Here is a 57,671-nt window from a genome sequence, read left to right on the forward strand (position 1 = left end):
TGCTGTCGCGAGGGTGTCCAGGTTGTTCGTCACAAAACGATCATGGATGCCCTCGTTTGCGTCTCCGCAGGCACCCCTTGGAATTGATCATCTAGAAGACGTCGTCCGGTTCTTCCGGATCTGCGCTGCCGGGTACGTGGTCGGTGCTCATGGGGTCGCCTCCCTTCCTGTGCCTGACGGCTGTTTCCCTGTCCGGGTCCGGGTCCCTGTCCGTGTTCCTGGGGACCGGGGCCGCGTGGCCGCCCGGCGCAAGCTCCCCTCGGTGCCGGGCGGCGCGGCGGCCCCCGTCCGAGGAAGCCACTCCCCGCGGCCCGGGGACAACCTGTTGCCCCGGGCCCGGACGAGCCCCGACAGTGGTCGGACAAAGCCGGACACGTCCCACAGGCCGTGCCACCGGCTCACACAGCTTCGGGGGAGGACGAATGTCCGAGAGACAGAGCGGACACCATCGATGCCGTGAGGACGCCGATCCGAGGGCGATCACCTCGGTCTCGGACTTCGCCCACCAGTTGACGCAAGCTCGCCTGCGAGCCGGACTCACCGTGCGTCAGGTCGCCCGGGCGGTGCGGGTCGCGCCGAGCACGGCCGGCGACTACTTCTCCGGACGCCATCTGCCGCCGGTGCGGGCGCCCCACCTGCTCACCGCCATCCTGGCCGTGTGCGGCATCGAGGCCCAGGAGTCGCTGGACCACTGGCACGAGGCCCTGGTCCGGGTGCGGATGGCGCCGGGGCGGCCCCCGGCCGGCGCACCCGCCCCCTACCGCGGGCTCCAGGTCTTCGAGGAGGAGGACGCCGACTGGTTCTTCGGCCGGGAGGAGCTCACGGCCACGCTGACCGGGCGGCTGCGCCTGCTCGCCGGGTCCGGCGGTGGGCTGCTCGCCGTGGTGGGCCCCTCGGGCTCGGGCAAGTCGTCCCTGTTGCGGGCCGGGCTGATTCCGGCGGTCCGCGGCGGGGCGCTGACCGGCCCCGCGGGCGGGCCGGGCACGTCGGACGGGGTCGTCCTGATGGTTCCGGGCCGCGACCCGGCGGAGGAACTGGCGGCGCGGCTGCGGGAGTTCGACACCGGCGTCCCTCCCCTGACAGCGCAGCCGCTGGTGGTCGTCGACCAGTTCGAGGGGCTGTTCACCATGTGCGGCCGCCCGGAGGCGCGTTCGCGCTTCACCGAGTTGCTGGGGAGTCTGCGGCCCGGGCTCGTCGTCATCGGGCTGCGGGCCGACTTCTACGCGCAGGCCCTGCGGTTCCCGCTGCTCGCCGACGCCCTGCAGAACCGGCAGTTGGTCGTCGGCCCGATGACCCCCGACGAGATGAACCGGGCGATCACGGGACCGGCCCGCAAGGCCGGCCTGGAGATCGAGAGCGGCCTGGTGGAGCTGCTGTTACGGGACCTCGCGCCGCGCGCCTCGTCCGGCGGCGACGCCGACCCGGGTTCCGCCGCCCATGACCCCGGCGCCCTGCCCTTTCTGTCCCACGCCCTGCACGCCACCTGGCAGCGGGCCTCCCGCAGCCGGCTCACGGTCGCCGCCTACCGGGACAGCGGGGGCATCCGCGACGCCGTGGCGCACACCGCCGAAGCCGTGTTCGCCGAACTCTCCGACGTGCAGCAGGACATCGCCCGGCTGATCTTCCTGCGTCTGGTGCACGTCACCGACGACACACTGGTCTCCCGGCGGCGCGCGCAGCTGGGCGAGTTGCTCGACCGGGCCGAGGGAGCGCAGTCGGCGGAGCCGACGGCCGTCCTGGCCGCCTACGTCGAGCAGCGGCTGATCACCGCCGACAGCGACACCGTGGAGATCTCCCACGAGTCGCTGCTCACCGCGTGGCCCCGGCTGCGGGACTGGATCGGCGCCGACCGCGACGGACTGCGCGTCCATCAGCGGCTGACCGAGGCGGCGCGCAACTGGAAGGAGTCCGGGCGGGACGCCGGTCTGCTGCTGCGCGGCACATCGCTGGCGCTGACCGGCGAGTGGGCGTCCGACGCCGCACATCGCGACGCCGTCAACACCGACGAACGCGCCTTCCTCGACGCGTCGTCGCTGCACGAGGAGCAGGAGCGGCGGGCCGCCCGCAACCGCACCCGCAGACTGCGCCAACTGCTCGGCGTGGCGCTGACCCTGGTGATCGTCGCCTGCGCTCTGTCGGTGTACGCACAGCGTCAGCGGGACCGGGCGGACCGGGCCCGGACCGAGGCCGTGTCGCGTCAACTGGCCGCGGAGGCGGGCCGGATCGGCGGGCACGATCCCTCCGTCAGCGCTCAACTGGCGCTGGCCGCCTACCAGAGGGCGCGGACGCAGGAGGCGCGCGCACGGCTCATGGACTCCTCGGCGGCGCCCTCGGCCACCCGGTTGAACGGGTTCACCGGGTTGGTGCAGTCCGTGGCGCTCGACAGCGGGCGACGGCTGCTGGCGGCGGGGTCGTCCGACGGGACGGTCGGGCTGTGGAGCACCACGGACCGCACCCGGCCGCGGCGGCTGGCCCGGCTGCGCGTCTCCTCCCGACTCGCGGTCTTCGCGGTCGTGTTGAGCCCCGACGGGCGCACCCTCGTGGCCGGCGGCGGCATGGGGCTGCTGCACCGCTGGGACATCTCCGACCCGGAGCGGCCGAGCCCGCTGCCCGATCTGCCCGGCAGCCCGGACGCCACCGTCTACGCGCTGGCGTTCGCCCCGGACGGGCGGGGGCTGGCCGTGGCGGGCGCGGATCACACGGTACGGCTGTGGGCGGACGGGCGGACGGCGGGCACCGCCGCGCCGCCGACGGTGTTCCGCGGCGGTGACGACTACCAGCAGTCGGTGGCCTTCAGCCCGGACGGTGCGCTGATCGCGGCGGCGGGGCACGACGGGAAGACCCGGCTGTGGCGCACCGCGGGCACGGGCCGCGAGACGCCGATCGCGACGCTCGGCGGGTTCGAGGGGCCCGCGCTGGGGGTGGCGTTCAGTCCCGACGGCCGTTCGCTGGCGGTGTGCAGCCAGGACCGCACGACCCGGCTCTGGGACATCTCCGACCCCGTCCGACCCCGGGCCGCCGGCACCCCCGGGGGCAAGGCCACCAGCTGGCTCAACTCCGTGGCCTTCAGTCCCGACGGCGGCGCGCTCGCCATCGGGGGCAGCGACGACGCCGTCCGGCTGTGGGACCGTGACACCGACTACGTGACCACGACGCTGCCGCATCCGGGGGCGGTCACGTCCATGGTCTGGTTCGACCGGCAGACGCTGGTGACCGGCTGCGCCGACGGCGTCCTTCGCCTGTGGTCGCTGCCCTCCCCCGTGCTGACCTCGGCGCAGGGCGTCAACGCCCTCGCCTACAGCCCCGACAGCAGACTGATGGCCATCGGCACCCTGGAGCTCCAGCTCTGGGACCTCGCCCGGCATCAGCCGGTCGGCAAGGCGTGGAGTCCCGGGGCCGGCGCCTTCGTCCAGTCGCTGGCCTTCTCGCCCCGGGGGCGGACCCTGGCGGTGGGCTACAGCGACGCGATGGTGCGCCTCTTCTCCTACACCCTCACCGGTGATCTGACCCCGCTCGGTCCGCCGTTCCGGGTGGCGGACAGCGGCACCGTGGAGTCGCTGGCCTTCAACCGGTCCGGGACCGTGCTGGCCTCGGGCGCCGACGACGCCACCGTACGGCTGTTCGACACGAGCCGGCCGGACCGGGTGAAGGCCCTGCGCACGCTCACGGGAGCCACCGACGCGGTGCTGTCGGTGTCCTTCGCGCCGGACGGACGGCACGTCGCCGCCGGCAGCATCGACCGGGTCGTCCGCGTGTGGGCCACCACCGGGAAGGACACGCGGCCGCTGGTGACCCTGGGCGGGCCGACCGGATATGTGTGGTCGGTGGCGTTCAGCCCCGACGGACGGCTGCTGGCCGCCGGCAGCGCGGACCGCACGGTGCGGATGTGGGACACGAGCGACATCCGCCGTCCGGTACGGGTCGGCCCCGAGCTGACGGGCTTCGCCAGTTACGTGTACTCGCTGGCGTTCAGTCCGGACGGCAGCGCACTCGCCGCCGGCAGCACCGACTCCACCGTGTGGCTCTTCGACGTCACCGCTCCCCGGAGACCCGAGGTGCGCGCGGTGCTGACGGCCGCTTCCGGCCATGTCTACGCGGTCGCCTTCAGCCCGGACGGCGAGAGTCTGGCCGCCGGCGGCGAGGACCACACCGTACGGCTGTGGAAGACCGACACGGACGCCATCGCCCGCCATCTGTGCGAGTCGCGGGGGGACCCGCTCACCGAGTCCGAGTGGCAGCGCTTCTTCCCGTCGGCCACGACCGAACCGACCTGCGGGTGACCGGGGGCGGCGATCCGGCGTCAGCCCGCGAGTTCCGGGGGCAGCAGCCCGCCCACCGGAAGGAGATCGAAGAAGTCGTGCTCGGCCGCGGGCGCGTACCGCACGATTCCCGCGAAGCGGGGTTCGCGGACGGTGACCTGCGCGATCGCCTCGGGAGCGGCGTCGTCCAGCGACTCGCACACCGTGCCGTGCCAGTAGCCCGCGTCGTTCAGCGCGTCTGCCGTCCGCTCCGCCGGTATGCCGGCAAAGGACAGGTTCACCGCCAGGTACAGCCGCTGGACGCCCTTGTCGGCGCAGGCCCGCGCGAGCCGTCTGCCGGTGAGTCCCTCTCCGCCGCTCTCCCCCGGGGCGAACTGCGCCAGCATCACGAGCAGCGCGGCCTCGCCCACGCAGGGCCAGCTCTGGGTGAAGGAGAAGGCGCCCGGGTCCACCGGCTCCGGCTCACCGCTGTCCTGCGGCCCGTAGACGATTCCGGCGCCGGCGGACGCGGAGGCGGGCCGGACGCGGCCGTCGAAGTAGGCCCAGCGCCAGCCCTCGACCCGTCCGTCGGCGTTGCCCGCCTCCGCGCCCTGCGTCCACCCCAGCATGTAGCGGGTGTCGCGGACCCGCGGCGTGGCGGGCACGTCCGGCGGTGCGCTGATGCCCGCGTCATAGCCGTCCTGCCAGCCCCTGACCTCGACGGGCACCAGCACTGCGGGCTCGTCCGGAACCGGGTGGGGGTTGTGCTGGGGCATGACCGTTGTCCTCTCGTCAGTTCCAGGCCGTCACCGTGAGCCGGATGCGCGCGTCCTCGCCGAGGATCCTTGCGGTGGTGTCGGGCAGGCTGACGTCGGCGACCCACTCGCCGCGGTCGGGGTCCTGGTCCGTCAGGGCCGCGTTCGTCGGCACGTAGTCCCTGAGGGAACCGCCGATGACGGATTTCCAGGTGGCCCAGACCTGCAGGCCGCCGGCATCGGCGCCCACGTCGACGACGAGGATGTCGTCGAAGTCGGCCGTCTGCTCGACGTGGTCGCCGAAGTCGAAGAGACCGTCGTCGTGCTCCCGCAGCGACAGGATCCGCAGATGCAGCGCGTAGCGCATCGCGTCGGAGCCGTTGGGGCTGACCAGGTCCGTGTCCAGGAAGGTGGTCGCCAACGCGACTCCCCCGGGATCCGGTGCGGCGAACGGCAGTTGGACCGGACACCACTGGGCGCTCGTCCGCTCGTGCATCACGATCTGCAGACCGCGTATCGACAGGGTGACCTCCGCCTGCCAGGTGGTGTCCGCGGTCTCCTGCAACCGGTGGTCGACCAGCGCGGCGTGCACCTTGAGGTCGCCGAACAGGAACCGCCGAAGATTCTGGTAGCCCTCCTCGGAGTTGACGAGTCCGTAGCGTCCGCTGTGGCTGCGGTGCACATAGGCGCGCTGGGCGCCGGGGACATACGCGTTGTCGATCTGCACCAGCCCGTCGCTGCGGGCGCCGACCGCGGCGGACGACAGACCGTGCGCCACGTCGTAGTCCTGCGGATTCGTGCCGACCAGACAGAAGACCCGGCTGAGGGGGAAGGCGAACGGCTGCCCGTCGCCGGCCGGCATCACCCGGGGATCCCAGCCCTTCGGCGGCTCGTCGTCCTTGCCCGCGCCGGGCGTCAGGTACTGGTACATCCGCTCACGGCCGAAGATCTCGGCGCCGTTGATGCCGATCGCGTCCCGCAGCCGCTCCAGCACGCCGAACCCGAGGTCGAAGGTGATGCCGCCGTGCGGGGTGCCGTAGGTGAAGAGGTCGGCCACGCAGTCGGTGGGCTCGCGCCCGGCGTCCGGAAGGATCTTCTGGATCAGACAGCGGCAGATCAGGCCGCCCATGGAGTGGGCGACGAGATGGACGCGCGGGGCCCCGGACTTCGCGGTCACCTTGTCGATCAGCTCCAGCAGATCCCGGGCGGCGTCCTCCATCCGGAACTCCTCGGGCTTGGCCCCCCAGGTGCTCGCCGAAGGATCGTAGAAGCGGTGTATCCAGACGGTGTTGCGCGGAACCGTGGCCTGGGTGTCCAGGTAGACCTGCTGACTGCCCTCGACCAGGATCTGGTACTGCAGGTCCTTGTGGAGGCGCAGCAGCGGGCCTTCGAACTGGTAGAAGCCCGGTTTGTTCTCCTGGCCGATACGGATGTGCGTGGAGCCCGCGTTGAACCCGTAGAACGGGTCCGCGACCGCGCCGTCGATGCCCGACTGGCCGCCGGCGTAGCCGCGGACGTAGACGACGGGCAGCTGCTGGGATTGGGTCATGGCGTCCGCCCGGGGTCAGCACTCACCGACGCCCGGCAGCCAGGCGTCCGGGTGGTCGATGAAGATGTTGGAGACATATCCGCCGAGCGCGGGCACGAACGCCCACGCGTCGTTGCTGTGACCCGCCGTGTCGACCCGGTCGCCCCGGGCCTGGCAGGTCACCGTCACCCGGGTCGGCCCCGTCAGCACCGCCACGACCGCCGCGCCCAGACGGGGCTCCGCCCGTACGTTGACGCCGGCGCCCCAGGTGGCGAATTCGCCGTCCCCGCCTCCTCCGCCGCCACCGCCGTCCGGAGCCTCGCCCAGGATGGGCAGGCTCCAGCTCTGGGACTCGTCGCAGCGCGAGTCGGCCACCACGGACAGGTGGAAGTGCGCCTCGTGCGGGTTGGGGCCGCCGTAGGACCCCCACTGCCAGCTGCGGTTGTCGGCGATCCGGCGGTTGGCGATGACGTACTTGATCCGGGGATCGCGGCTGCCGAGCAGTTGGTCGGCGACCAACTGGATGTCGAGGCCGTGCGCCGGGTCGTGGGTGAAGTCCCGCGCGGTGACGATGCCGGGTCCGAACCACGGGTTGTGGTCGCTGTCGTTGCCCCGCGTCTGGTGGGCGGCGTCGCCGATGCTGCCGTCGGCCGCGATGCTGCGGCCCGGGAAACGCGTGTCGAGCTGCGCCTTGAGGGTTTCCAGGCTGTTCGCGACTCTCCAGGACATCGCGACCTCCAAGTGGGGAAGTGCGCACAGTGGGGAAGGGCGCTTCAGCGCCGCGGCCCAGGCTACGGAGCCGCCGTCAGCACGGCGTCATCCTGTCGTCACCGGCCAGGTCAGGCCCGCCCGACGGAGTTGCGGAGCGTGGCCGGCGGCCCGAAACTGAAGGCGGAGGCCTCCTCGACGCACGTGGCACGCCGCAGGCGGCACGCCCCGGCGTAGCGCCGGGCCAGAGCGAGGCGGTCAAGTTGGTGTCTCCTCCCCCACGGTTGCGGTTGCTCGGCCCGTTCCGGTTGGAACTCGGTGCCGAGACCGTCGAACTGTGCCGCAACGGCCAACGGCTCCTGGCGTTCATGGGCCTGCGGCAGCGCGCGTGCCGCACGGTCCTGGCCGGCACCCTGTGGCCCGAGGTCACCGAGGAGCACGCCAGGGGCAGCCTGCGCACCGCCTTGTGGAAGCTGCCGCGCACGGAGCCGCCGCTGATCGGTTGCTGCGGAGACTCGCTGCGGGTCGCGCCGGCCTTGTGCGTGGACGTCCACACCCTCACGCGGACAGCGCTCGGCGTGGTGCAGGGCCGCGGCATCGTGGCGCACGCGCCGCCGCCGCTGGAGCTGCTGCACGGCGAGGACCTGCTGCCGGGCTGGGACGAGGACTGGGTCCTGCTGGAGCGGGAACGCCTGCGCCAGCTGCGGCTGCACGCGCTGGACGCGCTGGCCGAGGCGCTGATCCGGCAGGGACGGCCGGCGCTCGCGATGGAGGCGGCGTGGGCGAGCGTCCGCGCGGAACCCCTACGGGAGAGCGCCCACCGGGCCGTCGTGTCCGCGCATCTCGCGGAGGGCAACCTCAGCGAGGCGCTGCGCCACTATCACGCCTTTTGCCGTCTGCTGAACGAGGAGCTGAGCGTCGAGCCCTCACCCCAGTTCACCCGGCTCCTCACGGAACAGCTCCCTCGGCGACGTTCCTGACGACAGTTCCCACGGATCAGCGGCCTCCAGGGCGTCGGCGCGGCGCTCGGTCCGGGCATGGGCTTCGTGCCGGTGACGCGCTCGGCCTCGCCGTCCCGTCGGGCATCTCCGCGAAGCGGAGCCGGTCGGCCGTCGCGGTCGGCCGGCATCGCCCTCGGCCGACGGCCCTGCGCAGACACGCCGAACCGGACAAGGACGCGGCTACTCGGCCTGTTCCTCCGCGGCCGCGCCGATCTCCGACGGAGTCGGGGCCGGGTCCGGCGAGGCCGCCGGCCGTGGCAGGACGAAGGTCCACAACTGGGTCACGCGCTCCACCGACAGCCAGTCACGGTCCTGCGCGCCCAGCACGTCGAACCCGGCCGTCGCGGCCACGATCGCGGTCGTCGCGGCGTCGGCCGACACGTCCTGCGCGAGCTCTCCCACGTCCTGCGCCTGCACCAGGAGATCGTGCACCCACACCCGCCACCAGTGCAGGATCTGGGCCCCGCCCTTGCGGGAGGGATCGCCGCTCAGCCGGAACCCCGCCCTGATCAGGGGATCGCCGACCATGGCCAGGAGCAGACCGCAGGAGGTGTGCAGGAGGGACTGGAGCAGTGTGTCGGCCCCACTGCGGCATCGCTCCGCCAGCTTCTCCGCGGAGTCCGCCGCCACCCGCTCCACCTCCCCCGCGAGGTCGCTCTTGCTGGCGAAGTGGAAGTGCAGTGCCCCGGTGCTCACCCCGGCCCGTCGGCTGATGGCGGGCAGGGAAGCCCCGACATAGCCCTCCGCGGCGAACACCTCGGCCGCCGCCTGGACGAGGGACCGACGTGTGCGCACCGCCCGTGCCTGCCTGACCATCACGACTTCCTCCCTCGGCCCGCACGGGCGACGGAAGACCGCGCCGCCCGCGCACGCCGAAACGTGGAGAGCATCCCACCGGTATCGCGCGAAGTAAACCGCACGTTCGGTATCTTTAGCGAAGCCGGACGCCCTTGCCGAACGCGCCCTCGATGAACGCGACTTCGATGAACGCGCCTTCGGCACGACGCCGCCGGACCAGGTCGGTCCGGCGGCACCCTCGGCGGCACGCCTCCCGGTCAGTCGTCCGCGGGCGCGAGCAGGACGGGCAGCGAGCGGTGACTGTTCATCAGAAAGCTCGGCAGCGGCTGGAGTTCGTTCGGCGGGCAGGCGAGTTCCATCCGGGGGAAGCGTTCGAAGAGCGCGGTGAACGCGCTCTCCGCCTCCACCCCGGCGAGCGGAGCCCCCATGCAGCGGTGGGGCCCATGGCCGAAACCGAGGCCGTCGCCGTCCTTGCGCAGCACGTCGAACCGGTCGGCGTCCGGTCCGTAGCGCTCGGTGTCCCGGCCGCCGGCCGCGAAGGAGACGAGGACGGCCTCGCCCTTGCGGATGAGCACGCCGTCCAGGTCGATGTCCTCGACGGCGAACCGCATCGGCGAGTACGCGCCGGGCGTGTGCACCCGCATGGTCTCGGTCACCACGTCCTGCCAGGACGCCCGCCCCTCCCGGACATGCTCCAACTGCTCGGGCCACAGCAGCAGCGCCCCCACCGCGTTGGTGATCAGGGCGGCGGTGGTGTCCTGTCCTCCGGCGATCATCAGGAAGAGGGTGCCCAGCAGTTCCTCCTCGCTGAGCCGGTCGTCCTGGTCGCGCGCCTCGATCAGCAACGACGTCAGATCGTCGCCGGGTTCGGCCCGCTTGGCCTTGACCAGCTCCGACAGCCGGACGAAGGCCTCCAGTCGCGCCGCCTCGATCTCCTGCCCGCTGATCGTCGTGCCGAACACCGTGTGCAGCGCCGCGCACAGGGCGTCGGTGTCCTCGCCCTGCGGCACCCCGAACAGCTCGCAGATCACCCGCATCGGCAGCAGCTCCGCGAACGAGGACCGCAGATCCACCGGCACGCCCGGCCGGGCCGCCGCCGCGAGCCCGTCGACGAGTTCGCCCGCGATCTGCGCGACGCGTGGCCGCATCGCCTCCGAGCGACGCGCGGTGAACGCAGCCGCCACCAGCCGGCGCAGCCGGGTGTGCGAGGCACCGTAGGCGAACAGCATGTTCTCGTTCACGACCCACGGATACAGCGGCCATTCCTCGGTGATTCTTCCCTCGATGAACTCGGGCCAATGCAGGCGAGCGTCCTTCGAGACCCGGGAGTCGGTGAGCAGCCGCTCCACATACCGCTGCCGCACCACCGCCCAGGCCACCACGCCCCCCGGCAACTCCACCCGGACCGCGGGGCCCTTGGCCCGCAGCATCGCCGCCTCTCCCGCGAGATCACGCCCCGTCACATCGAGGGCGTAAGGGCAGGCAGTCGTATCCATCGTCGTACTCCCTGGGGTCGTCTTGCACGCTTCGGCACTCGCACCGGCCCGGCGAACCGTTCACCCCACACCACTCCCCCCGTCACACCACCCCCAACCACCGCCCCACGTCAGCGGATCAGCCGCTCAGCCGGTCGGCGCTCAGCCGGTCGACTGGGGCTGCCTCGCCTCCCCGCTCGACCGCACGGCCTCCTCATAGACCCGCGCGCCGCGGCCCGGCGTCGTGTCCAGCTGCAACAGCACCCCCGGCACCGCGACCCCCGCCATCAGGTGCCGCTGGAGGTCCGCCACCCGCTCCGGCAGGTCCGCGTGCCCCGTCATGACCTTCGACAGCACCTGCACACCCGTGAAAGCCCCCACGAACATCCGCGCGGCGGCGGCCACATCGATGTGCGGCAGCAACTCGCCGCGCTCCTTCGCCCGCCCCAGCACCTCCGCGTTGCGAGCGATCCACCCGTTCATCGGCACCCGCCGGTCCAAGCCGTCGCTCGGCGCCCCCTGATCCACCGTCAACCGAACGCTCCCCTGCACCAGCGGATCGCCCATCCACAGCAGATGCGCCAGCACGAACGCCTCGTCCAGCCCCTGCTGGAGCATCAACTCCCGGGTCGGCACGGCCGGAACGGCCTCCAGCTGACTGGCGAGCACCGCCTGCGCGAGCTCCTCCTTCGAGGCGAAGTGGAAGTACAGCGCGCCCTTGGTCACCCCGGCTCGGGCGAGGATCCCCGCGATCGTCGCCGCCTCGTACCCCACCTCCGCGAACACCGCCGCGGCCGCGACGAGGACGGCCCGCCTCGTTCGCACGGCCCGTTCCTGCAGTGCCACGCCCCACCTCCGAGGTAGCTCCCCCGCGATTTCCGGCTCCGGAAAATATACCGACAGGTCAGTCTCCTGCCACCGCGTGGGGCGCGCGGCCCGCCCCCAGGTCACCGGAACACGGAGTACCAGCCATGCCAAACCTGCTCTTCCGGCGCAGACACCACTGAAATCCCGCCATCCGCGGCCTTACGGTTTGCCGATTTCTGTCTTGATAACAAAACCGGTAGGTCCGTATCTTCTGGCTCACTGCACATCCAGACATCCAGTTTCCGGATCTGCGACAAACGGGGAGAGGGTCCATGGCTCTTCTGGCATTCCACAGCGGAGAGCGCCCCACCGGGCCACACCACGTCGGCCGTGTCGAGCACGTCGACCACACCACCGAGACCGTCCGCGAGCTGACCCGGCTGCTGTTCGACCAGGACGGCGAGGGCGAGCGGGTCCACGCCCCCTGGCGCCGCCTCATCGCCGAGGACACCTTCCGCCACCGGCCCGGCCTCACCCCCGAGCAACGCGCCGCGCAGTCCTACACCTGGCTACGCCTGGTCAACGACACCCTCGAGGACCCCGAGTCCCTCGCCACCGACGTGGCCCTCCTCACCGCGCTGCACGAGTGGGCGGCCATCGTGGAGGGAGGCGGAGGCCTCACCACCGTAGCCAGCATCCATTACAACCTCTTCCTCGGCAGCCTTCTCGACCATGACGACGACCCCGTGAGAGACCTGACCGAGTTCACCGCCCTGCGACGCATCGGCACGTTCCTGTGCACCGAGCTCGACCACGGCAACGACGCGCCCGCGCTGGAGACCACCGCCCGCCTCGACCCCGCGACCGGCGGCTTCGTCCTGCACACCCCTCACCCCGGCGCCGCCAAGTTCATGCCCAACACCAGCACCCTCGGCGGCCCCAAGTCCGCGGTCGTCGCCGCCCGTCTCCTCATCGACGGCCGTGACCACGGCATCTTCCTCTTCCTGACGCCCCTGACCGACGGCGACGGTCCCCTGCCCCACATCACCGTCACTCCGCTCCCGCTGCGCCCGAACGCCCCCGTCGACCACTGCCTCACCTCGTTCGACCAGCTGCCCCTGCCCCGCCAGGCCCTCCTCCAGGGCGAGCACGGACGCCTGGGGCCCGACGACGCCCTCAGCAGCAACCTCGGCAACCGCCGAAAACGCTTCCTCGCCTCCATCGCGCGCGTCACCGCCGGGAAGCTCTGCATGAGCGCGGCGGCCGTCGGCGCCTCGCGGGCCGCGCTCGCCATCGCCGTCCGCTACGGCGACCACCGCCAGGTCAGCGGCACCCGGCCCGGTCAGCGCATCCCGATCAACACTCATCGCACCCACCACGGCCGACTCCTGCAGGCCGTCGCCGACGCCTATGCCATGACGTTTCTCCACCGCTCGCTCACCGCCGAGTGGATCCGCCACAGCGCCGAGGACCGCACCCGCCTCGAACGGCTCATCGCCCTCGCCAAGGCCTGGATCACCTGGCAGGCCCGCACCATCGCGCTGGAGGCCCGCGAGCGCTGCGGCGCGCAGGGGCTCCTGCCCGCCAACCACCTGGCCGGCTTCCCCGAGTACATCGAGGGGACCATCACCGCCGAGGGCGACAACCTCCTCATCACCACCAAGGCCGCCGCCGAGCTCCTGCACCACCCGCCGACGCCGCCCGCCGCCGACCCCGGCCCGCCGCACCTCACCAACCCGTACTTCCTGCGCAACCTGCTCGTCCATACCGAGCACGCCTTCCACGCCCAGGCCCACAACGCCCTGCGCAACGGCCCGGCCCACGACCCGCAGGCCCGCTGGAACACCGCCTCCGCGCCCGCCCTCCAGCGAGCCCACACCCACACCGCCCTCCTGGCGGCCGACGCCCTCCTGGCCGCCCTCGACCACACCGCCCACCGGCCGACCCGTCAGCTCCTCACCGAACTCACCACCCTCCACCTCCTCACCCAGCTCACCCCGCACACGGGCATCCTCCTCGCCGACGGGCACATCGCCCCCCACCACATCCACCAGCTCACCGCGACCGTCGACGCCCTCACCGACAGCCTCCAGCCCCGGCTCACCACCCTCACCGAGGCGTTCGACCACCCGCCCCAGTACCTCGACGCCCTCCCCCTCATCTCCGCCCGCTGAGCCGGCCGACCCGGGTGCGGCCCCGGCGGCCGCCGGTCCGCGTGCGCTACGGCGAGCAGGTGGTCACGGTCCGCGTGGCGATGGGCAGCGCGTGCCCGCTCGCGGATGCCCGGGCGGCGCGCGAACGCGCCGCCCGAGGCCGCATCCAGGGCTGGATCGTGCTCACCGTCGCCCGGGACCGAGCCGTCGCGGGCAGGCTACGGCTTGCGGCCCATGCCGCAGTAGGCGTCGACGGCGGTGGCGAAGTTGGCTGAATCAGCAGGGTCGGAACGCCACTTGGTCACCTGGACGATCCCGGGTTCCACCAGCTCCAGCCCCTCGAAGAAGCCGCCGATCTCGTCGATGCTGCGCACGTAGTAGGGCACGGCGCCGCTCGAGTTGTACGCCTCGGACGCGGCGATCATGCCCGCGCTGGTGGCCGTGCTGTCGCTGATGACCAGGTGGCTTCCGGACGGCAGGCCCGCCATGAGTCGCCGCACCAGATCGCGCGCCTGCTCGTAGTCGGCCACGTGGCCCAGCGTGTTGAGGATCATCAGGGCGACCGGCCGGGAGAAGTCGAGGGTGCCCGCGGCGGCTTCCAGGACCGCTTCCGGGTCGTAGAGGTCCGCGTCCAGATAGGCGGTCTTGCCTTCCTTCGTGCTCGTCAGGAGGGCGTTGGCGTGGGCGAGCACGACGGGGTCGTTGTCGACGTACACGATGCGGGCGTCCGGGGCGACGCGCTGTGCCACCTGGTGGGTGTTGTCGGCGGTGGGCAGACCGGTGCCCACGTCGAGGAACTGGCGGATGCCCTGCTCCCCCGCCAGGTAGGTCACCGCGCGGCCCAGGAAGTGCCGGCTGGTGACGGCGACGTCGACCAGCCCGGGGAAGATCTCCTTGATCTGGTCGCCTATCTCCCGGTCGACCTCGTAGTTGTCCTTGCCCCCGACGAAGTAGTTCCAGAACCGGGCCGAGTGCGGCTTCGACGTGTCGATCCGGCCGGGTGTTCCCACAGTCGCATCGGTCTGGGAGGTGGAGTCCGACACAGCAAAGCCTCCTGCACAGGTACGTTGATGATCAGGAGCACCAACCTAGGCGAACTTTCTTTCGGCGCAGGTGAGTTGAGAGCGCTTGCCATCGCCCGGCATGAGGTTTCGGCCACGTCGCAGGGCGATACGCGGCGGTCCCGACGGTCCGTGTCAGGTTGCGGTGTAGCCGAGTTGGCGCCGCATGTACGGGGTCATGAGGGTCTTCGCCTTGGCCAGTACGGAGGTGCGGCCGCCGAGCACCGCGCTCTCGCCGCCCGGCACCGGCAGCAGGGTCAGTCCGTCGGCCTGGCCGAACGGCACGATGAGCGGGGTGCGCTGGGCCGGCCGGTAGAGGCGGGGCTCCTTGCGGTGCCTGCCGGAATGGTGCAGCTGGGTGCGGATGTTGTGGGCGGCGAGGTCGGCCTGGGCGAGTGCGGCCGGGGTGATCTTGAGCTCGGTGGCGTCGTTGACGTCGCCGACCGCGAACACGTCCGGGCGGCCGGCGACCCTGAGCTTGCGGTCGACCTTGATGTGGCCTGCGGCGTTCAGCCAGTCGCCGTGTCCGGCGAGGCGCAGCCAGAGCGTGTTGGGCGTGGTGCCGGTCGCCCAGAAGGAGACGTCGGCGTCGATGATGTTGCCGTACGCGTCGCGGTAGGTGCCGAAGTCGTTGCCGGGGGACATGAACGAGTCGAGACGGACCTCCACGTCGTGGGACTCCAGCCAGGACAGCGCCTTGCGCCCGGCCCGCTCGCTGCCCGTGGAGTGGAGCAGGGCCTGCCCCGAGTGGGCGAGCGTGACCCGGGCGTCCGGCCGGGCGAGGCGTATCTCCGCGCTGAGTTCGACGCCGGAGGGGCCGCCGCCGACGACCAGGACGTGTTCGGCGGCGGCGATCTTGCGCTGGTGACCGGCGAACGACTTGACCGTCTGTTCGGTGGTGGTGCCCGTGAAGCGGGCCGGTTCGGGGTAGTCCGCGCCGGTGGCGATCACGACCACGTCGTAGGGGAGCCGCTCGCCCGTCGCGAGGACGACCTGCCGTTCGACGGTGTCGATGCGGGTCGCCTTGCCGACCACCATCCGGCCCTCGTGCAGGAGTCGGTCGTACGGGATGAAGGGGGTCATCGACCACTCGGGGCGCACGCCGGCGCGGAGGGAGGCGATACGGTGGAAGAAGACCTCTTTGCGGTCCACCAGGGTCACCCGGGCGGTCGCGTCCAGCCGTTTCGCCAGCCGGACGCCCGCGTAGCCGCCACCGATCACCACTACGTCGCCGTCGCGCACGCGCGTCTCCTGTGCATGGGGGAAGCGAGCGGCACGGCACGTGGGGTGCCTCGGCCACTCGAACTGCCGTTGAGCGTAGCGCTTGAATTCTCAAGTTTGCGTGGAACTATGTGGACGTTCCGTGAAGCCCTGCGCTGATAGGCAGCTCACACGTTTAAAACGCCGCGACGTCAGTTTCTGAGGTTGGCGTTGACGGCGGCCGTGACGACGCGGTCCCGTTCGGTCCGGGTGAACAGCGCCGTGGAGAGCCAGACGTCGGCCAGGGTGCGGACCGCGTCCACGAACCGGGCGGAGGTCGCGAACGGGGCCTGCCCCCAGAGGACGTCGAGGAAGGTCAAGCCGTCGCCGCGGGCGCGGTTCGGCACGCCCGAGTCGCTCGTGCCGAAGACGACGACCGGCTCCGCGCGCTTGAAGTAGGCGTGGTAGCGGGTGTCGTCCGCGATGTGGAAGGGGGCCAGGGTCAGGCCGTGCGTGGTGAAGTGGTGCGGGCGGCCCTCGGGGCGGATCGGGTCGGCGAGGTCGCCGCGCAGTGTGAAGTCCTTGTAGAACGAGAACGCCCGCAGGCTCGTCGCCTGACTCCGCGCGACCAGCAGGATCGGCCCGTGGAACAGGGACTGGACGGTCGGGTCGTCCAGGGCCCGTTCGACGCGCAGCCGGTAGGGGGCGGAGACGGTGACCCGGTCGCCGCGCTGCCAGGTCCGGCTCAGGGTGAGGTAGCTGCCGGGCACGGCCCGCGCCTGCAGCCGGACCCCGTTGACGGTGACCGTGAAGCCCGCCGTGGCCCAGGACGGAACCCGCAGCTTCAGATCGAGGCTGCCGCCGCCCTCACGGAAGGTCAGGGTGCGGACGCCTTCGGTCGGGTAGGCGCTCGTCTGCTCGATGACAAGGCCCCGCTCCGGCCAGCGCAGCGTCGAGGCGAGGTAGAGGTTGACGTACAGCGCGGTGCCGTCGGCGGAGCGGAAGTACACCGAGTCCTGGTACTTGGTGTGGTTCTCCATGCCGGTGCCGCCGCAGCAGGTGCCGGTGTTGTCGTACTCGCGCACCGCTCCCGGGCCCATGCCGACGAAGTAGGTGACCTCCGGGCCGGTCGTGCCGGCGGCGTCCCGGCGGGAGGCCAGGATGTGGTTGGTCAGGCCCCGTTCGTAGTGGTCCATGTAGGCGGCGTCCGGCTCGTGGAAGAACAGCTGCCGACTGAGCTTGAGCAGGTTGTACGTGGCGCACGTCTCGGCGTTGTCGTCGCCCAGGGTGGCCGCGACGGCCCCTCGTGCGCGGAACATCTCGCCCTGGCCCGTGCCGCCCAGGCTGTAGGTGCGGGGGCCCGCGACCATGCCCCAGAAGTTACGGGCCGCGGCCGCGTACTCCTCGTCCCCCGTGTGGTCGAACAACCGCAGGTAACCGGTGAACTGGGGGATGTGCTGGTTGGCGTGCCGGCCCTCCAGGACGTCCCGGTCGTCGACGCAGGCGTCCAGCAGCGCGGTGTTGTCGAAACAGCGGGCGGCGGCGAGGTGCTCCGGCCGTCCGGTCAGGGCGTACAGGTCGGCCAGCACCTCGTTCATCCCGCCGTACTCACCGGCGATGTAGATCGACCACATGCGCTCCAACTGGGCCTTGGGCAGCCGGCCGAGTCTGCTGTGCACCCAGTCGCCCATCTTCGACGCGACGGCGAGGGCCTGCGCGTTCCCGGCCAGGGAGTGCGCGTCCAGAAGACCGCGCATGATCTTGTGGCAGGTGTAGTAGGGCGCCCAGATGGTGGGGTAGGTCGTGTAGCTCTCCAACAGGATGAACTGGGTCTCGGGGTAGGCCGCCAGATAGCCGGGGTGGGTGGGCTTCGGCGTGCCGTGGTCCGCGAACGCCTGCTGGCAGAGAGCGAGTTCGGCCACGAGGTGGTCGAGCTTGGTCTTGAGGGCGACCTCGCGCGTGTCGGCGTAGGCCTGGGCCACGAGGGTGAGGAAGTGACCGGCGTAGTGGCCGCGCAGATTGCCGTCGGCGGTCTCCCAGCCGCCGGGCGGCCGGGCGCCCCGGGTGTCGAGCCCGGCGTTGGCACGGAATACGGCCAGGATGCGGTCGGCCGGGTAGTCGCGGGCGTAGGTGAGCATCAGGTCGCGCTTGCGGCGGAACACCCCGTCGCCGAGGGCGACCTGGTCGAGGGCGAAGGGCTGCACCGCCCAGGCGGACGGGGCTGCCGTCGCTGGAGCGGGTGTCGCCGCGTCGGGTGTCGCCGCCCGCGCCGCGGGGGCGGCGGCCGCTAGTGGGCCGACGGCGGCGCCGCCCGCGGCCAGTTTCAACACCTTGCGGCGGGTGGGGGGTTGGGACATCTTCGGACTCCGATCATCGGTCGTCGGTGCTCCCCGGCCGAGCGCCGCGCGTCGGCAGCCACACCCTCATCGTGGAGGGCCCGCGGTTGGCCCAGGAGTGGTACGGGACCAGGACGATCCCCGCGCGCTCGGCGGCCGGGGGACCGGCGGGGGCATCGAGCGGACGGTACGGCCAGGGTGCGTCGGACTGTGCGTCGTAAGCGATTGCGTCCCCGTCGACCACGACGGTGTCGTCCGGCCCGTCCTGCGGTGCGGTGGACGGGTCCGTGCGGATCGCGTCGACGTCGTGGCCGTCCGGGAGATCCACGGACTCGGCGCAGTACACCAGGGGCCCGCGCTCGACGGCAAGGGCGCCTCGCACGGCGTCGACGCGCGGGTCGGGCGCGGTCCAGCGCGGCCGGACCGGCAGGTCGAGGCGGATCTCGTCGCCGGGGCGGAAGACCTGGGTGACGGCGGCCGTGCCTGGGGGCGCGGTGCGGCACGATCCGTCGGGGGCGGTGAGCCGGGCGGTGCTGCCCCGTGTCCAGTCGGGGACGCGCAGGGACAGGGTCCACGGGTGGTCCGGGGTGCGCTCGACGCGTACGGTGACGCTCCCGCCGTGGGGATAGTCGGTGCGCACGCTCAGTGCGAGGCCGCCGGTGGCGATCTCCGCGTCGGCGTACTGGTGCAGCTGGATGCCGTGGTCGTCGGCCGTCGCCAGGTAGGCGGGGAGGAGGGCGAGGGTGCGGGCCACGTTGGTCGGGCAGCAGGACACCGCGAACCAGGGGGCGCGCAGGCTCGACTCGGCGCGCGGGCTCTCGGCGTCCGCGGGCGGCACGGCGCCGCGGCGGCGCCGGTGCAGGGTGTTGGCGTAGAAGAAGGCCCGGCCGTCCTCGGACGGGGAGGTCGCGACCACGTTGAACAGGGTGCGTTCGGCGAGGTCGGCGTAGCGCGGGTCGCCGGTGGCGAGCAGCAGCCGCCAGCTGAGCATCACGGAGGCGACGGCGGCGCAGGTCTCCGAGTAGGCGCGGTCGGGCGGCAGGACGAAGTCGTCGCCGAAGGCCTCGTCCCGATGGTGCGAGCCCATGCCGCCGGTCAGGTAGGTGCGCCGGGCGACCGTCGCCTCCCACTGTCGTGCGACGGCCGCGAGCAGGTCGTCGTCCCCGGTCTCCACCGCCACGTCGACCGCGCCGGCGGCGAGGTAGAGGGCGCGGACGGCGTGGCCGCGCAGCACGGTCGCCTCCCGGACGGGCAGGTCGTCCTGGTAGTAGGCGCGGCCGAACTCGGGGTCGGCGAGCGTGTGCCGGCCGCGGCGCTCGACGAAGAGCGCGGCCTGGTCGAGATAGCGCTGCTCCCCTGTCGTCCTGGCCAGTTCGACCAGGGCCGTCTCGATCTCGGGGTGTCCGCAGACGCCCTCGATGCCGTCCGGGCCGAACGCGGCGCACACCTGGTCGGCGGCGCGTCGGGCGATCTTCGCCAGCTCGCCCTCGCCCCGGGCGCGGGACTGGGCGACGCCCGCCTGGATCAGGTGGCCGTAGCAGTACAGCTCGTGGCCCCATTCGAGGTCGCTGTAGCGGTGCTGTTGGCCGGGGCGGCCGAAGGCGGTGTTGAGGTAGCCGTCCGGTTCCTGGGCGGGGGCGATGGTCTCGGCGAGTGCGGCCAGCTCGGTGTCGTGTCCGCCCGACCAGGCCATGGCCTCCAGCAGTTTGTAGACATCGGAGTCGGCGAACTCCCGTCCCCGGCGGTCGTGCCGGATGCGTCCCTCGACGGCGGCACGGAAGTTGCCGATCCAGCCGACGCGTTCCATCCAGTCATGGCAGTGGTCGAGGGTGGCGGTGGCGTTGGTGTGCCGACGGCGGGCCCAGAACCCTCCGGTGATCCGGACCTCGTCGAGGCCGAGCGGCCGGAGCCGGCCTCGGCCGGGTGCGACCGGCACGACCGGCACGACGGGTGAGACGGGTGAGACGGGTGAGACGGGTGAGCCCACGGTGTTCTCCTTCACGCTTCATCCCTTCAGGGCGCCCGACATGAAGCCCCGCACGTAGTGCCGTTGCAGCAGCAGGAAGAGGAGGAGGCAGGGCACGGCGAGTACCACCACCCCGGCTTCGGTGGCGCCGTAGTCGACGGCGCCCATGCTCTGTTGTCGCAGGTTCGCGACGGCCAGCGGCAGAGGCGCCTTCTGGCTGTCAGAGATGAGGATCAGGGGCGCGATGAAGTCGTTCCAGGCCGCGAGGAACGCGAACAGACCCACCGTGATCAGCCCTGGCCGCACGGCCGGAAGGAGGACCCTGCGCAGCGCGCCCGCCGTGCCGCAGCCGTCGACGAGTGCCGACTCCTCCAGTTCGCGCGGCACCGCCTCGAACGAGATCCGCATCATGAAGGTGGCGAACGGGAGTTGGAACATCGTCAGCACCAGGCTCAGCCCGAACAGCGAGTTCTGCAGATGCAGCCTTCCGAGCAGCACGTAGAGCGGGATGAGCAGGGTGGCGTACGGGACCATCAGGATGGCCAGGGTCAGCAGGAACAGCAGGTTCTTGCCGGGGAAGTCGAAGCGGGCGAAGGCGTAGCCGCCGAGCAGGGAGACGCCGAGGGTGAGGGCGACGGTGAGCACGGAGACCAGGGTGCTGTTGCCGAGGTAGCGCCACAGCCCGGCGTCGTAGTCGAGCAGCGTCCGGTAGTTGCCCAGGCCGTAACCGGTTTCCTGCGCGGTGCCGGGCTGTGCGCGAACCGACGCCCAGGCGTTCCACAGCAGGGGGAAGAGGAAGATGACGGCCAGTCCTGCGGCGACGACGTAGTAGGGCGTCCGGCCGAGGGCTCGGGTGAGCACCGGTGGCTCCTTTCCGCGAGAGGCGCGGGTGGCGCGGGTGGCGCGGGTCATGACTCGTCGGCGTGGCGCAGACCGCGGAACTGCAGGACGTTGAGCAGGAGCAGCGCGGCCAGCACAAGGATCGACAGAGCGGCCGCGGTGCCGAGGTTCATCCGCTGGAACGCCTCGCGGTAGATCAACTGCACGACGGTGACGGTGCTGTTGTCCGGTCCGCCCTTGGTGAGGACGAAGAACTGGTCGAAGGCGAGCAGCGATCCGGTGACACAGAGCAGCAGGGACAGCGCGAGCGAGGGACGCAGCAGCGGCAGCGTGATGGAACGGAAGATCTGGCTTCTGCTCGCGCCGTCCATGCGGGCCGCCTCGTACACCTCGTGCGGGATGCGCTGGAGGCCGACGAGCAGGATCAGCATGTAGAAACCGGCGAACTTCCAGACGATCAGGAAGACCGTCGACAGCAGGGCGGAGGTCGGCGTGCCGAGGAAGGAGACCGGGTCGTCGACGAGGCCGAGCCGCTCCAGGATGCTGCTGAGCGGCCCGGTGGTGGGGCTGTACAGACCCCAGAAGAGCAGGGAGGCGGAGGCGAGGCCGAGGGCGCCGGGCAGGAAGTAGACCGTGCGGAAGAAACCTGCGCCGGGGCGGGACTCCTGCACGAGCAGGGCGAGGAGCAGGGCCAGGCCGAGCAGGACGACCGTGACGATGGCGGTGTAGAGGAGCGTGAAGCGGACGGCGGGCCAGAACAGGGTGCTGTCGGTGACGTCGGTGTAGTTCTCGGGGGCGTTGCCGCCCTGGTCGCCCGCGAGCAGCGGCCAGTCGCTGAGCGACATCTGTCCGACGAGGAGGAGCGGCAGCAGGAAGAAGACGGCGACGAACACGGCGGTGGGGGCGGCGTAGCCGAGGCCCTGGAGCCTGCGCCCCAAAAGCGCGCGCCCCTCGACTCTCCGCCCCTGGAGTTCAGGGAAGCGCCGGTCCCCCATGTCAGTCGGCCAGCGAGGCGGTGACCGCCTTGTTGTCCTTGTCCACCGACGTCCCGTCGCCGAAGACGGCGTCGCGCATCAGGGACAGCCAAGGTCCGTTGGGGTCGTTGAAGGTCTGGCCGAACTTCAGGGCGTACGGGGTGCGGCCGTCCGCCACGAGCTGGTTGACGGCGACCAGGCGTGGGTCCGCGGCCGAGTACTTGTTGGACGCGAGGTCGGTGCGGGCCACGACGTCCTTGTGCGCGGCGACGACGTCGACCTGTGCCTCGTCGCCCAGTGACCAGGCGAGGAAGTTCCAGGCCTGGTCGGCCGATTTGCTGGTGGCCGAGATGCCGATGGCGTCGCCGCCGACGAAGGTGGACTTGCCGCCGTCGGGGCCAGGGATGGGCGCGACGCCGAGGTCCAGGTTCTTGGGCATCAGGCCCAGGGTGGTCGACGGCATGGGCATGACGCCGACCTTGCCCTTCGGGAAGACGCCGGTCCAGGTGGCGCCCGTCTCGTCGCGTGCGCCGGGGGCCACGATGTCGTCCTTCACCCAGCCCCGGTAGGTGTCGTAGACCTTCTTCGCGGTGGCCGAGTCGAGGTTCGCCGCGGTGCCCTCCTCGTTCAGCACGTCCTCTCCCCCGGCCCAGATGGACGGCCACCAGGTGAAGACGCCGCAGCCGCCGCAGTTGCCGCCGAAGAAGGTGCCGTCGACCCCGCCGCCCAGCGCGTCCACGGCCCGCGCCTGCCGGTCCCATTCGGCGAGGGTGGCGGGCGGCTTGGCGGGGTCGAGCTTCGCCTTGCGGTAGAGGTCCTTGTTGTAGAAGAGGACCGACAGGTCGAGGGTGTGCGGGACGACGTACTTCTTGCCCTCGTACGTGCCTGCCTTGATGTGCGACTGGGCCAGCTTGTCGGCGAAGGGCAGGGCGTCGATGCGCTCGGTGAGGTCGGCGAAGAGGCGGCTGGTGGTGTAGTTCGGCACGAACACCACGTCGGAGGCGAAGAGGTCGGGGAGGTCGCGGGAGCCGGCGGCCGCGCCGACCTTGGCCTGGTAGTCGTCGGTGGGGACGACGGTCAGTTCGATCTTGTTCTTGTGGCCCGCGTTGTAGGCGTCGACCAGCGCCTCGCTCTGCGGCCGGGTCGCCGCCCGGGTCCACATCGTGAGCGTGGCGCCGTCGTCGACGCCGGTGGCGTTCGCGGCTCCGCCGCCTCCCCCGGTTTTCGAGGCGCCGTCCGAGCCGCCGTCCCCCGATCCGCAGGCCGTGATCAGGCTCGCGGCGGCGAGGAGCGCGACGACGCCGGTGGCGAGCCGGCGGATGGGTCTACGTGGTCCGGTCGTGCTCCCCATGACGATCCCCCTACTGTGGGTTCTGCGACGGAAAGGAACCGAAAAGGCTTTCTGAAAGCTAGGACTCGGCCGACAGCGCGTCAATCCCCTTGCAGAGAACGGCTGTCGGGGATCGTCGTCCGAGCTTCGCCGAAACCTGTGAAAGCGTCTCCGGCGCACCTCTGCCGAAACATTTCGCGTACGGTTCATGCAGGCGACGTGAGACAGGAGACCATCCATGACACCGGCCGTCGGCCCCTCTCGTTCGCATCCCGCCACGCTCAGCGACGTCGCCCGGCTGGCCGGCGTGTCCATCGCCACCGCCTCCAAGGCCCTCAACGGCCGCAGCCAGGTGCGCGCCGAGACCCGGCAGCGGGTGATCGAGGCGGCCGAGCGGCTGGCGTTCCGGCCCAATCAGCTGGCGCGCGGACTGCTCGTCGGGCGGTCGGGCACGGTCGGTCTGCTCACCAGCGACCTGGAGGGCCGGTTCAGCATCCCGATCCTGATGGGCGCCGAGGACGCCTTCGGCGCGGGCGAGGTCGCGGTGTTCCTGTGCGACGCGCGCGGCGACGCGATCCGCGAGCAGCACCATGTCCGCGCGCTGCTCGGGCGCCGCGTCGACGGTCTGATCGTGGTCGGCAGCCGCACCGACCCGCGGCCGTCCCTCGGCCGTGAACTGCCCGTCCCGGTCGTCTACGCGTACGCGCCGTCGGACGATCCGGCGGATCTGTCCATCGTCCCCGACAGCGTCGACGCCGGCCGGATCGCCGTGGAACACCTGCTGGCCTGCGGCCGGACCCGGATCGCGCACATCACCGGCGACCCCGGGTACCTCGCGGCGCAGGAGCGGGCCGAGGGCGCAGCGGCCGCGCTCGCCGACGCCGGTCTCGCCCTGGTCGGCGAACCGCGGTTCGGGGCCTGGTCGGAGGGGTGGGGCCGGGCTGCCACCGCCCTGCTGCTCGACCGGCACCCGGACGTCGACGCGGTGCTGTGCGGCAGCGACCAGATAGCCCGTGGGGTGATGGACGTGCTGCGGGAGCGCGGGCACCGGGTGCCGGAGGACGTGGCGGTCATGGGCTTCGACAACTGGCAGGTCCTGACCGCCGCCTCGCGCCCGCCGTTGACGAGCGTCGACATGAACCTGGAGCAGGTCGGGCGCGCGGCCGCGCACGCCCTGTTCACCGCGATCGGCGGGGCACGGCGCTCGGGGATCGAGACGGTGCGCTGCCGCGTGATCATCCGGGGATCGACGGCGCCCCTGTCCTGAATCCGGCCGTCGGCTCTCTCGGGCGGCTTTCTCGGGCGGCGTCTCGCGCTCTCTTGACACTTCATCAGCCCGCTCCTACGTTGCGAAAACCTTTCAGGTCGGTTTTCTGCTGCGCATGTCTGTCAGACATCTGCCGTGTCAGAGACCTGCCGTGTCAGGCACATGCCATTGCCCCGCTCGCCGTCAACCCTGACAGGGAGCACCTCATGAAGCGCCTCCTCGTCGCACTCGTGCTCATCCTCTGTTCCGTCTGTTCCGTGAGCCCGGCCGCCGCCGCGCAGACCATCGGGTTCCCCACGTTCACCGGCCCCGCCGCCCCCGCCCCGCCCGTCGCCTACACGCCCGGCGACATGATGCGGAGCATCTACGACGCGGAGAGCTCGGGAACCGATTTCTGGATGGACCGGCTGCTGGCCCGCTCCGGCGACGACCCGGCCGGGCCGTGGCTGATGAGCCGGGGGCGCGCGGTCTTCATGAAGACCCACAACCCCGCCGTGCTCGGCTTCGGCGGTCAGGTCGCCTACTGGGAGAGCATCAGCAACAACAACGCCTACACGGTCGGGATCACCCCGGGCGCCTTCACCGAACAGGTCGCGCAGCGTCGGCAGGTGCCCAGTCACTGGCAGAGCGTGCACACCAGCGGCTCGATCACGGTCACCCAGACCAAGTTCATCACCGACGACAACGTCGCCGTGACCAACCTGTCCATCAAGAACAACGGCACCGGTTCCAGCACGCTGCAACTGCGGGCCACCTCGCCGTACGCCACCTCCGGCAGCGGAGCCGAGCTGACCGGCCAGGTGAACGCCTACAACAACCTCACCACCATCCGGCCGAGACTCACCGGCGACGGCTTCAGCGTCTCCGGCGGCGGCCTGAACCGCTCGGTGACCGTCGCCGCCGGAGCCACCGTGACCGCCAAGGTGGTGATGGGCTTCGTCACCGACGAGATCCCCGAGTCGCTCACCGAGTACAACGCCTACGCGGGCTACTCGGGCGCCACCGCGTTCGCGACCCACGTCAGGGCCTACAACCTGTGGTGGGCGCAGAACGTGCCCTACATCGACGTGCCCGAGCCGGCCATCAAGAAGAACGTCTACTACCGCTGGTGGCTGATGCGCTTCAACAACCTGGACGCCGACATCCCCGGGCAGACCTTCCAGTTCCCGACGTCCACCGAGGGCGTCCTCGGCTACAACAACGCGATCGCGCTCACCCAGCCCATGCACATCGACGACCTCAAGTACCTGCGCAACCCGGCCTACGCGTACGGCGACTGGCTCAGCGCCGGCCAGACCTCGAAGGGCGGCCGGTTCCTGGACAACCCCGGGGACCCGGAGAACTGGTCCAACAGCTACACCCAGTACATCGCCGAGGCGGCCTGGAAGAGCTATCAGATCCACGGCGGACAGCCCGCGATCGCCGGCAACCTCGCCCGCTACGCCGAGGGCGACGTCAAGGGACAGCTCGCCTACTACGACCATGACGACAACAAGCTCATCGAGTACGACTGGGGTGCGCTGACGGGCAACGACGCCGACGCGGTCTCCTTCCACTGGAAACCCGGCAACATGGACCGCGCCGAGTCCGCCTACCAGTACAGCGGCGCGCTCGCCGCCGCCCAGGCCTACGAGGCAGTGGGCAACACGGCGAAGGCCACCGAGATGCGCACGCTCGCGACGCAGATCAAGGACGCCATCGTCAACGTGCTGTGGAACCCGAGCCGGCAGCTGTTCGAGCACCGGCTGAAGTCGACGAACGAGTGGGTGCCCTGGAAGGAGATCAACAACTACTACCCGTTCTCCGTCGGAGCCGTCCCCGACACCACTGCCTACAAGCAGGCGCTGCGCCTGTACGACGACCCGGCCCAGTACCCGGTCTTCCCCTTCTACACGGCCAACCAGGCCGACAAGAAGGCGGCGGCCGACGCCGGGAACCCGGGCTCCAACAACTTCTCCACCATCAACTCCACCGTGCAGTTCCGGCTCTACTCCTCCGTGCTGCGCAACTACTCCAACTCCTGGATGAGCGCGACCGACTACAAGAAGCTGCTCTACTGGAACACCTGGGCCCAGTACATCGGCGGCAACACCCAGTGGCCCGACGCCAACGAGTTCTGGGCCGACTGGAACGGCACCGGCATCGACTACCGGTCCTGGATCCACCACAACATCCTGGGCAGCAGCAACTGGACGGTGATCGAGGACGTCGCCGGGCTGCGCCCCCGCAGCGACGCGAAGGTGGAGCTCTCCCCGATCGACATCGGCTGGAGCCACTTCACGGTCAACAACCTCCGTTACCGCAACGCCGACCTGAGCATCGTCTGGGACGACCCGGCCGACGGGATCGTCCGTTACCCCGGCGTCCCGGAGGGCTACTCGATCTACGTCAACGGCAACCGGGCAGCGACGGTCGGCTCGCTGGTGCCCTTCACCTGGGACCCGGCCACCGGTGACGTCACCACGAGCGGCACAGTCACCCACCACACCGCCGTCGCCGGACTGCAGGCCCCCAACCAGGTCGTGCAGAGCAGCCCGCGCATGGTCGACATGCTCGCCAAGGCCGGCGTCGACCTGACCGCCGACCTCACCAACCTGGCCACCGGGGCGACGACGTCCGCCTCGTACACCGGATCCGGGAGCAGCGCGTCCGGCGCGGTGGACGGCTATCCGACGAACGAGCCGTTCTGGGGCGCCGGCGGATCCGCCAACAGTCAGGACTGGTACGAGCTGAACTTCGGCGCGGCCCGCACGCTGAACGAAGTACGCCTGTACTTCAAGGACAGCCGCCCGGCGAGCACCGCCTACCGGGCCCCGTCCGCGTACACCGTCCAGTACTACGACGGCAGTTCCTGGGTGGGCGTACCCGGCCAGACCAAGAGCCCTGCGGCGCCACGGGCCAACTACAACCTGGTGCAGTTCCCGGCGATGAACGCCCAACGCATACGGGTCCTGGCCACCCACGCCTCCGGCGCCAAGACGGGCCTCACCGAGGTCAAGGTGTTCAACCGGGGCGGCGTCCAGCCGCCCCAGCCACCCGCCGACCAGGCGACGTCCGCGACCGCTTCGGCCTCGTACACCTCCCCCTGGGAGAGCGTCGCCGCGGTCAACGACGGCATCGACCCGCCGTCGTCCAACGACACGGTGAACCCGCGCTGGGGGACCTGGCCGGAGACCGGCCAGCAGTGGGCCGAGCTGACCTGGCCGACCGCGAGGACCCTGAACAAGGCCGAGGTGTACTTCTTCGACGACGACCAGGGCATCGACATGCCGGCCTCCTGGAAGCTCCAGTACTGGAACGGCAGCGCCTACGTCGACGTACCCGGCGCCGGCGGCTACCCGCTGGTCAGGAACCAGTACAACACCGTCGGCTTCACCGCCACGAGCACCACACGACTACGGGTGCTGCTCACCGGCAACGGCGCCGACTCCGTCGGCCTCCTCGAAGCAAAGGTGTACGGACCGTGACCCGTTCCAGATGCCTGTCCGCACTCATCGCCCTGTGCACCGTGGCGGTCGCGTTCCTCGTGGTGCCGCCCGCCTCTGCCGCCGTCGCCTTCACCTCGACGGGCGTGAACCAGAACGGCGGCAACTGCCTTGACCTGCCCGGCAGTTCGACGACCAACGGCACTCAGCTCCGGGCCTTCGTCTGCTCCTCGGGCGCGAATCAGAGCTTCGGCTACACCCTGGTCTCCGGGACGAGCGACACCTACACGGTCACCGCGCAGTCCGGTCAGTGCATCGACGTCTACGGGGCGTCCACGGCGGACAACGCGGCGATCATCCAGTGGCCGTGCCACGGCGGCACGAACCAGCAGTGGCGGCTCGTTCCCGTGACGGTCTCCGGAACGGACAAGACCTTCAACCTGGTCTCCGTGAGCTCGGGCAAGTGCGTGACGCCGAGCGGAGGTTCCTCGGCGTCCGACACCGGCCTGGTGCAACTGCCGTGCGCCACGGCGAGCGGCAGGGTGTGGCGGCTGCCCGCCTTCAGCGGCGGCGGCACGAGCCCGCACACGTTCACCAACCCGCTCTCCCAGCACGGCCCGGACCCCTGGCTCACGTACTACGACGGGTACTACTACCTCGCCACGACGACCTGGAACTCGACGGTCACCATGCGCAAGGCGAGCACCCTGGCAGGGCTGGCCACGGCGACCGACCAGGTGATCTTCAACCTCACCCGGCCCAACGGGGCGGGCACGATGTGGGCGCCGGAGTTCCATCTGCTCGACGGCCCGAACGGCAAGCGGTGGTACTTCTACTACACGGCCGGGCGCGAGCCCTACGACCTGGGCACGCAGCGGATCCATGTGCTGGAGAGCGCCGGCCTCGACCCGATGGGGCCGTACAGCTTCAAGGCCGACCTGCTCGACCCGACACAGGACAACACCTGGGAGCTGGACCCGGGCATCCTGCAGCTCAACGGCCGGCTGTATCTGCTCGGCACCTTCTACAACGGCTCGCAGCCGATGTTCATCCGGCCGCTGTCGAACCCGTGGACCGCGAGCGGCACCCGCCGCGTGCTGTCGACCCCGAGCTACAGCTGGGAGACGGTGGGCGGCGCGGTCAACGAGGGCGCGGAGGTCCTGCAGCGGGGCGGCAAGACGTTCATCGTCTACTCCGCGAGCCACTGCTCCACGCCCGACTACAAGCTGGGCATGCTCACCTACAACGGCGGCGACCCGCTCAATTCGGCCTCGTGGGTCAAGTCGCCCAACCCGGTGTTCCAGCGCTCCAACGCCAACGGCGTGTACGGCCCCGGCCACAACGGCTTCTTCAAGTCGCCGGACGGGACCGAGGACTGGATCGTCTACCACGCCAACAACTCGGCGGGCGGAGGCTGCGACATGAACCGCACCACCAGGGCGCAGAAGTTCACCTGGAATGCGGACGGCACTCCGAACTTCGGCACCCCGGTGGCCCTGGGCGTCCCCCTCACCTCGCCGTCGGGCGAGTAGCGCGAGCGGGGGTCGTCCGTCAGCGCAGTCCGGCGAGGAACGGTGCGACGGTGTGGATCAGCGTGTTGTGCGCCGGGGCGGCGAACTGCGGGTCGAGGTGGTTCATCCCGTCGTCGGTCTCGTGGACGGTGCGGGTCATGGGCACCGTGCGCAGCACACGCCACAGCGGTCACCCAGTCTGGTCCCCCAACAGCAGCCCGGGACTTGCCGGTCGGGGAACCGAGGTCGCTTCGACAGCGGCTCCGGCCGGCTTGCGGATCAGGAGCAGCGCCGCGTCGTCGTGCAGACGGCCGCCGACATGCGCCAGCAGTTCCTCGTGGATCGCGCCGAGCGTGCGGGCCGGCTCGTCGCAGAGGTGACGCGCCAGTCCGTCGACGAGCGGGTAGAACTCGCGGTCGCGGTCGCGGGCCTCGATGACGCCGTCCGTGTACAGCAACAGCTGGTCCCCGTCGGCGAAGGGCAGCACCTGGAGGCTGGGGGTCTGGTCGGTGAGGGCGCGCAGGCCGAGGGGCGGTGCCGGATGCGGGGTCTCCACCGCTGTGATGCTTCCGGCCGCCCGCATCAGCAGCGGGGGCGCGTGTCCGCAGTTCACCATCTCCAGCTGCCCGGGCCGCGGGTAACCGGCGACGACGGCGGTGACGAAGTCGTCGGCGCCGAGGTTGCGGGCCAGGCTGCGCTCGATCCGGTCGACGACGGCGAGGAGATCGGGCTCGTCGTAGGCGGCCTCGCGAAAGACGCCGAGGACGAGTGCGGCGGTCCCCACGGCCGGCAGCCCCTTGCCGCGCACATCGCCGACGATCAGCCGCACGCCGTAGGGGGTGGGCAGCAGTGCGTAGAGATCCCCGCCGATCCGGGCCTCGGCGGCCGCGGCGCTGTAGCGGACGGCCACCTCGAAGGGACCGACCGTCGCCGGCACCGGCTTGAGCAGCGCCTGCTGGGCGGCTTCGGCGACCGACCGGACGGCCGCGAGCACCCGTTCCCGGCGCGAGCGCAGCCCGGCGGCCAGGGCACTGGCCAGGGTGACGGCCGTCAGCGCGGCCAGCACGGCCAGCAGCTCGGGGCCGGGAGCGTCGTCCCCGATGCCGAGGGCCGCGCCGAGTCCGGCGGCGAGGAGGCCGACCCAGAGGACACCGCGCGGCCCGTTGGTGGCGGCGGCCAGCGCGGGGCCCGCCGCCAGCAGGGGCAGCCAGATCGTTCCCGCTCCGCCGAGGAGGTCGACGAGCACGATGAGGAAGACGATCAGGACGGGGAGGACGGGGAGCACCGGCAGGACGGCGCCCGCCACTCGGTGTCGGTACAGGTCGTGGTTCCGGGCCTGACTCATGCTTCGTCCGCAGTCCTCATCTGTGCGCCGGGGCAATGTCGAAATGTCCGTTTCATATAGGAAAGCGGATCGCCTCGGGTCCTTACAAGGATCAGATTTTCAGATAGTGAACGATCACCCGGTGAGCGAAAGACCCCTGGTCACGCGGCTCGCGGTCGGGATCAGTCGGGCCCGGATCTGCTCCAGCCGGGGCAGCCGGTCCGCAGGCAGGGACACGCCGAGCGAACCGAGGGTGTCACCGCTGTAGACGGGGACGGCGACGCAGACCGTCCCGAGGGCGTACTCCTCCAGGTCGGTGACGGCCGGGGCCACGGGCGAGGAGTCCAGCTGCCGGAGCAGTACCGGGGCACTGGTGATGGTCTTCGGCGTGAGGTCGGACAGGCGGTGCCGGGAGAGGTAGTCCTGGCGGGCCTCGTCGTCCAGCTCCCGCAGGACGGACTTGCCGAGCGCGGTGGCGTGCCCGGCGTCCTCGAACCCGACCCACAGGTCGACGCGGGGCGCCCGGGGGCCGTCGACGATCTCGGCGACCCGGATCTCGCCCTCCTCGTAGAAGGTGAGGTAGGCGGCGGTCGCGAACTCGTCCCGCAGCGCGGCGAGCGTGGGGCGGACCCGGCTGAGCAGCGCCTGACCACGGCTCGTGGTGTGCAGGGACTGCAGCCGGTCCCCCAGGATGAACCCGCCGTCCGGGAGTTTGCGCAGGTAGCCGTCGTGGACCAGGGTCCGCAGCAGGTGGTACGTGGTGGCCAGGGGCAGCGCCGTCTCACGTGCCAGCTGCTTCGCCGGCGCGCCGTTTTCGTGCGCGCTCACCGCCTCCAGCAGTCGGAAGGCCCGCTGCACGGAGCTGATGAGCGTGGGGCCGTCCCGCGCACTCATACGACCAGCGTGCGCCGCCCGCCCGACACAGGCAAGGCGCGGGACGCCGGACTTCGGTGACGCCGGGTAACGGCCGGGTGACTGCCGCGTCACCGCGGGGACCGACGCGTCAGTTCCTCGTCAAGGGCCGGGGCGGAGCCGATCAGGGCGAGGTGGGTGAACGCCTGCGGGAAGTCGCCGAGTTGCTCGCCGGTGGGGCCGATCTCCTCGGCGAAGCCGAGGCCGAGAAGGTTCTGCGCCCAGCGCTCCGCCACCACAAGGATCACGCCCTGCGGGCGGCACAGCACGTCGGGCCACGAAACCCCCGGCCCCGTGCGTCGCCTCCCCCCACGGGGGAGGCAGGATGGGGGCATGAGCGTAGTCAAGATCAACGTACTGACCGTGCCGGCCGAGCAGCGGGAGACCCTCGAGAAGAGGTTCGCCGCACGGGCCCACGCCGTGGAGAGCTCCGACGGTTTCGAGTGGTTCGAGCTCCTCCGCCCGGTCGAGGGCACCGACGCCTATCTCGTGTACACGCGGTGGCGTGACGAGGAGTCCTTCAAGGCATGGCTGGACGGGCCGATGAGGGCGGCGCACCGGGGCGGCGCGGAGGGCGAGCAGGCCGAGCCCGCGGCTTCGGGCTCGACCCTGTGGTCCTTCGAGGTGGTGCAGCAGGCGGCGCCGAAGGGCGAGCAGGCCCCCTGAGGACCTGTCCGGATCGGTACGACGATGTGGTTGACGTTGACGAACAGGCCGCCCAGGAGCGCGATCTCCACGAGGCGACGGCCGCGGAACTCGTAGTGGGCGACGACGTATGCCGCCGGCCCGGTCACCGCCATGACGAACACCAGGCCCAGCAGCGTGACGAGCGGCGAGGTCAGGAAGTACCGGCCCATGTGCGCGGTGACGAACGCGTCAGAGCAGTTCTGGAAGTGCAGGCTCTTCGGGCAGGGTCCAGGGGCTGCCGAAGAACTCCCCCTTCTGTTTGAGCGAGGCGAGCAGCACCCAGGCGACCGGCACGGCGATGGCCAGCGCGAGGGCGAGGGCGAGGGTGTGGGTGAGCAGCCGGGCGGGGCGCGGACGGCCGGGGCGTGGGCGGGCGGCACGCTCAGATCGGGCCGCAGGTCACCCTGTACTGCCCCGCGCCGCTGCTGCGGGCGGGCGAGAACACCGTGACCGTCCTGGAACTGGAACGGCTCGGCGGGGTCCTGGAGTTGCGCGACCGCCCGGAGCTGGGACCGCCGCAGGAGTACGTGGAGGAGTTCGACTGACGCGTCTCTGCGGTGCCGTGCGGCCGTCGCCGTCAGTTCGGGGCCGGGGCGAGCACCACGAAGTCCGCCTTGGACGGGTCGAGGCAGACGGCGAGCCGGCCGACGCCTTCCGCGTCCTCCGGTCCCATCTGCACGGTGCCGCCGTTCCCGGTGACAGCGGCGACCGCGGCGTCGCAGTCGGTGACGGCGAAGACCGGGTGCCAGTACGGCCGCCCGTTCGCCAGGGCGAGGACTTCCTTGCCGACCTGCATCAGGCCGCCCTGCATGCGCGCCTCGGGCGCCAGCCCCTCCGGGGTGATGAGCGTGTACGCGCCACCGCCGCCCGGCATGTCCATGTCGCTGTACTCCCAGCCGAGGACAGCGCCGTAGAACTCCTTGGCGGCCGCGGCGTCGCTCGTGTACAGCTCCGTCCAGGACAGCGAGCCCGGCTGGTCCGCCAGCTCGAAGCCCGCGTTCTGCCCCGGCTGCCAGACGGCGAACTGGCCGCCGAGCGGGTCGCTGTACTGCGCCATCCGGCCCCACTCGCCGAGGTCCCTCGTCGGCACCCGCACCGTGCCGCCCGCCCGCTCGACGGCCCGGGAGGCGGCGTCCGCGTCCGTGACCCGGTAGTAGATCATCCAGGCGGAGCGCGCACCCTCCTCGGTGAGCTTGCCGAGTCCGGCGACGACCTTGCCGTCCTTCCGGAACATCCCGCCTTCCATGTCCTCCCCCACGCCCTCCATCTCCATGGGCTCGTACTCCCAGCCGAGCACCGCGCCGTAGAACGCCGCGGTGGCCGGGACGTCGGGGGCGCCGAGGTCCAGCCAGCAGGGGGCGCCGGGGGTGAGGTCGGTGGTGATCACGACGGTTCCCTTTCGCAGGTGCTGTGTGTCACCAGCCTGACACCCGACACCGCCCGTCGCGCGTCGGCGGACTCCACCGCGTACGGCCCGCCGCCCACTGCCCGTCCTCAGGTCACGGACAGTCCGTAGGCACGGTCGAAATGCTGGGCCACCAGGTGTCCGGCCCCGTCGCAGGAGAGCTGCCAGTCGTTGACGCCGGTCTCTCGGCCGTCCGTGAAGTTCCACAGCAGGCGGCCGGAGGCGAGGTCGATCGCGTAGAAGCCGTTCTTGTTCTCGAAGGCCGGGACGTAGAGGTTGCTCGCGCCCACCGCGATCGGGTTGTCGACGTTGAGGCGGGGCGTCTCGCAGAACCAGCGCCGGGAGCCGTTGGCCGCGTTGAAGGCGTAGACGCCGTAGGGGTCGGTGCCGGTGGCGTAGACCGTGTTGCCGACCGCCCCGAGGGAGGCGTACATGCCACGCTCGGCCTTGGTCGACCAGCGGGGCTTCCCGGTGGTCAGCTCCAGGGCGAGGAGCTCGGAACCGATGGCGAAGACGGTCTGGCCCAGCACCGCCAGACCCGGCCGCAGGTCGTAGCCCACCTGGCGCCGCCAGCGCAGGCTGCCGCCTTCCCGGCTGTCGCGGACCGAGACATTGCGCAGTCCGTCGGCGTAGACGAAGTACTGGGAGCTGATGACGGGCTTCAGCGCAACGCCGACGTCCTCCGGGTCGATCGGTATGACGAGGGCCTGGCGGGCCTTGAGATTGACGCCGAAGACCGCGGCGGTGGAGGTCGCGACGCCCTGCTCCGCCGACCGACGCTCCAGACTGGCCCCGAGGACCAAGGCGACGGAGCCGTCATAGCTGCCGAATAGCTGATCGAACTGGTAGTCCTGGCCGAAGTCGAGGGTGAACCGCTCGGCGCCGCTGGCCACGTCGACCCCGATCAGGGTCGCGCCGGTGCCGAGCGCGACCGCGGCGCCGTTGGTCAGCACGACGGGGGTGGGCGAGAGGCTGATGCCCTGGTAGACCCACTTGGGCTGCGTGCCGTTCTTCACGTCGAGGCCGATCATGTTCCCGGGGCGGGTCTTCAGCAGGGCCGTGCCGTTGCTGAAGACGGCCGGGGCCTGCAACAGCGGGCCGCCGTAGTAGACCCAGGTCGGCTCGGGGGCCGGGCCGAGCGGGCGCACCGTCTGTCCGTTCTTCCTTCTCCGGGTGACCAGGGCCGCTCCGCCGGCGAGGGCGGTGGCTGCGGCCGCGGCGAGGATCACGCGCCGGGCGACACCGGAGTGGGTGGGGGCGCGGTGGTTCACGGGTGCGGCGGAACGTTCCGCCACCGCCTCTTCCGGGACCGAGAAGGACTCCCCCACCGACGACTCGGAGACCTCGCCGACGGTGGGCTGCCCCACGTCGGCGGTGCCGACGGCGTAGGTGCCGACGCCGCCCGTTCCGCCGGCGCACCCCTCTCCGGCCCCGCCGTCGGCTGCCGTTCCGTACGCGGACCGCCCCTTGGGCGTGCGACCCGCGTCGGACCGGCCCGACGCGACCGGCTCCGGGACGGATGCCTCGGCGTACGCCGACACAGGCGCCGGGGTGGGGGTCGACGCGGGCGCCGGGGCGCGGGTCGATACGGAGACCGGGGTCGGGGTCGGCGTCGTCGTCGTCGGCGGCGTCGGCGTCGGGGCAGGGACCGAGGCGGGGGCCGGGGTCCTCGCGAGGCGGTCGACGCGCCGCGCGGCCGCCCGGTGCGCGGCGACCATCGCGGCCACCGGCGCGGGCAGCCAGCCGCCCGTCAGCACCTGTTCGGCGCCGCCGGGAGCGCAGGCAGCGGAGAGCCGGTCGGGGTCGACGCGAAGGACCGGGTCCTTGGCGTGACAGAGGCTGATGATCTTGTCCAGCGGCTCGGGCACCCGGGTGAGGTCGGCCGAACCGTGCACGACCTGGTAGAGCAGGGCGGCCGCGCCGGCTCCGGTGAACGGCGCGTGCCCGGACGCGGCGAACGCGAGCACCGAGCCGAGGCAGAAGACGTCCCCCTCCGGCCCCATCGGATCACCGGTGGCCTGCTCGGGGCACATGTACTCCAGGGAGCCGAACAGGCCTCCGGAGCCGGTGAGTTGATAGCCGTCCCGGGCCCGGACGATGCCGAAGTCGATGACGCGCGGACCGTCCTCGGCGAGCAGCACGTTGGACGGCTTGAGGTCACGGTGCACCAGCCCCTCGGCGTGCACGGCGATCAGCGCCTCGGAGATGCCCGCGCCCAGCGCGAGGACCGTCTCCACCGGCAGCGGGCCGTGTGCGGCGACCGCTTCGGCCAGTGTGGGCCCGGGGACGTACACGGTGGCGAGCCATGGCGTCTCGGCGTCCGGTGCGGCGTCCACCACGGGTGCCGTGTAGACGCCGCCGACCGCCGCCGCGGCCGCCACCTCGCGCCGGAAGCGGATACGGAAGCTCTTGTCCTCCGCCATCTCGGGACGGATGACCTTGACGGCGACGGTACGGCCGGCCGACGACCTGGCCAGATAGACCCGGCCCATGCCGCCCGCGCCGAGCCGGGCGACAAGACGGTAGGGGCCTAGCTGCTCGGGATCTTCTGGACGCAGTGGCTTCATGCCCTCAGCCGCCTGTTCTTGGTGGTGACGGGTGGGAGACCCGTGCACGCTGCAGGGGAAGGCCCTGTGGGGGGTCCTGGAAACAGATTAGAGGCTGAAGTGGCTGGCGAGACCACTTCCGGACCGCGGACATCCGCCGCCCGAAGGCAGCTGTTCACCCCTTCTTCTCCTCGTGGGAGCTGTTTTGACACTGCGTCAGAGATCGGTGACACGTGCTCGCGCTGGGGGAACAGTGCGCGATAAGCAACAGATGCAGGATGAAAGCAGTCACCCGGCCGAAGACGTCCGGTGTGCCGAACGTCACCCCGGTCCGATCCGTCGACGGGTTTGTGGTCGCTGAGCGAGTAGCGGCGGAGCATATGCCTGCGGTAATGCATGCCCGCCGTCGCGGGAGACCGCGCCTTGGCCTGCGCGCCTCCGGGTTAAACCACCTGAATGAGTAGCTTCCCGCCGACGGAAAACCTCGGCGGCTCTACTCGGTTGGGTGGTGACGGCCGCAGCGCCCGCGACGACTCTTGACTCACCGGCCCGCCGGGCTGACCCCCGGCCCCCGCACCCGCACCCGCACCAGAGCCACCGCCCGACCGTCCGCAACGGGACGGGACCGGCGCATGAACAAGGGGAGATCGCGCCAGTGAGCAGCCATGAGATCCAGGCGGCCGAGACGGATGTCGCGATCATCGGAATGGCCGGACGGTTCCCCGGCGCCGACGACCTGGACTCGTTCTGGCGCCTGCTGAGAGAGGGCCGCGAGGGCATCACCCGGTTCACCCGGGAGGAGTTGACGGCGGCGGGCGTGCCGGCCCGGCTGCTGGACGACCCGAGCTATGTGCCGGCCCACGGGATCATCCCGGACGTGGACCTGTTCGACACCGGGTACTTCGAGTTCACCCCGGCCGAGGCCGCGCTCACCGACCCGCAGCACCGGATCCTGCTGACGGCCGGTCACGCCGCGCTGGAGCACGCCGGCTACGACCCGGCCCGCTACGACGGCCTGATCAGCGTCTACGCCGGCGCGGCCATCAACACCTACCTCCAGCAGCAGGTCCTGCCCCACGTCGACCAGAGCGCCACCTCCCGCCACTTCGCGGTGATGGTCGGCAACGACAAGGACTACCTGGCCACCCGGCTGTCCTACAAGCTCGACCTCAAGGGCCCCGCCTACGCCGTCCAGACGGCCTGTTCCACCTCCCTCGTGGCCCTTCACCTGGCCTGCCAGGGCCTGGTCAACGGCGAGTGCGACATCGCGCTGGCGGGCGGTGTCACCGTCAAGGTGCCGCAGGCGAAGGGGTACTTGTACGAGGACGGCGCGATCCTCTCCCCCGACGGGCATGTGCGCACCTTCGACGCCGACGCCGGCGGCACCGTCGTCGGCAACGGTGTGGGGGTCGTGGTACTCAAGCCGCTGCGGGACGCCCTCGCCGACCGGGACACCGTCCACGCGGTCATCAAGGGCACGGCGACCAACAACGACGGCGCCGACAAGGTCAGTTTCGCCGCTCCCGGAGCCGCCGGGCAGACCGCCGTCATCCGCGAGGCGCACACCGTCTCCGGCGTCGACCCGCGCTCCATCGGGTACGTCGAGGCGCACGGCACCGCCACCAAGCTGGGCGACCCCGTCGAGGTCTCGGCACTCACCCGGGCGTTCCGGGAGGCCACCGGCGACACCGGGTTCTGCGCGATCGGCTCGGTGAAGTCCAACATCGGTCACCTGGACGCGGCGGCCGGTGTCGCGGGCGTGATCAAGACGGCGCTGATGATGAAGCACCGGACCCTGGTGCCGACCGTCAACTACAGCACCCCCAACCCGGCCATCGACTTCGCGGCCGGCCCCTTCAAGGTCAGCACGGACACCGCCCCCTGGACGGCGGAGGGGCCGCTGCGCGCGGGCGTCAGCTCCTTCGGCATCGGCGGCACCAACGCGCACGCCGTCCTCCAGGAGGCTCCGCCCGCCCCGGTCACCGGGGACTCGCGTCCCTCACAGGTGCTGGTGGTGTCCGCCCGTACGGCGACCGCGCTGGCCACCGCCGCCGCGAACCTGGCCGAGCACCTCGACGGCGACCGGCGCGACGGCGACGGCCCGGCCCCCCTGCCCGACGTCGCGTACACGCTCGCCGTGGGCCGACGCGCCCACGAGTACCGCATCGCCGTCACCGGCTCCGACCGCGCCGCCCTCGCCGGGGCCCTGCGCGCAGCCCCGGTCCCCGAGCGGCCCGGCACCGGCGAGGTGTCGTTCGTCTTCGCCGAGGACGTCCCCGAAGCGGCGCGGCTGGCCGAGGAGTGGGGCGCAGTCGAACCCTCCGTCCGCGAGCACTACGAGGCCGCGTTGGCGGCCGGCGCCGGTCGACTGGGCGGGCGGGGGCGGGCGTTCGCCGTGCAGTACGCGCTCGGCAAGGTCTGGCTGGGCTGGGGGGTGACGCCGGTCGCGGTGCACGGCGACGGGCTCGCGGCCCGGCTCGCCGCCTGTGTCACCGGCGCGCTGCCGCTCGCGGACGCGTTGACCGGTGACAGCGAGGACGCGGGTGCGGGCAGGGCGCGGCCCGCCCGTCGTTCGCGCATCCCGGTGCGCGGCGCTCACGACGACGTGCGCGGGGTCGCCCTCGGGGTGGCCGACGGGCCGTGGGACGGGGTGGCCCGTGCCTGGCAGGCGGGCGCGGACGTCGACTGGGCGGCCTGGTTCGCGGGCGAGGAGCGCGGGCGCGTCCCGCTGCCGACATACCCCTTCGAGGGCCGCCGCTGCTGGCTGACCGGCCCGGACGTCACCGCCGTCTCCGTGGGGCAGGGAGCCGGCCCGCACCCCCTGCTGGACGAGAACGTCTCCACCCTGGACACCCTCGCCTACCGCAGCTCGCGCACCGGCACCGAGTTCTATCTCGCCGACCACCGGGTCGGCGGCGAGCCGGTGCTGCCCGCGGCCGGTCAGCTGGAACTGGTCCGGGCAGCGGGCGAGCTCTCGCTCGGCGCACCGGTCGGACTGCGTGGCGTCTCCTTCGAACAGCTGCTGTCCTACGCCCGCGGACCGCGCACCGCGCTGGTCCGGTTGTGGCGCGAAGGCGACACCGTCGGCTTCGAGCTCACCGCCGACGAGCAGGTGATCGCGGCCGGCGAGCTCCACCCGTCGGCGGGCGAGCGGCCCGCCCCGGTGGACCTGGCGGCCGTCGCCGCCCGCTGCGCCGAGCCGGTCGCCCACGCCGACTGCTACGACGCGCTGCGCGCCCGCGGCCTGGACCACGGCCCCCGGATGCGGGCGCTCACCGAGGTCCGGCTCGGTGACGGGGAGGCCCTGGGCGCCCTGGACCTGCCCGGCGGCGCCGCACTCGACGGCGCGCTGCTCCATCCCGCCCTCCTGGACAGCGCACTGCACGCCCTCGTCGTGCTGCTCGACCGCGCCTACGGAGACGCGGCCGACGGCTTCCTGCCGCTGGCCCTCGGCCGACTCGCCGTGCACGCCCCCGTCACCGGTCCCTGCCGGGTCCATGTGACGGCCGTCCGGCTGGGCGAGCGGACCGCGCACGCCGACCTGACCCTCGTGGACGCCCACGGCAAGGTGCTGGCGCGCCTGGACGACCTCGCCGTCCGCCTCCTCGGCAACGCACTCGGCAGCGCCCTCGGCGATGCCCGCGAGTCGGCGCTGCTGGTCCGCCGCTGGACCGACGCGCCCACAGCCGAGCACTCCGGCGCTCCCGTCGGCACCACCGCGACCGTCGTCTCCGCCGAGCACGGCCGCCGTGAGCAACTCGCTCTTCTCCTCACGGACTTGGGCGTCACCACCATCACCCGGGACCCCGGGACCGGACCCGCCGCACCCGTCCCCGCCCCCGTGCCGGACATCGTGCTCGTCGACGAACCGAGCGCCGAGCAGGCACTGCGCACCGTCCGGCGGCTCCTGGCCGGACGCCCCACCGCGCCCGTGCGCGTGCTCCTGCTGCACCGCCACGACGGCGACGGCCCCCGGCCCGAACGCGCCGCCCTGGCCGCGCTCGCCCGGACCGTCCGGGCGGAGAACCCCCTCCTCGCCGTCCAGGCCGTCGGCCTCGCCGAGGGCGTGGCCGAGGCCGAGGCGCTCGCCGCCGAGTTGGCGGGCCACGGTCGCGATCCGGAGGTCGCGCACACCGCGCGGGGCCGCCGGGTTCCCCGCGCCGAGCCCGCCCCGCCCGCCGAGCCGGTCGCCTTCCGTGACAGCGGCGTGTACATCGTGACGGGCGGCGCGGGCGGACTCGGGCGGGCCGTCGCCGACCGGCTGCTGGACCGGGCCGCCGACGCGCGCGTGGTGCTGCTGGGGCGCGCCGAACGGCCCGCCGCCGACCTCGGCGACCGCCTGGTCTACCGCAGCGTCGATGTCTGCGACCGGGACGCTCTGACGGAGCGACTCGCCGAGGTGCGTGCGGAGTTCGGTCCGCTGAACGGTGTCGTCCACGCGGCCGGGGTGCTGCGCGACGGCTTCGCCCTCACCAAGTCCGACGAGGACTTCGCCGCCGTCCTGGCCCCCAAGGTCGCCGGTCTCCAGGCGCTGGACGCGGCCACCGCCGACGACCCGCTGGACTTCTTCGTCGCCTTCTCCTCCATCGCCGCCCACCTCGGCAACGCCGGGCAGACCGACTACGCGTACGCCAACGCCTATCTGGAGGCCTACGCCGAGCGGCACGGCCGGGTCACCGCGATCGCCTGGCCGATGTGGGCCGACGGCGGGATGCGGCAGAGCGCCGAGGCCGCCGCCGACCTCGCCGCCCGCACCGGCTTCGGGGTCCTGCCCACGGCGACGGGCCTGGCCCTGTTCGAGCAGGCCCTCGGGGCGCGGGGTGCGGTGATCGCCGCCCACGGGGACGTCCGGAGGATCACCGCGGCGCTCACCGCGCCCGCCCCGGAGACGGTCCGTTCGGCTCCGGCCGCGGCCGTCCGGGGCGACGCCGTCCCGGGCGACGCCGTCCGTACGCGGGCCGTGCGGCTGCTGCGCGAACTGATCGCCGCCGAGACCGGGCTGGACGCGGCCGAACTCGCCGAGGACGCTCCGTTCGAGCGGCACGGCATCGACTCGCTGATGATCGCCAAGCTCAACCGTGAGCTGGACCGGCACTTCGAGAACCTGTCCAAGACCCTGTTCTTCGAGTACGCCACCCTGGGCGAACTCGCCGACTACTTCGCCGAGCAGCACGCGGACGAGCTGACCGGCGGCGACCCGTCCCACTCACCGGCGCCGGCCACGGCCGGGGCGGGCCTCGGCTCGCGGCCGGCGCGCACGGTCCGCCGTACCGGCCCCGCCGCCATGTCGGAGGGGCGCCGCGTCGAGGACCCCGTCGAGGACGACGGGGCGATCGCCGTCATCGGTCTGGCCGGCCGCTATCCGGTCGCCGACGACCTCGACGAGTTCTGGGCCAATCTGGCCGCCGGCCGCGACTGCGTCACCGAGATCCCGGCCGACCGCTGGGACAGCACCCGCTGGTACGACCCCGATCCGGCGGCGCCCGGCCTCGCCCACACCCGGTGGGGCGGTTTCCTGCGCGACGTCGACCGCTTCGACCCGCTCTTCTTCGGCATCTCCCCGCGCCAGGCGGAACTGATGGACCCCCAGGAGCGGCTGTTCCTGCAGAACGCCTGGCACGTCCTGGAGGACGCCGGGTACCGCCGCGCCGACCTGGCCGGGCGGCCCGTCGGCGTCTACGTCGGCGTGATGTACGGCGAGTACCAGTTCCACGGGGCGCTGGACGCGCTGCGCGGTGGCCGCCCGCTCACCGGCTCGTCCTACGCGACCATCGCCAACCGGGTCAGTCACACGCTGAACCTGTCCGGCCCGAGCATGGCCCTGGACACCATGTGCTCGTCCTCGCTCACCGCGATCCACCTGGCGTGCGAGAGCCTGCGCCGGGGCGAGAGCGAGCTGGCGATCGCCGGGGGCGTCAACGTCTCCGTCCACCCGTACAAGTTCGCCTTCCTCAGCCAGGGCCGCTTCGTGTCCTCGGACGGCCGCTGCCGGGCCTTCGGCGCGGGCGGCGACGGCTATGTGCCCGGCGAGGGCGTCGGCGCCGTCCTGCTCAAGCCCTACCGGCAGGCACTGGCCGACGGCGACCGCATCCACGGCGTGGTCCTGGGCAGCGCCGTCAACCACGGCGCCCGGACCAACGGCTACAGCGTGCCCAACCCGCGCGCACAGCAGCGGGCGATCACCACCGCGATGGAACAGGCGGGCGTCGCCCCGCACGACATCGGTTACGTCGAGGCCCACGGCACCGGTACCTCCCTGGGCGACCCGATCGAGCTGACCGGCCTCACCCACGCCTACGGCCCGGCCGAGGCCCCGCCCGGCACCTGGCCGATCGGTTCGGTCAAGTCGGTCATCGGGCACCTGGAGTCCGCGGCCGGCATCGCCGGGCTCACCAAGGTGCTGCTCCAGTTCCGGCACCGCACGCTGGTGCCCTCGCTGCACTCGGCCGAGCTGAATCCCAACATCGACTTCGACCGCTCCCCGTTCCGTGTCCAGCGCGAACTGTCGGCCTGGCCCGACGGGGACCGGCCGCGCCGCGCCGGGCTCAGCTCCTTCGGCGCGGGCGGCGCCAACGCGCACCTGGTCGTGGCGGAGTCGCCGAGCCCCGAGCCGGTCACCGCCGTGCCGGCGGGCGAGCAGCACACCGACGAGCCCGTCCTGTTCCTGCTCTCGGCCCGCGACGAGGAGCGGCTGCGCGCCTACGCCGACCTGGCCGAACGTTTCGTCCGGACCGAGCGGGTCCCGCTCGCCGACCTGTGCTTCACCACCCAGGTGGGCCGTGAGGCCCTCGACGTCCGGCTCGCGGTCGCGGTCACCGACGGCGCCGAACTCGTGGCCGCGCTGCGCCGGTTCGCCGACGGCGGGACCGCTCCCGACCTCGCCGACGACGGACCGCTGGGTGACCTGACCCGCCGCTGGCTCACCGGCGACGACGTCGACTGGGCGGCCTGGCACGCCGGCCGGACCGGACCCGCCCCGCGCCGGGCGCGCGCGCCGCTGTACCCGTTCGCCGCCGAGCGCTACTGGATCCCGCTCGACCCGGATCCGGGCACGACCGCGCCGCATCCGCTGGTCGACGCCAACGAGTCCACCGTCGGCGAGGTCCGGTTCCGCAAGACGCTGCGCGCGCAGGACCCGTTGCTGCGCGACCACGTGATCGAGGGACGGCCGCTGCTCGCGGGCGCGGCGATCCTGGAGTTCGTCCGCGCCGCCGCGGGGCTCGCCGAACCGGGCGTCCGGCATGCGTTGCGCGAGGTGGTGTGGGGCCGTGCCGTCGAACTCGCCGATGGTGAGCTGGAGTTGTACGTCTCCTTCCGCGCCGAGGACACCGGGCTGGCCTTCGAGGTGTACAGCGGGACCACTGCCCACGCCCGGGGCGCCGCCGTCCCGGTCCCCGCGGCCCCGTCCGTCGCCGAGGACCTCGCCGCGCTGCGCGCCCGGCTGTCCGTCGTACGGGAGCGGGCCGCCGCCTACGGCGACTACGCGAACGCCGGATTCGCCTACGGCCCCTCCTTCCAGGTCGTCGACGAGATCCGGGTCGGCGCCGGCGAGGCGTTGGTGCGGCTCGGCGACGGGCTGCCATCGGCCCTTCTGGACGGTGCGTTGCGGGCCTGCCACTGGACCGGCCGGTCCGTCGCGCCGGAGGCCGGTGAGCTCGCCGTTCCCTTCAGCCTCGGCGCGTTGGACGTCTTCGCCCCGTTGCCGGGGGTGTGCCATGCGCACGCTCGGGTGGTCGGTGAGGTGGGGGATGTGCGGCGGTTCGATCTGACCGTGTACGACGACGAGGGGCGGGTGGTGGCCGCGGTGCGGGACTTCGCAGGGCGTACGCCGTCGGCTCCTGATGTTGTTCCTTCGCTGCGGGCCGGTGGGGGCCCCTCGCGCCCACGCGGCGCAGCCGCACAGGTCACAGCCCCGCGCCCCTCGGGTGCGGCTCCACGGGCCGCTGCCGGCGAACCCCGTCTCTACGAGCCGTACTGGCGTCCCGATGCCGCCCCGGAAGCGGGCCGTGCCGCCGGGACGCTCGTCCTGCTCGGCGCTGCCCACCCGGAGTTGGAGTCCGCGCTCGCCGCGACCGGGGTGTGGGGGCGGGTCGTCGCCGTCGGTGAGGGCAGCGGCTCGCTCGCCTCCTTCGGCGGTGCCGACGGGCTCGACCTCGTGATCCTCGGCGAAGAGGTGGACGGCCTTTCGTCCGCCGAACTGCTCGACCGCGCCTGCGCCCCCGTGCTGGACGTGCTGGACGCCGTTCGTTCCGGCGTGCCGGCGGGCCGCGTCCGGTGTCTGGTGGTGCATCGGCAGGACGACGGCCTGGATCGTCCGGAGTGGGGGGCGCTCGCCGGGTTCGCCCGCTCCACGGCGCCGACCGCGCCCCGCCTCGAACTGCTCACCCTGGGCGTCGACTCCGCCGCCCCCGCCGCCGAGGTCGCCGGGGCCGTCGCGGTCGAGTTGCGGGCCGCGCCCCGCGCCGCCGGGCTGGAGGTCCGTCGTACCGCCTCCGGGGAGCGGGAGGTACGGGCTCTGCGCCCGCCGGCCGAGACGGGACCCCCGAGCCCGCCGGCCGAACTGCCGCTGCGCGAGGGCGGCGTGTACGTCGTCACCGGAGGCTCCGGGGCCGTCGGGCGGGTGCTCGTCGAGCAGTTGGCCCGTGCCCACGCGGCCGGGCTGGTGCTGATCGGCCGTTCCGAACCCGACGACGATGCCCGCGCCTGGCACCGCACGCTGACCGGCCTCGGCACCGAGGTGCTCGCGCTGCGGGCCGATGTGGCCCGTGCCGACGAGCTCGGCGCGGCCCTCGCCGCCGCCCGGGAGCGGTTCGGGGCGCTGCACGGAGTGTTCCATCTGGCGGGCGTCGCCGACGAGGGGCGGGCCGACGGCGACCGGGAGCGGTTCGCCCGGGTGCTCGCCGCCAAGACCCACGGGCTGGTTCATCTGGACCGGCTGACCGGCGAGGACGACCTCGATCTCTTCGTCGTGTTCTCCTCCGTCTCCTCCCTCGTCGGCGACTTCGGCGCGGCCAGTTACGCGACCGCCAACCGTTTCGCCGACCTCTACACCGTGCGGCGGGGCCGTGGGCTCTCCCTGGCCTGGCCGCTCTGGGCGGTCGGCGGGGTCGACGGGCTGGTCCGGGAGGAGGAGCTCGCCGCGTACAGCCGTCGCACCGGGATGCGGGCGCTCGACGCCGGACAGGGGCTCGATCTCCTCGCACGCTCCCTCTCGGCCGGCGCTCCCTGGCTGGTGCCCGCCTGGGGCGACCCGGCGACCCTCGACTCGGCCCTCACGGACGCGCCGACGACGCCCCGGGCCCCCGGCGCCATCAGCGTCGCCGTCGCTGTCCCGCCCCGGCGGGAGCGGCTCTTGGAGCATCTGCGCGGGGTCCTCGCGGGCGTGCTCAAGCTGCCCGTGGGGCGTCTCGACAGCCGGGGTCGGCTGGAGGACTACGGTCTGGACTCCGTCCTGGTCATGGAGTCCAACTCGCTGCTCGGCAAGGACTTCCCGGGCCTGCGCGGCACGGTGTTCTTCGAGTGCCGGACGGTCGACGAACTAGCCGACCACGTCCTCGCCGAACACTGCGACGCGGTCGCCCGGCTGTTCCCCGAGGAGGTTCGGCCCGAGACTCCGCAGCGGCAGCCTCGGCAGCCTCGGCAGAAGCCGGTCCCGCGCTCCCGGCCCGACCGGCCCTTCGACGACGAGCCCATCGCCGTCGTCGGGATCAGCGGCCGCTACCCCCAGGCCGACACCCTGGAGGAGTTCTGGCGCAACCTCGCCGAGGGCCGGGACTGCGTGACGGAGGTCCCCGCCGACCGCTGGGACGCCGACGCCCTGTTCGACGCCGACCCGGCCGCGCCGGGCCGCAGCCACAGCCGCTGGGGCGGCTTCCTGTCGGACGTCGACTCGTTCGACTCGCTGTTCTTCCGGATCGCGCCCAAGCAGGCCCGCACGATGGACCCGCAGGAGCGGCTCTTCCTGGAGACGGCCTGGTCGGCGCTGGAGAACGCCGGGTACCCGCCGTCCCGCATCCCGGCGCCCCGGTTCGGCGGCCAGGGCCACGACGTCGGCGTCTTCGTCGGCGTCATGTGGGACGACTACGCCATCCTCGGGGCCACGGAATCCGCGCGCGGCAACCATCAGGCGGTCCTGGCCAACCGCTCCTCCATCGCCAACCAGGTCTCCTACTTCGGCGACTTCCGCGGCCCCAGCATGGTGATCGACACCGCCTGCTCCGGGTCCCTCGTGGCCGTGCACCAGGCCTGCGAGAGCATCCGCCGCGGCGAGTGCTCGTACGCCCTCGCCGGCGGTGTCAACATCGCCGTCCACCCCGACAAGTACGTGCACCTCAGCGGCAAGACCATGCTGTCCGCCGACGGCCGCTGCCGGGCCTTCGGCGCGGGCGGCAGCGGCTACGTGCCCGGCGAGGGAGTCGGCGCGGTGCTGCTCAAGCGGCTGTCGGACGCGGTCCGCGACGGCGACACGGTGCACGCCGTGATCCGCGGCAGCTCCGTCAACCACGGCGGCCGTACCAGCGGCTACACCGTGCCCAACCCGCAGGCCCAACAAGCCTTGGTGGAACAGGCGTTGGCAGCCTCGGGCGTCGACGCCCGCACCATCGGTCTCGTCGAGGCGCACGGCACCGGCACCGCGCTCGGCGACCCGATCGAACACACCGCGCTGGCCCAGGCCTTCGCCCGGCACACCGGCGACACCGGGTTCTGCGCGCTCGGCTCGGTGAAGTCCGCCATCGGCCACCTGGAGGGCGCCGCCGGCATCGCCGGGCTCACCAAGGCCGTCCTCCAGGTGCGCCACGGGGCCCTGCTGCCCACGCTGCACGCCGAGGAACTGAACCCGGTCATCGACTTCGGGCGTTCGCCGTTCACCGTCCAGCGGGAGACGGCGCCCTGGCCGCGTGCGTACGACGGCGACGGCCGCCCGCTGCCGCGCCGCGCCGCCGTCAGCTCCTTCGGCGCGGGCGGCACCAACGCACACGTCGTCGTGGAGGAGTACCTGGCGCCCGAGCCCGCGCCCACCGGGCCCGAGTCCCCGGAGCTGATCGTGCTCTCCGCCCGCGACGAGGACCGGCTGCGCGCCTACGCCGCCGACCTGGGCCGTGCCCTCGCCGACGACCCGGCCGCCCCGCGCCTCGTCGACGTCGCCCACACCCTGCGGGTGGGCCGCGAGCCCTTCGCCGAACGGCTGTCGTTCGTCGCCGCCGACCTCGCGGACGCGGCCGCGAAGCTCGCCGCCGTCGGACGCGGCGAGGGCGGCCAGTGGCTGCACCGGGGCCGCGTCGAACAACACCCGCCACTGGCCGGGCTGTTGACGCAGGGAGTCGGCGGCGCGGACTTCCTGGCCGCCCAGATCTCCGCCGACGCCGACGACGTCCTCGGCCGGCTGTGGGTCTCCGGCGTCACCGTCGACTGGGACCTGCTCGACCGGCTCCGGCCCGCCGCGCGCCGCCGGGTGCCCCTGCCGACGTACCCCTTCGCACGGGTACGGCACTGGCTCGACCTCGCGCCCGCGCCCGCCCCGGACACGAACCCCCGCGGGTGGCGGCGCGAGCTCACCGCCGACGAGCCGGTCCTGCGCGACCACGTCGTGGCCGGGCGGCCCGTCCTCCCGGGCGTCGGACACCTGGACCTCGTCGCCGCGGCGAGCGGCGGGCTGACCGGGCGGGCCTGCCTGGACGTCCGCTGGGTCGTCCCGCTGGCCCTGACCGGGGCCGGGGAACAGGTCACGGTCGCCTTCGACGGCGACCGGTACGAGGTCCGCGGCGCGGACGACGTCGTGCGGTCCTACGGTCGCCTCGCCGACGCCTGCGCCCTGCCCGCCCCCCTCGACGTGCCCGCGTTGCGCGCCCGCCTGGACGCCGGCCCCGACGAGGACGCCTTCTACCGGACGCTGGCTGCGCGGGGGCTGCCGTACGGGCCGTTCTTCCGCCGCGTCCGGCAGGTGTGGACCGGCGCCGACGAGGCGGTGGGCCGGCTCGGCGCGACCGGCGGCGATCCCGCGCACGTCCTGCACCCGGGCGTCCTGGACGCCGCGCTGCACACGGGCGCCGCCCTGCTGCTCCGCCGCCGGGGCGAGAACGCCCGGCCGATGCTGCCGTTCGCGGCCGATCGCGTCGACGTCTTCGGTCCGGTCCCGGCGACCGGCTGGTCGTACGTCAGGGAGACCGGGACCGAGCGTTTCGACGTGTCCCTGTGCGACGACACGGGTGCCGTACGGGTGCGGTTCGAGGGTCTGGTCTTCCGGGAGGCCAAGCCCTCCACGGTGGTCGTGCACCGGCCCGCGTGGACCGCCCGGCCCGCCGACGGCCGTGCCGCAGCCGCCCGCTCGGTGCTGCTGGTCGGCGACCGGCTGGACGCCGAGCCCGCCGCCGGGATCGCCCGCGCCCACCACGACACGGACGTACGTCGGCTGCCGATCGGACCCGGCGGCCTCGGCGACGCCGACCTCGACCGCGCCCTGGCCGGGTCCGGCGCGCCCGACCTGGTCTACTTCCTCGGCGCGCCCCCCGAGCGCGAGCCCGCCGACCGCGGCGAACTGCGTGCCCTGGCCGACCGGGGACCCGTCGCCCTGTACCGCCTGGTGCGGGCCCTGGACCGGCACGGCCTGGCGGAGCGCGAGGTGCGGCTGAAGGTCGTCACCGCCGATGTCCATCCGCTGGAGGACGGTGACGGCTCGTCGCCGTGGGCGGCCGGGCTCCTCGGACTCGCCGCCGTCGCGGCCAAGGAGTTCCCCACGTTGAGCGTCTCGCTGGTCGACGTGCGCGCCGCGGAGGCCGCCGGGGCCGCCGCCGCGATCGTGTCCGAGCCGTTCCCGGCCCGGCCGGTGCCGGTGTCGCTGCGGGCCGGTGTCCGCCGCGTGCGCACCCTGGAGCGGGTCGAGCTGCCCGCCGCCGCGCCCCGGTTCCGGCAAGGCGGCGTCTACCTCGTCCTCGGCGGCTTCGGCGCGGTCGGCCGGGACACCTGCCGGCACCTGGCCCGCGCCTACGGGGCGAAGCTGGTCATCGTCGGCCGCTCCCCGCTCGACGAGGCCCGGCGGCAGACGGTCGCGGAGCTGGAGCGGGCCGGGGCCGAGGTGCGCTGTCTCACCCTGGACGCCACCGACCCGGCCGCGCTCACCGAGGCCGTCCGCCTCGCCGAGCGCGAGTTCGGCGCCCTGCACGGGGTGATCAACGCCGCGATGGTGCTCGTCGACCAGGTGCTGCGGGAGCTTCCGGAGACGGAGTTGCGGACCGCGCTGGAGTCCAAGACCGACACCGCCTGGAGCCTGCTGCACGCGGTACGCGACGTGCCGCTGGACTTCGCGCTCCTCTATTCCTCGGGTGTGGTCTTCGAGGCCAACCACGGTCAGGCGGGCTACGCGGCCGGCTGCGCCTTCGCCGACGCCTACGCCCTGCACGCCGCCCGCACCCTGCCCTTCCCGGTGCGGGTCCTCAACCTCGGCTACTGGCACGCGGGCGGCGATCCGCAGCGGGAGCGCGTGCTGCGCCGCTTCGAGGCCGCCGGCCTCCGGCCGCTCACCGCCGAGCAGGGCATGGCCGTCGTCGAGCGGACCCTCGCGGCCGGGCTGCCCCAGGTGTTCGCCCTGGACGCCGACCGGCTCATCCTGGACAACCTCGGCATCGACTCCGACCGCACACTGAGTCTGCTTCCCGAAGACGCCCCGGGCGCACTGCCCGAAGTCCGCTTCCCGGACGCGCCCGACCCCGAACTGGCCGCGCATCAGGGGGCGGTGGCCGAGGTGGAGGGGCTGGCGGAACGCCTGTTGGCGGCGGTGCTGCGGCGGGCGGGACTGACCGCCGCGGATGTCGTGCCCGAACATGCGGCGCTGTTCCGGGCCCAGTTGGACATCCTGGCGGCGGCGGACCTACCGACGGAAGCCGGGTCCGAGGCCGAACTGGTCGACGCACTCGTGGAAATGACGGTGCGTCACCCCGCTCTCGCGCCGGTCGTCACGCTGCTGCGCGACTGCCTCACCGCGCTGCCCGACGTCCTCACCGGCCGCCGTCCCGCCATGGAGATCCTCTTCCCCGACGGCTCCACCGAGCGCGTGGCCGCCGTGTACCGGGGCGATCCGGTCACCGACCGCTGCAACGCCGAGGTGGCCCGGCTCGTGGTCGAGCAGGTCCGGGTCCGCCGGGCGGCCGCTCCTGGAACGCCGGTGCGCATCCTGGAGGTGGGCGCCGGGACGGGCGGTACGACGGCGGCCGTGCTCGCCGCGCTCGCGCCGTACGGCGACTCGGTCGAGTACGTCTTCACCGACGTGTCCCCGGCCTTCGTCCGGGGGGCCGGGAACCGGTTCGGCGCGCAGTACCCGTTCGTCCGCTTCGAGGTGCTGGACATCGAGGCCACCCGGGGTTCCGGCGGCCACGACGTGGTGCTCGGCACCAACGTCCTGCACGCCACCCGGCGGCTGTCCGACACCCTGACGCGGACCAAGGCCCTGTTGCGAAAGGGCGGGGCGCTGCTCCTCGTCGAAGGCACCAGGCCCCGGCGCCAGCTGGCGCTGATCTTCGGCCTGACGGCCGGCTGGTGGCTGTTCGCCGACCCCGAGCAGCGCCTGCCCGGTTCCCCGCTGGCGAGCGAGCGGCAGTGGCGGGACGTCCTGGCGGCGTGCGGCTACACGGACATCAGCGCGGCGGCGCCCATGACGGAGGCCGGAGCGGCCTTCCAGAGCGTCATCGCCGCCGTCAGCGACGGTGTGGTGACGGCGGCCGGGCCGGCCGCCCGGCAGCCGGCTCCCGTGCCGGTCGCCGCCCCGACTCCCGCCCCCACGCCCGCCCCGACTCCCGTCCCGGCGCCGGCGTCTCCCGGTGACGACGCGCTCCAGAAGGTCACGGACGTCTTCGCACGCGTCCTGGAGACGGCGCCCGACCAGCTCGACCCCGACCTCACCTTCGAGCACTACGGAGTGGACTCGCTGGTCGTCCTCGAACTGACCCGGGCCCTGGAAGCCGTGTACGGCCCCCAGCCGACGACCCTCCTCTTCGAGCGGATCACCGTCCGGCAGCTGGCCGACCACTTCCGCGCCGAGGCACCCGCCCCCGACCCCGCGGAGCCCCGGCCCGCTCCGGCCGACGACGCCGAGCGCCTGGTCGCTTCCCTGTCCGACGCGGCGGTCGATGAGCTGCTGGCCGAACTGCTCTCCCAGCACGGGGAGCCCGAAGGAGGCGGACGATGACGGCGAACCGGACGGACCGGGCGGACCAGCCGTACGAGTCACCGCTCACCGCGCTGCAGCACGGGATGCTGCTGCACAGCCTCAGCGCCCCGGACGACGGCGTGTACGTGCAACAGAAGATCGTCACCCTGCGCCATGCCGTCGACACGGCCGTGCTGCGGCGGGCGCTCGACGACCTGGTGGCCCGGCATCCGGTGCTGCGCACCACGTTCGCGCTGGACGACCCGACCGCTCCCCGCCGGACGGTCCACCCGCACGGCCGGGCCCGGGTGGCCCTCGACGACTGGCGCGGCGACGCGGACCCCGACGACCGTCTGCGCCGCTTCCTGCGCGAGGACGCCCGGCGCCCCTTCGCCTTCGCCGAGGAACCGCCGACGCGCTTCGTGCTGGTGCGCACCGGCGAGGCCGAGTACCGGCTGCTGTGGACGTCGCACCACGCGTTGATGGACGGCCGCTCCTACACGCTGCTGCTGACCGAGCTGTTCGAGCTGTACGACGCGGCGGTCGGGGGCCGCGAGGCCGTGCTGACGCAGAGGCCCGGGTTCGAGGCGTACGTGCGCCGGCTCGCCGAGCAGGACCCCGCGTCGGGTGAGGCGTTCTGGCGGGAGTACCTGGCCGGGGTCCGCGACGGCACGCCGCTGGTGGTGGCCGCCGAGCGCACGCTCGGACCCGGCGAGGACGCCTTCGGCACCGTCCACGCGGAACTCGGCGCGGACACGGTGACAGCGGCCGTCGCGCTCGCCGAGCGGTGCGGCGCCACCCTCAACAACCTGGTCCAGGCCGCGTGGTCCCTGGTGTTGGGCGGCTACAGCGGCCGCGGCGAGGTGGTCTTCGGCGTCACCAAGTCCCGCAGGTCGTTCGCGCCCGAGGGCCGCGACATGGTGGGCCTGCTGATCAACACCCTGCCGCTGCGGGTGGCTCTCGACGCTTCGGCCACCGGAGCCGACCTGGTGCGTGCCCTGCGCGAGGGGTTTCTCGCGCTGCGCCGGGGCGAGCACATCGAGCCGGCCCGCATCCAGCGGCTCAGCGCTGTCCCGGACGGCTCCGCGCTGTTCGACAGCGTCGTGGTCTTCGAGAGCCGGACCGTCCGGGACGAGTTGCGGCAGCTGGGCGGGGCCTGGCGGGACCGCGACTTCCATCTGGAGGAACGCAGCAACTATCCGCTCACCCTCAGCGCCTATCAGGGCGAGCGGCTGCTGCTCAAACTCGGCCACGACCGGCGGCAGTTGCCCGATGACGTCGCCGGGCAGGTGTTGCAGGACACGGTGACGCTGCTCGGGGCGCTGATCGACGCACCCGACCTGCCGATCGAGGATCTGTTCTCCGGCGCGCTGTCCCGACGCCGGGCGGCCGGCCGTCCCGACGCTCGACGGCACTGGGCCGGGCGGACGACCCGGCTCGACCGCCCGCAGGTCGAGCACACCGGGCCGGCCCGTACGGTCCGGCTCGACACCACCGGGCACACGGCCGATCCGGAGCTGCTGCTCGCCGCCGTGCTGGCCTTCCTCTCCCGCGGCGCCGAGGAGGCGGACACCGGGGTCGCCCTGCGCTGGCGGCACCTGGCCGCCTGCCCGCCCCACCCGGCGGTGGCGACCCATGTTCCGTTCCCCCTGCCGCCCGTCGCCGACGGCCGGGCCTTCGCCGCCGTTCACGACGAGGTGCGCGCCCTTCTGCGCGGCGACGAGGAGATGGGCGTGCCCGCCCGGGACGAGCGGACGGCGCGCTGGCCCGTCCGCGTCGAGCTCGCAGCCGGACCCGACCCGGTGACCGGCCGGGTCGTACGGATCGCCGAGGACGGATCGTGGGTGCGCTGGACGGACCCCGACCCGGCGGCGGCCGCGCGGTTCGCGTCCTTCCTCGACGCCGTGGCGGCCGACCCCGACCGACCGGTGACCGGGGTGGCGGCGCTGACGCCCGACGAGCGCGCACGGGTGCTGGTGGAGTGGAACGACACCGCCGCCGACTACCCGTCCGACCTCTGTGTGCAGGACCTCTTCACCCGCCAGGCCCGCCGCCGCCCCGGCGCCGTCGCCGTCGCCTGCGGGGACCGGACGCTCACCTATCGGGAACTGGACGAGCGGTCCGACCGGCTCGCGACCGAACTCGCCGCACATGGCGCCTTCCGGGGCGAGCTGGTCGGCGTGGCCCTGCGGCGGTCCCCGGAGCTGGTGGTCGCCCTGCTGGCCGTCCTGAAGACGGGTGCCGCCTATGTCCCGCTCGACCCGGTGTACCCGCCGGAGCGCATCGCCGCCATGGCCGACGACTCGCGGCTGCGGCTGGTGGTCACCGAGTCCGCGCTGCGGCCCGCCCTGAGCGGCGTGCGGGCCGACCTGCTGCTCCTCGACGAGGACCGCGAACGGCCGGTCGGCTGGTGCGTCCCGGCCGGCGCCGACGACCCGGCGTACGTCATCTACACGTCGGGGTCCACCGGGCGTCCCAAGGGCGTGCAGATCGGGCATCGCGCCCTGACGAACTTCCTGTGCGCCATGGCCGGGCAGCTCGGCTGCGGCGAGGACGACCGGCTGCTGGCCGTGACCACCGTGTGCTTCGACATCGCGGGCCTGGAGCTGTACCTGCCGTTGATCACGGGTGGGCGGGTGGAGATCGCGCCGGCCGAGACCGCGGCGGACGGCTTCGCCCTGGCGGCCCTGCTGGAGCGGACCCGGCCGACCATGATGCAGGCCACGCCCGCCACCTGGCGCATGCTGCTCACCGCGGGCTGGACGGGGCATCCGGGGCTGACCGCGCTGTGCGGCGGTGAGGCGCTGCCTTCGGACCTGGCCGGGGAACTCCTCGCCAGGGCCGAGGAGTTGTGGAACCTCTACGGGCCCACCGAGACGACCGTCTGGTCGACGCTCTGCCGCGTCGAACGCGGTGCGCCGGTGACGATCGGACGCCCGCTGGCGAACACCCGCTGCTATGTGCTGGACCGTTTCGGCGAACCGGTCCCGCCGGGGACAGCGGGAGAGCTGCACATCGGCGGGGACGGCGTGGCCCACGGCTACCTGGGGCGGCCCGAGCTCACCGCCGAGCGGTTCGTGCAGGACCCCTTCGGGCCCGGCGGCGCTCGGATGTACCGGACCGGCGACCTCGTCCGGCAGCTGCCCGACGGCCGACTGGAGTACCTCAACCGCGTCGACAGCCAGGTCAAACTGCACGGCTTCCGCATCGAGCTGGGCGAGATCGAGCATCACCTGCGGGCCCGGCCGGGCATCCGGGAGGCGGTCGCGGTGGTCCGCGAGGACAGCCCCGGCGACCGCCGGCTCGTCGCCTACGTGGTGGCCGACCCCGGCACGGAACCGGACGTCGCCATACTGCGCGACGCGTTGCGCGGCGTGCTGCCGGGCTACATGGTGCCCGCGGTCGTGGTGGTTGTGGACGAGGTGCCGCTCACCCACAACGGCAAGGTCGACCGCAAGGCCCTGCCCGCGCCGGCCCCGGCCGGTCCCGGCCTGCCGGCCGCGCCCACCACCGACACCGAGCGGGCGGTCGCCGCCGTCTGGCGCCGGGTGCTCGGCGTGCCCCTGGTCGGCCCGCGCGACAACTTCTTCGACCTCGGCGGCAATTCGCTGTTGCTGATGCACGTGGTCAAGGAGCTGCGGGACACCCTGGATCCGTCGGTCACCCGCGTCGACGTGTTCCGCTATCCCACCGTCGACGAGATGGCCCGCCGGCTCGCCGCACCGCGGCTCGGCGAACGGCCGGCCGCCCCGGCCCGGCCGACGCAGTCCCGGCGGGAGTCGCTGGCAGGGCTGCGCAGCCGACGCACCACGAGGGGAACGGGCCCCACCACCACCTGACGCCACCTGTCATTCCGCGTACGACCATCCTTGAAAGGCGGGATTCATGGCCCACTGCGCCGTGTGTTCTCTGCAAGAGGGCCACCCCGGCATCACCCTGGACGCCGACGAGGTCTGCAACCTGTGCAACCTCGAAGTGGCCGATGAGCTGCTGGAGAACTTCACCTACACCAACCGGATATTCGAGGAGTTCACGGCCGGCGGCCGCCATCCCGACGGCGAGTTCGACTGTCTGTTCATGTACAGCGGCGGCAAGGACAGCACGTACATGCTGGACAAGTTCGTCAACGAATACGGCAAGCGGGTCCTCGCCTATACCTTCGACATCCCCTTCGAGAGCGTGCACGCCGCCGACAACGTCAAACTGGCGAAGGACAAGATCCCGGCGCATTTCGTGCTGGACTCGGACGAGGCCGGGATCACGACGATGATGCGTGACGTCTTCAACCGGCCCGCGCCGCAGAAACCCGGAGAGTATCTCGACGAGAAACTGCCGTGCGTCTCCTGCCGCACGTTCTTCGTCATCCGGGCCATCCTCTGCGCGGTCCGCAACAAGATCCCGTACATCGCGCTGTGCGCGGACCCGCAGCAGATCCTCACCATGGAGTCCAACGTCCGGGAGATCGTGCGCGGCTTCTACGAGACCTTCGGCCAGGAGCTGACCGGCCGGCTCTTCGGGGAGGAACTGGAGGACCTGCTGTTCGCCACCGACGACGAACTGCCGAAGGTCGTCTTCCCGTTCATCTCGATGCGCTACGACTACGACCCCGACATGATGGTGCGGGAACTGAAGGAGAAAGGGCTTTACCAGTCCTCGCCGCTGGAGACCCACTGCACTCTGTATCCCCTGCTGAACTACTACTCCTTCGCCAACTGGGGCTGCATGTTCTACAAGCTGAACGCCTCCAGTCACCTGCGGGCGGTGAAGAAGAACAAGAACTACGACCGCGCCACCTACAGCATCAAGTTCCCGCGCGCCGCGAACCTGCCGGATCTCGAACAGCGTCTCCAGGACATCGTTTTCGACATCGCCCGCACCGATGTCGATCCGAAGACGCACGAGCCGGCGCTGGTCGAGATCTTCAGCGAACTCCACGGGGACGAGAACGCGGCCCGTTTCGTGGCCGGCAGCTTTCTCGACATGCGCAGGACGGCCACCCGCATGGGCATCAAGCTCGCCTGAAGGAGGCAGAGATGGACCAGCAGGACCAGCACGACATCCGGGAATCCGACATCGCCGTCATCGGCATGGCATGCCGCCTGCCGGGCGCTCCCTCCGTGGACGCCTTCTGGCGCAATCTGCGCGAAGGCGTGGAGTCGACGACCTTCCTGTCCGACGAGGACCTGCTCGCCGCGGGCGTGGATCCACAGCTCCTCGACGACCCGGGTTACGTCAAGGCCGCCCAACTGCTGCCCGACGTCGAGCAGTTCGACGCCGACCTCTTCCGCGTCACCGCCGACGAGGCGGACATCCTCGACCCGCAGCACCGGCAGTTCCTCGAGTGCGCCCTGGAAGCACTGGAGGACGCCGGTTACGACCCCGGCGCGTACGACGGCGCCATCGGCGTGTACGCGGGCGCCGGAATGAACACGTACCTGCTGAACAACCTGCACGACCGCTACCGCGCCGCCTCCACCCTCGACGACTACCGGCTGATGCTCGCCAACGACAAGGACTTCCTCGCCACCCGGGTCTCCTACAAGCTGGACCTGCGGGGCCCCAGTCTCAGCGTCAACACCGCGTGCTCCACCTCGCTGGTCGCCGTCCACACCGCCTGCCTCAGCCTGATCAGCGGCGACTGCGACACGGCACTGGCCGGGGCGGTGCACATCAAGGTGCCCCAGCGCAAGGGCTACCGCTACCAGGAAGGCATGATCCTCTCCCCGGACGGGCACTGCCGCGCCTTCGACGCCAAGGCGCAGGGCACCATCGTCGGGGACGGCGTCGGCGTGGTGGTCCTCAAGCGGCTGCGCGACGCCCTCGCCGACGGCGACTTCGTCCACGCGGTCATCAAGGGCACCGCCGTCAACAACGACGGTGCGGCGAAGGCCGGTTACACCGCGCCGACCGTCGAGGGCCAGGCGGCCGTCATCCGCGACGCCCAGCAGATCGCCGACTGCCCGCCGCACACCATCGGATACCTCGAGGCGCACGGCACGGGCACCCCGCTCGGCGACCCCATCGAGGTGACCGCGCTCAACGCCGTGTTCGCCGAGGACCCCGAGGGCGCCGGGAGGTGCGCGATCGGCTCGGTGAAGACCAACATCGGCCATCTCGACGTCGCCGCGGGCATGGCGGGCCTGATCAAGACCTCGCTGATGCTGCGCCACGGCGAGCTGGTCCCGAGCCTGAACTTCGAGTCGCCCAACCCGGAGATCGACTTCGCCGCCGGTCCGTTCCACGTCGCCACCGAACTCGCCGACTGGCCCGCCGCGGACGGTGTGC

30 protein-coding genes (1 of these 30 running past the window's edge) are annotated in these 57,671 nt (G+C 72.3%); 12 read left to right on the forward strand and 18 right to left on the reverse strand.

Going from position 1 to position 57,671, the window contains the following annotated elements:
• The first annotated feature begins 422 nt into the window (after positions 1-422).
• Positions 423-4,280 (forward strand): helix-turn-helix domain-containing protein, encoded by a 3,858-nt coding sequence (locus tag AB0J04_RS14815; RefSeq protein ID WP_363168787.1) that lies wholly within the window; start codon positions 423-425, stop codon positions 4,278-4,280.
• Between the two features lie 20 nt (positions 4,281-4,300).
• Here the strand turns inward: AB0J04_RS14815 and AB0J04_RS14820 are convergent, their stop codons facing one another.
• Genes AB0J04_RS14820 through AB0J04_RS14830 form a run of 3 tightly spaced genes read right to left on the reverse strand, consistent with a single transcriptional unit; the run spans position 4,301 to position 7,250 of the window.
• Complete coding sequence (locus AB0J04_RS14820; RefSeq protein ID WP_363168789.1) at positions 4,301-5,014, reverse strand: hypothetical protein; 714 nt, start codon at positions 5,012-5,014, stop codon at positions 4,301-4,303.
• A gap of 16 nt (positions 5,015-5,030) precedes the next feature.
• On the reverse strand, positions 5,031-6,542 hold the full coding sequence (locus tag AB0J04_RS14825; RefSeq protein ID WP_363168791.1) for an alpha/beta fold hydrolase: 1,512 nt from the start codon (positions 6,540-6,542) through the stop codon (positions 5,031-5,033).
• Positions 6,543-6,557: 15 nt separating this feature from the next.
• Positions 6,558-7,250, reverse strand: coding sequence for a hypothetical protein (locus tag AB0J04_RS14830; protein WP_363168792.1), 693 nt, complete (start codon positions 7,248-7,250; stop codon positions 6,558-6,560).
• Positions 7,251-7,495: 245 nt separating this feature from the next.
• Between AB0J04_RS14830 and AB0J04_RS14835 the strand changes: the two genes are divergently transcribed.
• Positions 7,496-8,209, forward strand: coding sequence for a BTAD domain-containing putative transcriptional regulator (locus AB0J04_RS14835; protein ID WP_363168793.1), 714 nt, complete (start codon positions 7,496-7,498; stop codon positions 8,207-8,209).
• A 201-nt stretch (positions 8,210-8,410) separates the two neighbouring features.
• Here the strand turns inward: AB0J04_RS14835 and AB0J04_RS14840 are convergent, their stop codons facing one another.
• From AB0J04_RS14840 to AB0J04_RS14850, 3 genes are all read right to left on the reverse strand, one after another.
• Positions 8,411-9,046 (reverse strand): ScbR family autoregulator-binding transcription factor, encoded by a 636-nt coding sequence (locus AB0J04_RS14840; RefSeq protein WP_363168824.1) that lies wholly within the window; start codon positions 9,044-9,046, stop codon positions 8,411-8,413.
• A 239-nt stretch (positions 9,047-9,285) separates the two neighbouring features.
• Entirely contained in the window at positions 9,286-10,524 is a 1,239-nt protein-coding gene (locus AB0J04_RS14845) for a cytochrome P450 (protein ID WP_363168795.1), read from the reverse strand.
• Positions 10,525-10,665: 141 nt separating this feature from the next.
• Positions 10,666-11,349 carry a ScbR family autoregulator-binding transcription factor gene (locus AB0J04_RS14850; protein ID WP_363168796.1) on the reverse strand — a complete coding sequence of 228 codons (684 nt, stop codon included), beginning with the start codon at positions 11,347-11,349 and terminating at the stop codon, positions 10,666-10,668.
• A gap of 293 nt (positions 11,350-11,642) precedes the next feature.
• On the opposite strand from AB0J04_RS14850, the gene AB0J04_RS14855 reads away from it, so the two are divergent.
• Positions 11,643-13,484, forward strand: coding sequence for an acyl-CoA dehydrogenase (locus AB0J04_RS14855; RefSeq protein WP_363168797.1), 1,842 nt, complete (start codon positions 11,643-11,645; stop codon positions 13,482-13,484).
• A 197-nt stretch (positions 13,485-13,681) separates the two neighbouring features.
• Here AB0J04_RS14855 and AB0J04_RS14860 read toward each other — a convergent pair whose 3' ends face one another.
• The 7 genes from AB0J04_RS14860 to AB0J04_RS14890 form a co-directional block, all read right to left on the reverse strand.
• The gene (locus AB0J04_RS14860) at positions 13,682-14,506 is read right to left on the reverse strand and encodes an SAM-dependent methyltransferase (RefSeq protein ID WP_363168799.1); all 825 of its coding nucleotides are present in this window, start codon (positions 14,504-14,506) and stop codon (positions 13,682-13,684) included.
• A 153-nt stretch (positions 14,507-14,659) separates the two neighbouring features.
• Positions 14,660-15,766 carry an FAD-dependent oxidoreductase gene (locus tag AB0J04_RS14865; RefSeq protein ID WP_363168800.1) on the reverse strand — a complete coding sequence of 369 codons (1,107 nt, stop codon included), beginning with the start codon at positions 15,764-15,766 and terminating at the stop codon, positions 14,660-14,662.
• A 170-nt stretch (positions 15,767-15,936) separates the two neighbouring features.
• Positions 15,937-18,081, reverse strand: a complete 2,145-nt coding sequence (locus tag AB0J04_RS14870) for a beta-L-arabinofuranosidase domain-containing protein (protein WP_363168802.1) — start codon at positions 18,079-18,081, stop codon at positions 15,937-15,939.
• 13 nt (positions 18,082-18,094) lie between these two features.
• A complete protein-coding gene (locus AB0J04_RS14875; RefSeq protein WP_363168825.1) occupies positions 18,095-19,996 on the reverse strand; it encodes a beta-L-arabinofuranosidase domain-containing protein in 1,902 nt (633 codons plus the stop codon).
• A gap of 69 nt (positions 19,997-20,065) precedes the next feature.
• Positions 20,066-20,887 (reverse strand): carbohydrate ABC transporter permease, encoded by an 822-nt coding sequence (locus tag AB0J04_RS14880; protein WP_363168804.1) that lies wholly within the window; start codon positions 20,885-20,887, stop codon positions 20,066-20,068.
• 47 nt (positions 20,888-20,934) lie between these two features.
• Positions 20,935-21,804, reverse strand: a complete 870-nt coding sequence (locus AB0J04_RS14885; protein ID WP_363168805.1) for a sugar ABC transporter permease — start codon at positions 21,802-21,804, stop codon at positions 20,935-20,937.
• 58 nt (positions 21,805-21,862) lie between these two features.
• Entirely contained in the window at positions 21,863-23,191 is a 1,329-nt protein-coding gene (locus AB0J04_RS14890) for a sugar ABC transporter substrate-binding protein (RefSeq protein WP_363168806.1), read from the reverse strand.
• Between the two features lie 217 nt (positions 23,192-23,408).
• On the opposite strand from AB0J04_RS14890, the gene AB0J04_RS14895 reads away from it, so the two are divergent.
• From AB0J04_RS14895 to AB0J04_RS14905, 3 genes are all read left to right on the forward strand, one after another.
• Complete coding sequence (locus AB0J04_RS14895; protein ID WP_363168807.1) at positions 23,409-24,437, forward strand: LacI family DNA-binding transcriptional regulator; 1,029 nt, start codon at positions 23,409-23,411, stop codon at positions 24,435-24,437.
• A gap of 206 nt (positions 24,438-24,643) precedes the next feature.
• Complete coding sequence (locus AB0J04_RS14900; protein ID WP_363168808.1) at positions 24,644-27,904, forward strand: discoidin domain-containing protein; 3,261 nt, start codon at positions 24,644-24,646, stop codon at positions 27,902-27,904.
• On the forward strand, positions 27,901-29,394 hold the full coding sequence (locus AB0J04_RS14905) for a family 43 glycosylhydrolase (protein ID WP_363168809.1): 1,494 nt from the start codon (positions 27,901-27,903) through the stop codon (positions 29,392-29,394). The genes AB0J04_RS14900 and AB0J04_RS14905 overlap by 4 nt, the downstream gene beginning before the upstream one ends.
• A 169-nt stretch (positions 29,395-29,563) precedes the next feature.
• On the opposite strand, the gene AB0J04_RS14910 is transcribed toward AB0J04_RS14905, so the two are convergent.
• From AB0J04_RS14910 to AB0J04_RS14920, 3 genes are all read right to left on the reverse strand, one after another.
• Positions 29,564-30,718 carry a PP2C family protein-serine/threonine phosphatase gene (locus AB0J04_RS14910; RefSeq protein WP_363168810.1) on the reverse strand — a complete coding sequence of 385 codons (1,155 nt, stop codon included), beginning with the start codon at positions 30,716-30,718 and terminating at the stop codon, positions 29,564-29,566.
• Positions 30,719-30,832: 114 nt separating this feature from the next.
• A complete protein-coding gene (locus AB0J04_RS14915; protein ID WP_363168811.1) occupies positions 30,833-31,591 on the reverse strand; it encodes an IclR family transcriptional regulator in 759 nt (252 codons plus the stop codon).
• 89 nt (positions 31,592-31,680) lie between these two features.
• Entirely contained in the window at positions 31,681-31,857 is a 177-nt protein-coding gene (locus AB0J04_RS14920; protein ID WP_363168826.1) for a hypothetical protein, read from the reverse strand.
• Positions 31,858-31,942: 85 nt separating this feature from the next.
• On the opposite strand from AB0J04_RS14920, the gene AB0J04_RS14925 reads away from it, so the two are divergent.
• Together AB0J04_RS14925 and AB0J04_RS14930 are read left to right on the forward strand one after the other, a co-directional pair.
• A complete protein-coding gene (locus tag AB0J04_RS14925; protein WP_363168812.1) occupies positions 31,943-32,275 on the forward strand; it encodes an antibiotic biosynthesis monooxygenase in 333 nt (110 codons plus the stop codon).
• A gap of 386 nt (positions 32,276-32,661) precedes the next feature.
• A complete protein-coding gene (locus tag AB0J04_RS14930) occupies positions 32,662-32,841 on the forward strand; it encodes a hypothetical protein (protein ID WP_363168827.1) in 180 nt (59 codons plus the stop codon).
• A gap of 32 nt (positions 32,842-32,873) precedes the next feature.
• On the opposite strand, the gene AB0J04_RS14935 is transcribed toward AB0J04_RS14930, so the two are convergent.
• Both AB0J04_RS14935 and AB0J04_RS14940 read right to left on the reverse strand, forming a co-directional pair.
• Complete coding sequence (locus tag AB0J04_RS14935; protein WP_363168813.1) at positions 32,874-33,683, reverse strand: VOC family protein; 810 nt, start codon at positions 33,681-33,683, stop codon at positions 32,874-32,876.
• Between the two features lie 107 nt (positions 33,684-33,790).
• On the reverse strand, positions 33,791-36,268 hold the full coding sequence (locus AB0J04_RS14940) for a PQQ-binding-like beta-propeller repeat protein (protein ID WP_363168814.1): 2,478 nt from the start codon (positions 36,266-36,268) through the stop codon (positions 33,791-33,793).
• A 634-nt stretch (positions 36,269-36,902) separates the two neighbouring features.
• Here AB0J04_RS14940 and AB0J04_RS14945 point away from each other — a divergent pair.
• The 4 genes in view from AB0J04_RS14945 to AB0J04_RS14960 are tightly spaced (at most 46 nt apart) and all read left to right on the forward strand, a layout consistent with a single transcriptional unit that may run on beyond the window.
• Positions 36,903-51,425: an SDR family NAD(P)-dependent oxidoreductase gene (locus tag AB0J04_RS14945; protein ID WP_363168815.1), complete on the forward strand. Its 14,523-nt coding sequence runs from the start codon at positions 36,903-36,905 to the stop codon at positions 51,423-51,425.
• A complete protein-coding gene (locus AB0J04_RS14950) occupies positions 51,422-55,225 on the forward strand; it encodes an amino acid adenylation domain-containing protein (RefSeq protein ID WP_363168816.1) in 3,804 nt (1,267 codons plus the stop codon). Before AB0J04_RS14945 ends, AB0J04_RS14950 begins: the two co-directional genes overlap by 4 nt.
• Before the next feature lie 46 nt (positions 55,226-55,271).
• On the forward strand, positions 55,272-56,408 hold the full coding sequence (locus AB0J04_RS14955; protein ID WP_363168817.1) for an OzmP: 1,137 nt from the start codon (positions 55,272-55,274) through the stop codon (positions 56,406-56,408).
• A gap of 11 nt (positions 56,409-56,419) precedes the next feature.
• Positions 56,420-57,671 carry the 5' portion of a beta-ketoacyl synthase N-terminal-like domain-containing protein gene (locus AB0J04_RS14960; protein ID WP_363168818.1) on the forward strand. Its footprint extends 1,289 nt past the window's final position, so the window shows 1,252 of its 2,541 coding nt (coding positions 1-1,252); the start codon lies at positions 56,420-56,422; its stop codon lies off the right edge, out of view.

This window comes from Streptomyces sp. NPDC050263, from assembly GCF_040655955.1.
Classification (GTDB): domain Bacteria; phylum Actinomycetota; class Actinomycetes; order Streptomycetales; family Streptomycetaceae; genus Streptomyces.

What these genes read in the sequence shown, in the direction of transcription:
- AB0J04_RS14815 (WP_363168787.1), top strand. Translation starts at nt 423, where the DNA reads ATGTCCGAGAGACAGAGCGGACACCATCGATGCCGTGAGGACGCCGAT.
- AB0J04_RS14820 (WP_363168789.1), bottom strand. Translation starts at nt 5,014, where the DNA reads ATGCCCCAGCACAACCCCCACCCGGTTCCGGACGAGCCCGCAGTGCTG.
- AB0J04_RS14825 (WP_363168791.1), bottom strand. Translation starts at nt 6,542, where the DNA reads ATGACCCAATCCCAGCAGCTGCCCGTCGTCTACGTCCGCGGCTACGCC.
- AB0J04_RS14830 (WP_363168792.1), bottom strand. Translation starts at nt 7,250, where the DNA reads ATGTCCTGGAGAGTCGCGAACAGCCTGGAAACCCTCAAGGCGCAGCTC.
- AB0J04_RS14840 (WP_363168824.1), bottom strand. Translation starts at nt 9,046, where the DNA reads ATGGTCAGGCAGGCACGGGCGGTGCGCACACGTCGGTCCCTCGTCCAG.
- AB0J04_RS14845 (WP_363168795.1), bottom strand. Translation starts at nt 10,524, where the DNA reads ATGGATACGACTGCCTGCCCTTACGCCCTCGATGTGACGGGGCGTGAT.
- AB0J04_RS14855 (WP_363168797.1), top strand. Translation starts at nt 11,643, where the DNA reads ATGGCTCTTCTGGCATTCCACAGCGGAGAGCGCCCCACCGGGCCACAC.
- AB0J04_RS14870 (WP_363168802.1), bottom strand. Translation starts at nt 18,081, where the DNA reads ATGTCCCAACCCCCCACCCGCCGCAAGGTGTTGAAACTGGCCGCGGGC.
- AB0J04_RS14890 (WP_363168806.1), bottom strand. Translation starts at nt 23,191, where the DNA reads ATGGGGAGCACGACCGGACCACGTAGACCCATCCGCCGGCTCGCCACC.
- AB0J04_RS14895 (WP_363168807.1), top strand. Translation starts at nt 23,409, where the DNA reads ATGACACCGGCCGTCGGCCCCTCTCGTTCGCATCCCGCCACGCTCAGC.
- AB0J04_RS14900 (WP_363168808.1), top strand. Translation starts at nt 24,644, where the DNA reads ATGAAGCGCCTCCTCGTCGCACTCGTGCTCATCCTCTGTTCCGTCTGT.
- AB0J04_RS14910 (WP_363168810.1), bottom strand. Translation starts at nt 30,718, where the DNA reads ATGAGTCAGGCCCGGAACCACGACCTGTACCGACACCGAGTGGCGGGC.
- AB0J04_RS14915 (WP_363168811.1), bottom strand. Translation starts at nt 31,591, where the DNA reads ATGAGTGCGCGGGACGGCCCCACGCTCATCAGCTCCGTGCAGCGGGCC.
- AB0J04_RS14925 (WP_363168812.1), top strand. Translation starts at nt 31,943, where the DNA reads ATGAGCGTAGTCAAGATCAACGTACTGACCGTGCCGGCCGAGCAGCGG.
- AB0J04_RS14940 (WP_363168814.1), bottom strand. Translation starts at nt 36,268, where the DNA reads ATGAAGCCACTGCGTCCAGAAGATCCCGAGCAGCTAGGCCCCTACCGT.
- AB0J04_RS14950 (WP_363168816.1), top strand. Translation starts at nt 51,422, where the DNA reads ATGACGGCGAACCGGACGGACCGGGCGGACCAGCCGTACGAGTCACCG.
- AB0J04_RS14955 (WP_363168817.1), top strand. Translation starts at nt 55,272, where the DNA reads ATGGCCCACTGCGCCGTGTGTTCTCTGCAAGAGGGCCACCCCGGCATC.